The organism is Actinomadura meyerae, assembly GCF_900188445.1.
Taxonomy (GTDB): domain Bacteria; phylum Actinomycetota; class Actinomycetes; order Streptosporangiales; family Streptosporangiaceae; genus Spirillospora; species Spirillospora meyerae.
Genome location: NZ_FZOR01000015.1, coordinates 1 through 56,616, shown reverse-complemented (window position 1 = coordinate 56,616; position 56,616 = coordinate 1). Strand labels below are relative to the sequence as shown.

At 73.5% G+C, this 56,616-nt stretch carries 52 protein-coding genes and 1 tRNA gene (1 of these 53 only partly in view); 25 read left to right on the top strand and 28 right to left on the bottom strand.

All coding sequences use genetic code 11. The features are described 5' to 3' along the window. Positions 1–14, bottom strand: partial view of a hypothetical protein gene (locus CHF16_RS39495; RefSeq protein WP_143228019.1) — the 5' portion only. 865 nt of this gene lie to the left of the window's left edge; only the first 14 of its 879 coding nucleotides appear in the window; the start codon lies at positions 12–14; its stop codon lies beyond the left edge, outside the window. A 66-nt stretch (positions 15–80) separates the two neighbouring features. Between CHF16_RS39495 and CHF16_RS17235 the strand changes: the two genes are divergently transcribed. Beyond that, positions 81–3,458 carry an FtsX-like permease family protein gene (locus CHF16_RS17235; protein ID WP_179271562.1) on the top strand — a complete coding sequence of 1,126 codons (3,378 nt, stop codon included), beginning with the start codon at positions 81–83 and terminating at the stop codon, positions 3,456–3,458. Positions 3,459–3,468: 10 nt separating this feature from the next. Here CHF16_RS17235 and CHF16_RS17230 read toward each other — a convergent pair whose 3' ends face one another. After that, positions 3,469–4,029, bottom strand: a complete 561-nt coding sequence (locus CHF16_RS17230) for a dihydrofolate reductase family protein (protein WP_089327072.1) — start codon at positions 4,027–4,029, stop codon at positions 3,469–3,471. Positions 4,030–4,311: 282 nt separating this feature from the next. Here CHF16_RS17230 and CHF16_RS17225 point away from each other — a divergent pair, with 282 nt between their 5' ends. The 4 genes from CHF16_RS17225 to CHF16_RS17210 are packed head-to-tail and all read left to right on the top strand — an operon-like array spanning position 4,312 to position 11,786. Next, complete coding sequence (locus CHF16_RS17225; protein ID WP_089327071.1) at positions 4,312–7,620, top strand: FtsX-like permease family protein; 3,309 nt, start codon at positions 4,312–4,314, stop codon at positions 7,618–7,620. Further along, the gene (locus CHF16_RS17220) at positions 7,617–10,181 is read left to right on the top strand and encodes an FtsX-like permease family protein (protein WP_089327070.1); all 2,565 of its coding nucleotides are present in this window, start codon (positions 7,617–7,619) and stop codon (positions 10,179–10,181) included. The genes CHF16_RS17225 and CHF16_RS17220 overlap by 4 nt, the downstream gene beginning before the upstream one ends. Then, positions 10,181–11,098, top strand: coding sequence for an ABC transporter ATP-binding protein (locus CHF16_RS17215; RefSeq protein WP_089327069.1), 918 nt, complete (start codon positions 10,181–10,183; stop codon positions 11,096–11,098). The genes CHF16_RS17220 and CHF16_RS17215 overlap by 1 nt, the downstream gene beginning before the upstream one ends. Continuing rightward, positions 11,091–11,786 (top strand): ABC transporter ATP-binding protein, encoded by a 696-nt coding sequence (locus CHF16_RS17210; protein WP_089327068.1) that lies wholly within the window; start codon positions 11,091–11,093, stop codon positions 11,784–11,786. Before CHF16_RS17215 ends, CHF16_RS17210 begins: the two co-directional genes overlap by 8 nt. A 55-nt stretch (positions 11,787–11,841) precedes the next feature. Here CHF16_RS17210 and CHF16_RS17205 read toward each other — a convergent pair whose 3' ends face one another. After that, on the bottom strand, positions 11,842–12,585 hold the full coding sequence (locus CHF16_RS17205) for a GntR family transcriptional regulator (RefSeq protein WP_089327158.1): 744 nt from the start codon (positions 12,583–12,585) through the stop codon (positions 11,842–11,844). 183 nt (positions 12,586–12,768) lie between these two features. Between CHF16_RS17205 and CHF16_RS17200 the strand changes: the two genes are divergently transcribed. From CHF16_RS17200 to CHF16_RS17190, 3 genes are read left to right on the top strand one after another with little or no spacing between them, the layout of a single operon-like run. Continuing rightward, positions 12,769–13,968, top strand: a complete 1,200-nt coding sequence (locus CHF16_RS17200; protein ID WP_089327067.1) for a Tm-1-like ATP-binding domain-containing protein — start codon at positions 12,769–12,771, stop codon at positions 13,966–13,968. Continuing rightward, the gene (locus tag CHF16_RS17195; protein ID WP_089327066.1) at positions 13,965–14,786 is read left to right on the top strand and encodes a phosphoenolpyruvate hydrolase family protein; all 822 of its coding nucleotides are present in this window, start codon (positions 13,965–13,967) and stop codon (positions 14,784–14,786) included. The genes CHF16_RS17200 and CHF16_RS17195 overlap by 4 nt, the downstream gene beginning before the upstream one ends. Then, positions 14,787–15,194 carry a cupin domain-containing protein gene (locus CHF16_RS17190; RefSeq protein ID WP_089327065.1) on the top strand — a complete coding sequence of 136 codons (408 nt, stop codon included), beginning with the start codon at positions 14,787–14,789 and terminating at the stop codon, positions 15,192–15,194. Here CHF16_RS17190 and CHF16_RS17185 read toward each other — a convergent pair. Further along, positions 15,191–15,583: a YchJ family protein gene (locus CHF16_RS17185; protein ID WP_089327064.1), complete on the bottom strand. Its 393-nt coding sequence runs from the start codon at positions 15,581–15,583 to the stop codon at positions 15,191–15,193. The genes CHF16_RS17190 and CHF16_RS17185 overlap by 4 nt on opposite strands. A 104-nt stretch (positions 15,584–15,687) precedes the next feature. Here CHF16_RS17185 and CHF16_RS17180 point away from each other — a divergent pair, with 104 nt between their 5' ends. The 4 genes from CHF16_RS17180 (at position 15,688) to pabB (ending at position 20,309) form a co-directional block, all read left to right on the top strand. After that, positions 15,688–16,434, top strand: coding sequence for an SAM-dependent methyltransferase (locus CHF16_RS17180; RefSeq protein WP_245868670.1), 747 nt, complete (start codon positions 15,688–15,690; stop codon positions 16,432–16,434). A gap of 94 nt (positions 16,435–16,528) precedes the next feature. After that, positions 16,529–16,867 carry a YciI family protein gene (locus CHF16_RS17175; protein WP_089327063.1) on the top strand — a complete coding sequence of 113 codons (339 nt, stop codon included), beginning with the start codon at positions 16,529–16,531 and terminating at the stop codon, positions 16,865–16,867. Beyond that, complete coding sequence (locus CHF16_RS17170) at positions 16,864–18,060, top strand: RNA polymerase sigma factor (RefSeq protein ID WP_089327062.1); 1,197 nt, start codon at positions 16,864–16,866, stop codon at positions 18,058–18,060. Before CHF16_RS17175 ends, CHF16_RS17170 begins: the two co-directional genes overlap by 4 nt. 95 nt (positions 18,061–18,155) lie before the next feature. Next, positions 18,156–20,309: an aminodeoxychorismate synthase component I gene (gene pabB / locus CHF16_RS17165; RefSeq protein ID WP_089327061.1), complete on the top strand. Its 2,154-nt coding sequence runs from the start codon at positions 18,156–18,158 to the stop codon at positions 20,307–20,309. Positions 20,310–20,316: 7 nt separating this feature from the next. On the opposite strand, the gene CHF16_RS17160 is transcribed toward pabB, so the two are convergent. Further along, entirely contained in the window at positions 20,317–20,931 is a 615-nt protein-coding gene (locus CHF16_RS17160; RefSeq protein ID WP_245868667.1) for an ATP-binding cassette domain-containing protein, read from the bottom strand. A 284-nt stretch (positions 20,932–21,215) separates the two neighbouring features. After that, complete coding sequence (locus tag CHF16_RS17155; RefSeq protein ID WP_089327059.1) at positions 21,216–22,616, bottom strand: glycoside hydrolase family 16 protein; 1,401 nt, start codon at positions 22,614–22,616, stop codon at positions 21,216–21,218. 218 nt (positions 22,617–22,834) lie between these two features. Here CHF16_RS17155 and CHF16_RS17150 point away from each other — a divergent pair, with 218 nt between their 5' ends. Then, on the top strand, positions 22,835–23,839 hold the full coding sequence (locus tag CHF16_RS17150) for a LacI family DNA-binding transcriptional regulator (RefSeq protein WP_089327058.1): 1,005 nt from the start codon (positions 22,835–22,837) through the stop codon (positions 23,837–23,839). Positions 23,840–23,899: 60 nt separating this feature from the next. Here CHF16_RS17150 and CHF16_RS17145 read toward each other — a convergent pair whose 3' ends face one another. From CHF16_RS17145 to CHF16_RS17100, 10 genes are all read right to left on the bottom strand, one after another. Further along, a complete protein-coding gene (locus CHF16_RS17145) occupies positions 23,900–24,757 on the bottom strand; it encodes an alpha/beta fold hydrolase (protein ID WP_089327057.1) in 858 nt (285 codons plus the stop codon). A gap of 60 nt (positions 24,758–24,817) precedes the next feature. After that, positions 24,818–26,179, bottom strand: a complete 1,362-nt coding sequence (locus CHF16_RS17140) for a dihydrolipoyl dehydrogenase family protein (protein WP_089327056.1) — start codon at positions 26,177–26,179, stop codon at positions 24,818–24,820. After that, entirely contained in the window at positions 26,172–27,089 is a 918-nt protein-coding gene (locus tag CHF16_RS17135) for a carbamate kinase (protein WP_089327055.1), read from the bottom strand. Before CHF16_RS17135 ends, CHF16_RS17140 begins: the two co-directional genes overlap by 8 nt. After that, positions 27,086–28,021 (bottom strand): ornithine carbamoyltransferase, encoded by a 936-nt coding sequence (argF, locus tag CHF16_RS17130; protein ID WP_089327054.1) that lies wholly within the window; start codon positions 28,019–28,021, stop codon positions 27,086–27,088. The genes CHF16_RS17135 and argF overlap by 4 nt, the downstream gene beginning before the upstream one ends. Next, positions 28,018–29,268, bottom strand: coding sequence for an arginine deiminase (locus CHF16_RS17125; RefSeq protein ID WP_089327156.1), 1,251 nt, complete (start codon positions 29,266–29,268; stop codon positions 28,018–28,020). Before CHF16_RS17125 ends, argF begins: the two co-directional genes overlap by 4 nt. An 8-nt stretch (positions 29,269–29,276) precedes the next feature. Continuing rightward, the gene (locus CHF16_RS17120; protein WP_179271560.1) at positions 29,277–30,728 is read right to left on the bottom strand and encodes an amino acid permease; all 1,452 of its coding nucleotides are present in this window, start codon (positions 30,726–30,728) and stop codon (positions 29,277–29,279) included. A 487-nt stretch (positions 30,729–31,215) separates the two neighbouring features. Further along, positions 31,216–33,915 (bottom strand): ATP-binding protein, encoded by a 2,700-nt coding sequence (locus CHF16_RS17115; protein WP_089327053.1) that lies wholly within the window; start codon positions 33,913–33,915, stop codon positions 31,216–31,218. Positions 33,916–34,119: 204 nt separating this feature from the next. Then, positions 34,120–36,765: an ATP-binding protein gene (locus CHF16_RS17110; RefSeq protein WP_089327052.1), complete on the bottom strand. Its 2,646-nt coding sequence runs from the start codon at positions 36,763–36,765 to the stop codon at positions 34,120–34,122. Positions 36,766–36,924: 159 nt separating this feature from the next. Further along, on the bottom strand, positions 36,925–37,182 hold the full coding sequence (locus CHF16_RS17105; protein ID WP_089327051.1) for a helix-turn-helix domain-containing protein: 258 nt from the start codon (positions 37,180–37,182) through the stop codon (positions 36,925–36,927). A gap of 261 nt (positions 37,183–37,443) precedes the next feature. After that, positions 37,444–37,516: transfer RNA gene (locus CHF16_RS17100), tRNA-Arg, on the bottom strand. A gap of 132 nt (positions 37,517–37,648) precedes the next feature. Between CHF16_RS17100 and CHF16_RS17095 the strand changes: the two genes are divergently transcribed. Both CHF16_RS17095 and CHF16_RS17090 read left to right on the top strand, forming a co-directional pair. Continuing rightward, positions 37,649–38,098: a hypothetical protein gene (locus tag CHF16_RS17095; RefSeq protein WP_089327050.1), complete on the top strand. Its 450-nt coding sequence runs from the start codon at positions 37,649–37,651 to the stop codon at positions 38,096–38,098. A gap of 82 nt (positions 38,099–38,180) precedes the next feature. Then, a complete protein-coding gene (locus CHF16_RS17090) occupies positions 38,181–39,215 on the top strand; it encodes a D-alanyl-D-alanine carboxypeptidase family protein (protein WP_089327049.1) in 1,035 nt (344 codons plus the stop codon). 73 nt (positions 39,216–39,288) lie between these two features. On the opposite strand, the gene CHF16_RS17085 is transcribed toward CHF16_RS17090, so the two are convergent. The 7 genes from CHF16_RS17085 to CHF16_RS17055 form a co-directional block, all read right to left on the bottom strand. Next, on the bottom strand, positions 39,289–39,702 hold the full coding sequence (locus CHF16_RS17085; protein ID WP_089327048.1) for an MscL family protein: 414 nt from the start codon (positions 39,700–39,702) through the stop codon (positions 39,289–39,291). Between the two features lie 108 nt (positions 39,703–39,810). After that, entirely contained in the window at positions 39,811–40,443 is a 633-nt protein-coding gene (locus CHF16_RS17080) for an SAF domain-containing protein (RefSeq protein ID WP_089327047.1), read from the bottom strand. Continuing rightward, positions 40,440–41,261 (bottom strand): S-methyl-5'-thioadenosine phosphorylase, encoded by an 822-nt coding sequence (locus tag CHF16_RS17075; protein ID WP_089327046.1) that lies wholly within the window; start codon positions 41,259–41,261, stop codon positions 40,440–40,442. Before CHF16_RS17075 ends, CHF16_RS17080 begins: the two co-directional genes overlap by 4 nt. Before the next feature lie 107 nt (positions 41,262–41,368). Beyond that, entirely contained in the window at positions 41,369–43,495 is a 2,127-nt protein-coding gene (locus CHF16_RS17070) for an MMPL family transporter (RefSeq protein WP_089327045.1), read from the bottom strand. Positions 43,496–43,808: 313 nt separating this feature from the next. Next, the gene (locus CHF16_RS17065; protein WP_089327044.1) at positions 43,809–44,174 is read right to left on the bottom strand and encodes an FmdB family zinc ribbon protein; all 366 of its coding nucleotides are present in this window, start codon (positions 44,172–44,174) and stop codon (positions 43,809–43,811) included. Between the two features lie 169 nt (positions 44,175–44,343). Beyond that, positions 44,344–45,828, bottom strand: coding sequence for a potassium/proton antiporter (locus tag CHF16_RS17060; RefSeq protein ID WP_089327043.1), 1,485 nt, complete (start codon positions 45,826–45,828; stop codon positions 44,344–44,346). Between the two features lie 216 nt (positions 45,829–46,044). Beyond that, a complete protein-coding gene (locus CHF16_RS17055) occupies positions 46,045–46,566 on the bottom strand; it encodes a 5-formyltetrahydrofolate cyclo-ligase (RefSeq protein WP_245868663.1) in 522 nt (173 codons plus the stop codon). A gap of 93 nt (positions 46,567–46,659) precedes the next feature. Between CHF16_RS17055 and galU the strand changes: the two genes are divergently transcribed. From galU to CHF16_RS17025, 6 genes are all read left to right on the top strand, one after another. After that, positions 46,660–47,595: a UTP--glucose-1-phosphate uridylyltransferase GalU gene (gene galU / locus CHF16_RS17050; protein ID WP_089327041.1), complete on the top strand. Its 936-nt coding sequence runs from the start codon at positions 46,660–46,662 to the stop codon at positions 47,593–47,595. 27 nt (positions 47,596–47,622) lie between these two features. Next, positions 47,623–48,825, top strand: a complete 1,203-nt coding sequence (glp, locus tag CHF16_RS17045; protein WP_089327040.1) for a molybdotransferase-like divisome protein Glp — start codon at positions 47,623–47,625, stop codon at positions 48,823–48,825. Positions 48,826–48,863: 38 nt separating this feature from the next. After that, positions 48,864–49,289 carry a cyclic pyranopterin monophosphate synthase MoaC gene (moaC, locus tag CHF16_RS17040; protein WP_245868709.1) on the top strand — a complete coding sequence of 142 codons (426 nt, stop codon included), beginning with the start codon at positions 48,864–48,866 and terminating at the stop codon, positions 49,287–49,289. Next, on the top strand, positions 49,286–49,765 hold the full coding sequence (locus tag CHF16_RS17035; protein WP_089327155.1) for a MogA/MoaB family molybdenum cofactor biosynthesis protein: 480 nt from the start codon (positions 49,286–49,288) through the stop codon (positions 49,763–49,765). The genes moaC and CHF16_RS17035 overlap by 4 nt, the downstream gene beginning before the upstream one ends. Positions 49,766–49,835: 70 nt before the next feature. After that, positions 49,836–50,660, top strand: a complete 825-nt coding sequence (locus CHF16_RS17030; RefSeq protein WP_218826702.1) for an AraC family transcriptional regulator — start codon at positions 49,836–49,838, stop codon at positions 50,658–50,660. Between the two features lie 74 nt (positions 50,661–50,734). Beyond that, on the top strand, positions 50,735–51,361 hold the full coding sequence (locus tag CHF16_RS17025; protein ID WP_089327037.1) for a dihydrofolate reductase family protein: 627 nt from the start codon (positions 50,735–50,737) through the stop codon (positions 51,359–51,361). Here the strand turns inward: CHF16_RS17025 and CHF16_RS17020 are convergent. Next, a complete protein-coding gene (locus CHF16_RS17020) occupies positions 51,330–52,304 on the bottom strand; it encodes a helix-turn-helix transcriptional regulator (protein ID WP_089327036.1) in 975 nt (324 codons plus the stop codon). The two genes, CHF16_RS17025 and CHF16_RS17020, sit on opposite strands and share 32 nt — an antisense overlap. 108 nt (positions 52,305–52,412) lie before the next feature. Here CHF16_RS17020 and CHF16_RS17015 point away from each other — a divergent pair, with 108 nt between their 5' ends. Continuing rightward, a complete protein-coding gene (locus CHF16_RS17015) occupies positions 52,413–52,808 on the top strand; it encodes a RidA family protein (RefSeq protein WP_218826710.1) in 396 nt (131 codons plus the stop codon). A gap of 69 nt (positions 52,809–52,877) precedes the next feature. Here the strand turns inward: CHF16_RS17015 and CHF16_RS39490 are convergent, their stop codons facing one another. Continuing rightward, on the bottom strand, positions 52,878–53,303 hold the full coding sequence (locus CHF16_RS39490; RefSeq protein ID WP_143228017.1) for a hypothetical protein: 426 nt from the start codon (positions 53,301–53,303) through the stop codon (positions 52,878–52,880). A 206-nt stretch (positions 53,304–53,509) separates the two neighbouring features. On the opposite strand from CHF16_RS39490, the gene CHF16_RS17005 reads away from it, so the two are divergent. Then, the gene (locus CHF16_RS17005) at positions 53,510–53,776 is read left to right on the top strand and encodes an Atu4866 domain-containing protein (RefSeq protein ID WP_089327033.1); all 267 of its coding nucleotides are present in this window, start codon (positions 53,510–53,512) and stop codon (positions 53,774–53,776) included. Positions 53,777–53,788: 12 nt separating this feature from the next. On the opposite strand, the gene CHF16_RS17000 is transcribed toward CHF16_RS17005, so the two are convergent. Beyond that, positions 53,789–54,772, bottom strand: a complete 984-nt coding sequence (locus CHF16_RS17000; protein WP_089327032.1) for a zinc-dependent alcohol dehydrogenase family protein — start codon at positions 54,770–54,772, stop codon at positions 53,789–53,791. An 86-nt stretch (positions 54,773–54,858) separates the two neighbouring features. Here CHF16_RS17000 and CHF16_RS16995 point away from each other — a divergent pair, with 86 nt between their 5' ends. Next, entirely contained in the window at positions 54,859–55,242 is a 384-nt protein-coding gene (locus tag CHF16_RS16995; RefSeq protein ID WP_089327031.1) for a winged helix-turn-helix transcriptional regulator, read from the top strand. Between the two features lie 224 nt (positions 55,243–55,466). Here CHF16_RS16995 and CHF16_RS16990 read toward each other — a convergent pair whose 3' ends face one another. Next, positions 55,467–55,853, bottom strand: coding sequence for an ATP-binding protein (locus tag CHF16_RS16990; RefSeq protein WP_089327030.1), 387 nt, complete (start codon positions 55,851–55,853; stop codon positions 55,467–55,469). Continuing rightward, positions 55,850–56,128 (bottom strand): hypothetical protein, encoded by a 279-nt coding sequence (locus tag CHF16_RS16985; RefSeq protein ID WP_143228016.1) that lies wholly within the window; start codon positions 56,126–56,128, stop codon positions 55,850–55,852. The genes CHF16_RS16990 and CHF16_RS16985 overlap by 4 nt, the downstream gene beginning before the upstream one ends. 85 nt (positions 56,129–56,213) lie before the next feature. Here CHF16_RS16985 and CHF16_RS16980 point away from each other — a divergent pair. Next, a partial coding sequence (locus CHF16_RS16980) for a helix-turn-helix domain-containing protein (protein ID WP_143228015.1) occupies positions 56,214–56,616 on the top strand: 403 nt, incomplete at its 3' end.

Below are 56,616 nucleotides of genomic sequence, written 5' to 3'. Positions count from 1 at the left end.
TGCCCTCCGCTCACCGGCTCAGGCTAGGTCCGGGTGAGCGGGCCTTGCAATGCGTCCGGCGGGCGCTGATCATGCTCGGCGTGGGGCGACGCGGGCTCGTGCTCAGCCGGATGGCCGGTGACCGGACGCTGGTGCTGGCCGCCTGCGCGACGGCGCTGTTCGCCACGACCGTGCTGGCGGCGCTGACCGGCTACACCGGGTCGGTGACCAGTGAGGGGCTGCGCCGCACGCTGGCGGGCGCGACGTTCGAGTCCGCGGGGACGACGATCGGCGTGCACGTCCCCGCGAACGGCCTTCCCGGCGTGCGGGACCAGGTCCGCGGGGCGCTCGCAAAGATCTACGGGGACGTGCCTTCGGCGGTCTCGATGAGCGCCCGCAGCGACACCTACACGCTCCCCGGCCAGGAGGGCCGCGACCACCCCGACCTCACGGCCTTCGAGACCTGGACCGGCATCGAACGGCACGCCCGGCTCGCCGCGGGACGCTGGCCCGCCGCCGCGCCGGGCGGCGTCGAGGCGGTACTGCCGGTGGCGGCGGCCCGCGCCATCGGTGCCGGGACGGGCGACGTCCTCACACTGCGCGGGCGCGTGGACGAGACGTCGGCGGCGACCGTCCGGGTCGTCGGGCTGTTCGAGATCCCCGACCCGGACGGCTACTTCTGGCAGGGCGACCGGCTCATGACCGCCGGCGTCGAACGGTTCGACTACACGACGTACGGGCCGTTCGTGGTGCGTCCCGAGGTGTTCGCGGAGCACTTCACCGGGACCGGCGTGGACGCCCGCTTCACGGTCCTGCCGGACCTGCGCGGCGTGGACGCCGGCGACCTCGGGCGCCTGCACGACCGCGTGGCCGCCGCCCAGGAGGTCCTCGGCCGGACCGGCGGGGGCGGGACGCAGTTCGTCGTCGTCTCGCAGCTCACCGAGCTGATGGAGCAGCTGCGCACCGCCGTGCTGGTGGCGAGGTCCACGATGCTGATCCCGGTGATCCAGCTCGTGCTGCTCGCGGGCTGCGCGTGGCTGCTGGTCGCCCGGCTGCTCGCCGACCACCGGCGCGCCGAGGTGGCGCTGCTGCGCACCCGGGGGATGGGGATGTGGCAGCTCACCGGGCTCTGCCTCGCCGAGGGCCTGCTGATCGCGCTGCCCGCCGCGCTGCTCGGCCCGCTGCTCGCCGGTCCGGTACTGCGGCTCGCCGGGCGCGCACCGGCCGTGCGGGCGTCCGGGCTGCGGCTGGACGCCGGGCCGCTCCCGCCGCTGTGGGCCCTTTCGGCCGTGCTGGCGCTGGCCTGTGCGGCCGCCCTGACGATCCCGGCGCTGCGCGGCGCGAACCGCACGTTCGTGCAGGTCCAGACGGGTCTCGGCCGCCAGTCGCGGGACGCCGGGCGCGGCGTGTGGGCCGGCGTGGCGCTCTTGCTCCTCGCCGGGATGGCGCTCTGGCAGCTCACCCGGTACGGCCCGGCAGGGCAGGCTGGCCAGGCAGGGCAGGCAGGGCAGGTTGGGCAGGCAGGGCAGGTTGGGCAGGGCGCGGAGGGGGTGGCCGGCGTCGACCCGTTCATCGTGTCCGGGCCCGCGCTGGCGCTGCTCGCGGGAGGCGTCCTGCTGCTGCGGCTGCTTCCGGCCGCGTCTCGGATCGCCGAGCGGGGCGCCGCCCGGGGACGCGGGCTCGTGTCCGTGCTCGGGACCCGGCAGGTCGGGCGGCGCCGGCTCCGGTTCGCGGGGCCGGTCCTGCTGCTCGCCATGGCGACGGCCGTCGGGGTGCTGTCGGTGACGACGATGGCGACGTGGCGCCGGTCCCAGGCCGGCCAGGCCGACTTCCAGGCCGGCGCCGACCTGCGGCTGGTCGGCCCGGACGCCGTCGAAGGCCCCGGGCCGCTCGGGCGCGGCGGGCGGTTCGCCGCGCTGCCCGGGGTCGCCGCGACCACCGGGGTGCTGCGCCTGGACTCCACCGTGGGCGACGGTTCGGTGACCGTCCTCGGCGTGGACGCGGGGGCGCTCGGTCCGGTCCTGCGGGTGCGTCCCGAGCTGAGGCGCGAACTGCGGCTCGGTGAACTGGCGGCGGCGCGTCCGCCCGTCCCGGCGCTGGCCGTCCCGGGGCGTCCCCGGACACTGCGCTTCACGGTCCGGCTGCGCCGTACCGGGCCGGTCCCGGAGGCGCTCGCGCGGGAGGCGTCGCCGGTGTCCGCGCCGTTCCGCATCGCGGTGACGCTGGTGGACGCCCGCGGGCTGGCCCAGCGCATGACACTGCCCGCGCTGCCCGCCGACGGCGCCGACCACACGCTCGTCCTCGACCTCGCCGACCTCGCCGGACCGGACGGTGTGCTCGCCCATCCGCTGTCGATCCGCGGCATCGGCTACGACTACGACGGCAACCCCATCGCCGGTCCGCTCGGCCTTGACCTGCTGCGCGTGCGCGGCGAGGACGGCGCCACCGCGCCGCCCTCGGGCGCCCGCTGGGACGCGTTCGGCGGCTCGTCCGACGGCCGGACGAGGGTCGCGCCCGCCGCCCTGGCCGTGTCGGGCGGCCCGTTGCGGCTGAGCATTCCGGCGACCCCCTTCCAGCGGACGTACGAGGGGAAGGCGACGGCCGTGCCCAGGGTGTCCGTCCACATGATGGCCACCGGGGAGCGGCAGCCGAGCCACGTGATGGAGAACGCCGACCTGCGTCCCGCCGTCCCCGGTGTCGTCACGAGCGCGCTGGCCGAGCGTGCGCGCGCCGGTGCCGGAGACACGGTCACCGTGTCCACGGCGGGCGGCGACCAGCCGATCAAGGTGGTGGGCGTCGCTCCGGCGCTTCCGAGCGTGCCCGCGGGCGCGGCGGGCGCGCTGGTGGATCTGCCCACGCTGACCGAGCGGTGGGTCGCCGTGACCGGAGCGGATCCGGCGGCCCTCGCACCGGGCGAATGGTGGACGGCGGTGCCCGACGGCCGGACCGGCCCCGTCCTGGCGGTCCTCGCCGCCCATCCGGGCTGGGGGAAGGCCGAGGCCGACCGCGCCGCGCTGCGTGACCGGCTCCGCGACGCGCCGCTCGGCGCCGGGCTGCAGGGCGCGCTCGTCCTCGGCTCCGGCACCGGGCTGGTGTTCGCCGCCCTCGCGTTCGCGGTGAACGCGGCGGTGACGGCCGGGGAGCGGTCGCGCGAGTTCGGGGTGCTGCGGATCCTCGGCGTCCACCCGCGGCAGGTCGCCGGGATGCTCGCGGTCGAGCAGGCGTACCTGGTCGTGCTCGGCCTGGCCGGCGGCACGGTGATCGGGCTGGTGGTGGCGCGGCTCGCCGTCCCGCACATCGTGCTGGGCGTGCGCGCCGCCCGGCCGTACCCGCCCGTCGAGGCGGCCTTCCCGTGGCCCGTCCTGCTCGCCATGACCGCCGGCGCGGCGGCGGTGCTCGGCCTCGTCCTGCGGCTGATGATCGCCGCGTTGCGCCGCCGCTCGCTCGCCGCCGACCTGCGCATGGGGGAGGACCGGTGACGCCCCCCGGCTACGCGCGGGCCGGGGCGTAGGTCGCGATGACGACGCCGCTCTCGAACGTCCTTACCTCCGTCGGCTCGAACGCCGCCGAGAAGCCGGAGCGGGCGATCGTGTCCTCCGGGGCGGTGGGGCCGACGAGGACGGGGTGGATCCACAGGCGCAGCTCGTCCAGCAGGCCATGCGCGATGAGCGTCCGGGTCACCGGGCCGAACCCGTACTGGAGGATGTCCTGCCCGTCGCGCTCCTTGAGCCGCCTGATCTCCGCGACGGCCTCCGCCCGGGGGATCGCCGTCGTGTCGCCCCAGCCCGGCTTGTTCAGCGAGTCGGACACGACGTAGTGGGGGAGGGTGTTCATCCGGACGCCGAAGTCGCCCGCCGCCTCCTCCATCGCCGGCCACGACTGCGAGAAGCCGTCGAACGTCCGGCGCCCCATGAGCAGGGCGCCGCAGGAGAACAGCAGCTCCCGCGCGTACGCGGCGGCCTCGTCCTGGAAGTAGGCCGCCGTCCAGTTCTGCGGCTTCTCGATGACGCCGTCGAGCGACACGTACGTCGAGTTGATGATCTTGCGCATGCGCGTCCTCCGCGGATCCGTCCGGTGCCGGGCTCTCCCTCCCGCCGCTCCTGTCTCTCACGGCCCGGCCGCCGCGACACGCCCTTCACCGGAACCTTTACGCGGGCGCACCGGTACGCGGGTGCACCGGTACGCGGGCGCACCGGTAGTAAGCTGATCGATTTGCCCTGTATTGCGGGAACGTTGCGGAAAATCACGGAAAGGTTGCGGCCCCTTGTGGCGTCCGCCACAGGCAATTGATCATGAGCGGCTGTGGGGAGACGGGGGCTCGTACTCAGGCGGATGGCCGGTGACCGCATGCTGGTGCTGGCCGCGTGCGCGACGGCACTGTTCGCCACCACCGTGCTCGCCGCGCTGGTCGGCTACACCGGGTCGGTGACCCGCGAGGGGCTGCGGCGCACGCTCGCCGACGCGACCTTCGCCTCGGTGGGCGCGACGCTCGGCACGCACGTCCCCGCGAACGGCCTCCCCAAAGTGCGGGAGCAGGTCTCCCAGGGGCTCGACCAGATCTACCGGGACGTGCCGCTCACCGTCTCGATGAGCGTGCGCAGCGACTCCTACACGCTGCCCGGGCAGGAGAAGAGCAAGCACCCCGAGCTGACCGCGTTCGGGACCTACACCGGCATCGAGAAGCACGCGCGGCTCACCGCCGGCCGCTGGGCCGCCGCCGCGCCCGCCGCGTCCGGGGAGGTCGAGGCGGTGCTGCCCGGCGCCGCCGCCCGCGCCATCGGCGCCCGCGTGGACGACGTCCTCACCCTGCACGGCCGCGTCGACAAGAAGTCCGTGGTGAAGGTCCGGCTGGTCGGGCTGTTCGACGTCCCCGACCCGCAGCACTACTTCTGGCAGGGCGACCGGCTCGTCACGACCGGCGTCGAGCGCCTCGACTACACCACCTACGGGCCCTTCGTCGTGCCTCCCGAGGTGTTCGCGGAGCACTTCACCGGCACCGGCGCCGACGCCCGCTTCACCGTCATGCCCGACCTGCGCGGCGTCGGCGCGGGCGACCTCGGCCCGCTCGGCGACCGGGTGACCCGCGCCGCCCGGACGTTCGAGGACGCCGGGGGCGAGCAGTTCACCGTCGTCACCGACCTTCCCGAGCTGACCTCGCAGCTCCGCGGCGCCGTGGCCGTGGCACGGTCCACCATGCTGATCCCGGTGATCCAGCTGGTCCTGCTGGCCGGGTGCGCGTGGCTGCTGGTCGCCCGGCTGCTCGCCGACCACCGGCGCGGCGAGGTCGCGCTGCTGCGCACCCGCGGCATGGGCATGCGGCAGCTCGCCCGGCTCGGCCTCGCCGAGGGACTGCTGATCGTGCTGCCCGGCGCCGTGCTCGGCCCGCTGCTCGCGGGTCCGCTGCTGCGCCTCGCCGGGCACGCCCCTGCGGTGCGGTCCGCGGGCCTGCGGCTGGACGCCGGGCCGCTCGCGCCGCTGTGGGCCGTGTCGGTGCTGACGGCGCTGGCCTGCGCGGTCGTCCTGACGATCCCGACGCTGCGCGGCGCGAACCGCACGTTCGTCGAGGCGCAGGCCGGGATCGGCCGCCAGGGGCGCGGCGGCCTGCGCGGCTCCGGCGTCGACCTCGCGCTGCTGCTCGTCGCCGGCCTCGCCGTCTGGCAGCTCACCCGGTACGGGGCGGACGGCTCCGGCGGCACCGGGGACGGCGCGTCCGGCATCGACCCGTTCATCGTGTCCGGCCCCGCGCTGGCGCTGCTCGCCGGCGGGGTGCTGCTGCTGCGCGTCGTGCCCGTGGCGTCCCGCGCCGCCGAACGCCTCGCGACCCGGGCGCGCGGGCTGGTGCCCGTGCTCGGCACCCGGCAGGTCGGGCGCCGCCAGCTCCGCTACGCGGGCCCGGTCCTGCTGCTGGTGATGGCGATGGCCGTCGGGGTGCTGTCGGTGACGACGATGGCGACCTGGCGCGACTCGCAGACCGACCAGGCCGACTTCCAGAGCGGCGCCGACCTGCGGATGGCCCGCACCGCCCAGGCCGGCGGCCCCGGGACGCTCGGGCTCGGCGGGCGGTTCGCCGCGCTGCCCGGGGTCACCGGGACGGTGCCGGTGCTGCGGACGGACGCCGACCTCGGCAACGACCCGGCGACCGTGCTCGGCGCCGACGCCAGGACGCTCGGGCCGCTGCTGCGCGTCCAGCCCGGCCTGCGCGACGACCTGCGCCTGGACGAGCTGGCGAAGGCCCGGCCGCCCGCGCCCGCGCTGACCGTCCCGGGCCGCCCGGAGCGGCTGCTGTTCGACGTGCGGCTCCGCCGCGCCGGGCCGGTGCCCGAGATGCCGGAGGACTACCGGCCGCCGCCCGGCCCGGACCACCGGATCGCGGTGACCGTCATGGACGGCGCCGGCCTCGCCCGCAGGTTCGACCTGCCCGCCTTCGACGCGGACGGCGACGTGCACACCCTCGCCCTCGACACGGCGGAGCTGGCCGGGCCGGACGGCGTGCCGTCCTTCCCGCTGTCGGTCCGGGGCGTCCACTTCGTCTACGACGACAACGCGCTCAGCGGCGTCCTCGACCTCCAGCTCCTGGACGTGCGCGGCGAGGGCACCGGCAAGGCCGCGGCGCCCGCGGGAAGCCGCTGGGACGTGTTCGCCGAGCAGCCCAACCTGGTCGATCCGCTCGAGCCGCACGCCACCGGCGCGAAGGGCGCCCTCGTGGACGTCGTGATCCCCGAGTCGCCGCTGCTCCGCGAGGACGCGGGCGACTACCTCGGGTCCGAGACGGGCATGGTGGTGCACGGCGTCCTCGGCACGTCCACGCCGCCGGACCACGATCCGCGGAACGCCGACCTCCTCCCCGCGGTGCCGGGCGTCGTCACCGAGGAGGCCGCCGCGCGCGCCAAGGTCGGCGTCGGCGGCACCCTCACCGTCAGCACCGTGGACGGCGCGCAGCCGGTCAAGGTCGCGGGCATCGCCCCCGCGCTGCCGACCGTCCCGCCGGGCGAACCCGGCGTCCTGGTGGACCTGCCGACGCTCACCCAGAGCCGGCTCGCCGCGGGCGGATTCATCAGCGGGAACATCGAACCGGACGAGTGGTGGGCGGCGGTGCGCGGCGGCCGCACCGGTCCGGCCGCGAAGGCGCTCGCCCAGCACCCCGCCTGGGGCGAGATCGCCGCCGACCGGGTGAAGGTCCGCGCCGAGCTCCGCGACGCCCCCCTCGGCGCGGCCCTCCAGGGCGCCCTCGTGCTCGGCTTCGGCGCGTCGCTGGCCTTCGCGGTCATCGCGTTCGCGGTGAACGCCGCGGTGACCGCGGGCGAGCGGACCCGCGAGTTCGCGGTGCTGCGCGCCCTCGGCGTCCCGCCCCGGCAGGTCGGCGGGATGCTCGCCATCGAGCAGGCGTACCTGGTCGCGCTCGGCCTGCTCGGCGGGACGCTGCTCGGGCTCGCCGTGGCGCGGCTCGTCGTCCCGCACATCGTGCTCGGCGTCCAGGCCGCGGAGCCGTACCCGCCCGCCGGGCTCGTCGTCCAGTGGCCGGTGCTGCTGGCCATGCTCGCCGGGGTCGCGGCGGTGCTCGGCCTCGTGCTGCCACTGGTGATCCGCATGCTGCGCCGCCGCGACCCCGGCGCCGGCCTGCGCGTGGGGGAGGACCGATGAGAGGCACCGCCCTGCGGCTGGCGCGGGCGCAGTGGGCGCCGCTCGCCGCGCTGGCCGTGCTGTCGCTGCTGTCGGCGCTGCTCGCGGTCGCCGTCCCCGCCCGCACCGCGGCCGGATACGACCGCGCCGCCGCGGCCGCCGCCGGAGCCGACGCCGACATCCGCATCGAGGGCAAGGCCCAGGGCGGCGAGGCGTGGGCCGCGGTGCCCAGCCAGGCGGCGCTGGAGGGCAACAACGTCACCTGGCAGCAGATGCTGCCCGCCTCGCTGCGCGCGGCCGCGGGCGAGCCGGAGGCGTCGGTCACCGCCGAGCGGATGCCCGTCGAGGGCGAGTTCGACGCCCCGCGCCTGCTGTACCTGAGCTGGGACCTCGGCGCGTTCACCCGCCTCCGCCTCGTCGCGGGGACGCGCGCGTTCAACCCGCCGACCGAGAGCAGCGGCGACATCCGGATCCTGGTCGCCGAGCGGTACGCCGAACAGCTCGGCTACAAGGTCGGGGACCGGATCACCGTGCGCGGCGTCACCGTCCGGATCACCGGCCTGTACGAGCCGGTGAACGCCGCCGACCCGTTCTGGTCGCCCCGCGCCCGCATGCTGCACCCGGTGAAGGAGAGCCTCGGCGGCGACGGCACCGAGGCCGACGCGGGCACCGCGCTGCTGGACGCGGGCGGGTACTCGCGGCTCGCGCGCGAGGGGGCCACGCAGTTCACCTTCAGCTGGCGCTTCCCGATCCGCGTCGGCGCCGTCGGCGCGGACGACGCCGCCGCCATGGCCGCCGACCTCGACGCGCTGCGGTCCGCCGTCCGCGGCCGCGCCGGGTTCTTCTCCTGCGACGTCGTCACCGCGCTCGACGACCGGCTGGGCGAGTTCGCCGGACGCCTGCACACCGCCAAGTCCGTGCTCGGCCTCGCGCTCGGCGGGCTCGCCGCCGTCGCCGCCGGGGCGCTGCTGCTCGCCGCCGGGCTGCTCGGCGACCGGCTCCGGCCGGTGCTCGGCACGATGCGGGCGCGCGGCGCGTCGCTGCGCCAGATCGCCGCGCCCGCCGTCGGGCTCACCGCGCTCGCCACCGTCCCCGCCGCCCTGCTCGGCTACGGCGCGGGCCGCCTGCTGGACGCCGGTCCGCCGCAGCCCGTGTCCGCCTGTGCGGTCGCCGCGCTGGTGCTCGCCGCGCTGCTCGTCTCCGCGGCCATGGTGTGGCGGGAGCGCGGCGGCGGCCTCGGCTCGGTCGCCGACCGCCGCGACGACCTCGTGTCCGCGCGGCCGTCGGCGCGGCGGCTCGTCCTCGACGCGCTGCTGGTCGTGCTCGCCGTGATCGGCGTGGTGCTGCTGCGCCGGCGCGGCGCGTCCGCCGGGACCGACCCGCTCGTGGCCGCCGTCCCGGTGCTGCTCGGCGCGGCGCTCGGTGTGCTCGTCCTGCGCGGCTACCCCTACCTGCTGCGCGCCGCCGGGCCGCTGCTGCGGCGCCGCAGCGGCGCGGTCGCGTTCCTCGGCGTGGCCCGCGCGTCCCGGCAGAGCCTCGTGGGGGCGCTGCCGCTCGCCGTTCTGCTGCTGGCCGCGACCGTCGCCGGCTTCACCGCCACCGTCGACACCGCCCTGCGGGACGGCCAGGCCCGCGCGTCCTGGTCGGACACCGGAGGCGACGCGCGCATCGAGGCCGGGCCGGTGGACGACGCGGCGCTGGCCCGCATCCGCGCCCTGCCCGGCGTGCGGGGCGCGCTCCCGGCCCGGATCATCACCGGGGTGTCCAGCACCTCGGATCCGGCGCCGCTGACGCTGGTCGGCGTGGACCTCGACGCCTACCGCGACCTCGCGCCCGGCGTGCCGGACCTCCCGTCCGGAGACGGCGTCTACCTGTCGCCGCTCGCCGCCCGCACCCTCGGGACCGGCAAGGTGACACTGGCCCGCCCGGGGATGTCCCCGGTCGAGGTGAAGCCCGCCGGGCAGATCGAGCACTTCCCCGGGCAGGGGCCGGGCACCGCGTTCGCCCTCGTCCCGTACAAGCTGATCGCCGGTGAGAAGGGCTTCCCGTCCCAGGTGTTCGTCACCGGCGACGTGGACGCCCGCGCCCTGCGCGCCGCCGCCCCCGGCCGGGACGTACGGCTGCGCCGGGACGTCGAGAAGGCCATGACCGACGCGCCCCTGGTGACGGTCGTCCACGAGACGTTCCGCGACGGGGCGCTCATCGGCGGCGCGTACGGCCTGCTCGCGGTGCTGCTCGTCCTGGTCGTCGGCGCGCGCGCACGCGGCCGCACCGTCGCCCACCTGCGCGCCCTCGGCCTCAGCCGGAGGCAGAGCCGCGGTCTCGCGCTCGTCGAGATCGCGCCCGTGCTCGTCTGCGCGGTCGGCGCCGGCTGGGTGCTCGGCCTGCTGCTGCCCGAGATCACCGGGCCCGTCGTCGACCTGCGCCCCTACACCGGAGGCTTCGCCGTCACCGCCCACACGCCCGGCCTTCCCGCGCTGCTCGGCCTCGCGGGCGCGCTGCTGCTCGCCGCCGCCGCGGCCGTCGCCGTCGACCGGCTCTTCGACACCCGCCCCGGCACCGTCCTGAGAACGGGGGACTGATGACCGACGCACCCGACCTCGCGGAACTGGAACGCCGCGCAGCCGAACGCGGGCCCGTCTACGGCGAGGGCGCCCACATCGTCTGCGACAACCTCGTCCGCATCTACAAGACCGACGGCGTCGAGGTCGTCGCCCTCCAGGGCCTCGACCTGCTCGTGGACCCCGGCGAGCTGATCGCCATCGTCGGCGCGTCCGGCTCCGGCAAGTCGACGCTGCTGAACATCCTGTCCGGGCTGGACGTGCCGACCGCCGGCGTCGCCCGCGTCGCCGGGTCCGACCTGCTCACCATGGCGTCCAAGGAGCGGCTCCGCTTCCGCCGCGAGCAGGTCGGGTTCATCTGGCAGCAGACGTCCCGCAACCTCCTGCCGTACCTGACCGCCGTGCAGAACGTCGAGCTGCCCATGCGGTTCGCCGGGCGGTCCCGGCGCGAGCGCGCCACCCGCGCCGCCGAGCTGCTCGGCATGCTGGACGTCGGCGACTGCGCGAACCGGCGCCCCGCCGAGCTGTCCGGCGGCCAGCAGCAGCGGATCGCGATCGCCGTCGCCGTCGCCAACGAGCCCAAGGTCGTGCTCGCCGACGAGCCCACCGGCGAGCTCGACACCGCCACCGCCGCCGGGGTGTTCGACGCGCTGCGCCGCGTCAACGAGGAGCTCGGCACCACCACCGTCGTCGTCACCCACGACGCGCAGGTGTCCGAGCGCGTCGACCGCACGGTCGGGATCCGCGACGGCCGCACCAGCGTCGAGGTCCGCCGCGGCGGCGGCACCGCCGAGGAGTACGCCCTCCTCGACCGCGCCGGGCGCGTCCAGCTGCCCGCCGCGTTCACCGAGGCCCTCGACCTGCGCGACCGCGTCCGCCTCGCCCTGGAGAGCGACCACGTCGGCGTCTGGCCGGACCGGAAGGAGACCGATGAGTGACGCGATGGTGGCCGTCGAGGACCTGACCCGCGTCTACCGCACCGGGAAGATCGAGGTCCCGGCGCTGCGCGGCGCGTCGTTCAGCGTCGACGCCGGGCAGCTCGTCGCGATCAAGGGCCGGTCCGGCTCCGGCAAGACGACGCTGCTCAACCTGATCGGCGGCCTCGACACCCCGGACGGCGGCACCGTCCACGTGGACGGGAAGAACGTCGGGACGCTCCCCGAGAACGACCTGCTGGCGCTGCGCCGCGACCACATCGGCTACGTCTTCCAGTCCCACGGGCTGATCCCGGTGCTGTCGGCCGCCGAGAACGTCGAGGTGCCGCTGCGGCTCGTCCGGACCGACCCCAAGGAGCGCGACGAGCGCGTCCGCGTCCTGCTCGGCCTGGTCGGGCTCGGCGACCACGCCGCGCAGCGCCCCTACGAGCTGTCCGGCGGTCAGCGGCAGCGGGTCGCGATCGCGCGGGCCCTCGCCAACCGCCCGCGGCTGCTGCTGGCCGACGAGCCGACCGGCCAGCTCGACTCCGAGACGGCCGCCGCCATCATGCCGCTGCTGCGCGCCGTCGTGGCCAGCGAGGGCGTCACCGTCCTGGTGGCCACGCACGACCAGAACCTGCTCTCCGAGGCCGACCGGGTGCTCAGCCTGGAGGACGGCGTCATCACCGAGGCGTCCGTCCCGGCCGGCTGACCCCGCCCGGGGACCCGGCTCACTCGACGGGCACGGGTCACTCGACGGGCACGGGTCACTCGACGGGCACCGTGTAGGAGAGTTCGTAGCGGTCCGCGGGGACGACGATGTCGGCGGTCTCGACGGGCCGGTCCGCGGTGTAGGTGCGCCGGATCACCATCACGATGGACCCCATCGGCGCGTGCAGCCGCTCGGCCTCCTCGGCGAGGACGGTGCGCGCCGTGACGACCTCGGTGGCGTGCGCGACGTCCCGCCCGATGGCCCGCATCCGCGCGACGACCCCCGCCCCGGCGTACGGTCCCTCCTCCGGCTTCATGACCGGCGTGTCCCGGGTCAGGTCGAGCGGCTCCCACGACGTGGACAGCATGACCCGCTGGTCGCCCGCGAGGAAGGTGTAGCGCGTCACCATTACCGGCTCGCCCGTGCGGATGCGGAGACGGTCGGCCACCTCCGGCGACGCCGTGCCGGTCTCCGAGACCGCCAGCCACGTCCCGGCGTGGCCCTGCGCCTCCATGTCCGCGCGGAACGGGCTGCCCGCGCGTCCGTTGGCGCGGTACCAGCCGCTCGTGAGGCGCCGCACCGGCGGGCGCCGCCGCACGTACGTGCCGCTGCCCGAGCGGGACACCACGTAGCCCTCGGACACCAGCAGCCGGACGGCCTCGACCGCCACCCGGTCGGAGACGCCGTGCAGGCCGGCGAGCTTGTAGCGGGAGGGGACCCGGTCGCCCGGGACCAGGCGCCCCTCGACGATCTGTTTGCGCAGTTCATCGGCGATGCGGAGATATGCGGGTCGGGTCACGGTCACTCCGGCGTGCGGGGTAGCTGATCGTTGTGCGCGGGCTCCTGCCCGAATGGTCGCAGCCGGCCCGTTGCCCGGACGTTGCGCGGGTGGGACGGACGTTGCGCGCGTGGGACGGGCGTTGCGCGGGTGGGACGGACTTTGCGCCGGTTGGACTGACGGCCGCGCGGGAAGTGATCGTTCATGGCGACCGTGGTCTTGGTGGGAACGCTCGACACCAAAGGGGAGGAGTACGCCTGGCTGCGCGAGCGGCTGGGCCGGCTGGGCTGCGACGTGGTCCTCGTGGACGCGGGCGTCGGGCCGCCGCAGGCGGAGGCCGACGTCTCCGCGGAGGAGGTCGCGCGGGCCGGGGGGACGTCCCTTCGGGAGCTGCGCGACGCCGGTGACCGCGGAGCGGCCGTCACCGCGATGGGGGAGGGCGCGGCGGCCGTCCTCGCCGGGCTCGACCGGGTCGACGCCGTCCTCGCCGTGGGCGGCAGCGGCGGGTCGTCGATCGCGGCGCGGGCCGTCCGGGACCTGCCGATCGGCGTGCCCAAGCTGATCGTGTCCACGATGGCGGCCGGGGACGTCGCGCCCTATGTCGGGGCCAAGGACGTGGCGATGATGTACAGCGTCGTCGACATCGCGGGCGTGAACCGCGTGTCCAGGCTCGTCCTGGGGAACGCGGCGGCAGCGGTGGCCGGGATGGCGAAGGCGTACGCGGCGCCGTCCCCGGTCATGGACGACCGTCCGCTCGTCGGGGCGTCCATGTTCGGGGTGACCACGCCGGCGGTGGAGGCGGCGCGCGAGCGCCTGGACGAGCTGGGCTACGAGGTGCTCGTCTTCCACGCGACCGGCGCCGGCGGGAAGGCGCTCGAAGGGCTCGCGGAGAGCGGGCTGCTGGCCGGCGTCCTGGACCTGACCACGACGGAGCTGGCGGACGACCTCGTCGGCGGCGTCCTGTCGGCCGGGCCCGACCGGCTCACGGCGGCGGGCCGGACCGGTATACCGCAGGTCGTGGCGCCCGGCGCGCTCGACATGGTCAACTTCGGGCCGCTGGCGACGGTCCCGGAGCGCTTCCGGGACCGCAACCTCTACGTCCACAACCCGACCGTGACGCTGATGCGCACGACGCGGGACGAGATGGCCGAACTCGGGCGGCGGGTCGCGGGCAAGCTCGCCGCGGCGACCGGCCCGACCGTGCTGTTCCTGCCCCTGCGGGGCGTGTCGGCGCTGGACACCGAGGGCATGCCGTTCCACGATCCGGAGGCGGACGAGGCGTGCTTCGCGGCCATGGAGGGCGCCGTGGAGACCGAAAGGCTCGACATGGACATCAACGACCCGGCGTTCGGCCGCGCGATGGCCGACCGGCTGCACCGGCTGATCACGGAGGGGGCGCGATGAACCGCGACACGGTCCTGTTCCGGCTGCGCACCGCCACCGCCGAGGGCAAGCCGATCATCGGCGCCGGGGCGGGCACCGGGCTGTCCGCCAAGTGCGCGGAGGCCGGCGGCGTCGACCTGATCATCATCTACAACTCGGGCCGGTACCGGATGGCCGGGCGCGGGTCGCTGGCCGGGCTGCTGCCCTACGGGGACGCCAACCAGATCGTGGTGGAGATGGCGTCCGAGGTGCTGCCGGTGGTGAGGAACACCCCGGTCCTCGCCGGAGTGTGCGGCACCGACCCGTTCCGGGTGATGCCCGTCTTCCTCGACCAGCTGAAGGCGATGGGGTTCGCGGGCGTCCAGAACTTCCCGACGGTGGGCCTCTACGACGGCGTGTTCCGGCAGAACCTCGAAGAGACCGGCATGGGCTACGCCCTGGAGGTCGAGATGGTGCGGCTCGCGCACGAGCGCGGCCTGGTCACCGCCCCGTACGTCTTCGACGAGGACCAGGCGCGCGCCATGGCGGAGGCCGGCGCGGACGTCCTCGTCCCGCACGTCGGGCTCACCACCAAGGGCAGCATCGGCGCGGGCACCGCGCTGACGCTGGACGAGGCGGTCGAGCGGGTCCAGGCCATGCGGGACGCCGCGTACGCCGCCCGCCCCGACATCGTCGTGCTGTGCCACGGCGGGCCCATCGCCGAACCCGAGGACGCCGCCTACGTCCTGTCGCGCACGGAGGGCGTCGTCGGCTTCTTCGGCGCCTCGTCCGTCGAGCGCCTGCCGACCGAGCGGGCCATCACCGAGCAGGTCGCCGCCTTCAAGAACCTGGAGCTGTGAATGCGAGTCGGTCCCGACGACGTGGCCACGATGTCGTTCGACTGGGGGTCCATCAAGTGGTTCGTCACCCCGTCGAGCGTCGCGGGCGCGGGCAGCACGCTGGGCGAGGTGATCGTCAACCCGGGGAAGGGCCACGCGCGGCACAACCACCCCGGCGCCGAGGAGGTCATCTACGTGATCTCCGGTGAGGCGACGCAGATGGTGGACGACGGGGAGCCCTTCCGGATCGGCGAGGGCGACGCCGTCCACATCCCGAAGGGCGCCTGGCACTCCACGTACAACGCGACGTGGCGGCCGCTGCGCCTCATCGTGACGTACACGCCGGGCGGTGAGGAGAGGGCCCTCGAAGGCGCTCCCGACTTCTGCCTGCACGCGCCCGGCGCCGTCCCGGAATGGGACCGGGCCTAGCCGTCCGGGTCGATGATCTTGCCGCGGACGTAGACCCACGCGCCGTCCTGGCGGACGAACCGGCTGACCTCGTGCATCGCGCCGGGCCGCCCGTCCGCCAGGTAGTGCGCCCGGAACTCCACGACGCCCCTCTCGTCCGCCGGGCCGCCGGCCTCCTCCCGGACGATGTCGAGCCCCGTCCAGCGGGTGCCGCCGTCGAAGCCGACGCGCTCCGGGCGGGTCGCCGGATGCCACGTCCGCAGCAGGTACGCCTCGTCCTCGACGGCGAACGCGCTGAACCGCGACCGCATCAGCTCCCCGGCGGTCTCCGCCGAACCCTCGCCCCGGTGCAACCGGCCGCAGCAGTCCCGGTACCGGGCGCCGACGCCGCACGGACATTTTCTGGCCACAACCGAATTGTGCCTTGCGGCACGGCATGCCCGCGGCGACGATGAGCGCCATGTCCGCCAGCGAATCATCCCGAATCGACACGTCCCGCCCGCATCCGGCCCGAATGTGGAACTACTGGGTCGGCGGCAAGGACTACTACGAGATCGACAAGCAGGTCGGCGACCAGGTCGCCGCCGCGTACCCGGGCGTCGGCGACGTCGCCCGGCACTCCCGCGCCGCCCTCGGCCGCGTGGTCCGCCACCTCGCCGAGGCCGAGGGCGTCCGGCAGTTCCTGGACGTCGGCACCGGCCTGCCGACCCACGACAACACCCACGAGGTCGCGCAGCGCATCGCGCCCGAGACGCGGGTGGTGTACGTCGACAACGATCCGCTCGTCCTGGTGCACGCGCGGGCGCTGCTGGTCGGGCGGCCCGAGGGCAGAACCGACTACGTCGAGTGCGACGTCCGCGATCCGGAGCGGATCCTGGCGGAGGCCGCGCGCACCCTCGACTTCGCCGCGCCGGTCGGGCTGATCATGTTCGGGATCATGGGGAACGTGGTGGACGACGCCGAGGCGACGGCGATCGTCCGCCGCCTGGTGGACGCGCTCGCGCCGGGCAGCTTCCTGGCCCTCAACGACGGCACCGGCAGCGTCGACAGGAAGGCCCGCGAGGAGGCCGTCAAGATCGCGGTGGAGCAGGGCTCGACCCCGTACGTGGACCGCTCTCCGGAGGAGCTGGCCGGCTTCTTCGAGGGCTTGGAGCTGCTCGAACCGGGCATCGTGCCGACCTCGCGGTGGCGGCCCGACCCGAGCCCGTTCGGCCCGCCGCCGGAGGTGGACGCCGCCTGCGGCGTCGGCCGGAAACCATGATCCTCGCGGGGGATGTCCGATCCGGGCCTCCGCCGATCGTCTAGGGGGTGAGGCGGAACCGACCGGCCCTGATGATCGACACGAGGGGGACCCGATGAAGTACGTGCTGCTGTTCGTGGAGACCGAGGAGTTCGCCAGGAAGCTCGCCGAGATGAGCGAGGACGAGCGCCAGGTCTCCTACGAGCAGGTCGCAAAGTGGTTCGCGGAGCACGACGCGCAGATCACCCACCACGGGCACCTCCAGCCCGCGCACACCGCCACGACCGTGCGGCTGGACGGCCCCGAGCCGATGCTCACCGACGGCCCGTTCGTCGAGGGCAAGGAGGTCGTCAGCGGCTACGCCGAGGTGGAGGTCGCCGACCTGGACGAGGCCCTCGCCATCGCCCGCGCGTGGCCCGCCTGCCCCGTGGTCGAGGTCCGCCCGCTCACGTGACGGACCCGGTGCACGCCGAGCTGGCCCGGGTGCTGCGCGAGCACGCGGGCCGGCTCACGGCGTCCCTCATCCGGACCCTCGGCGACTTCTCCGCCGCCGAGGACGTCATGCAGGACGCCCTGGAGACCGCGCTGAAGCGCTGGCCCGCCGAGGGCATCCCCGAGCACCCGGACGCGTGGCTGCTCACCACGGCCCGCCGCCGCGGCATCGACCTGCTGCGCCGCCAGGCCGCCTACCGGGAGAAGCTCGCCCGGCTCCAGTGGCCGGTCCCCGGCGAGCCCGACGACCGGCTCAAGCTGGTCTTCACCTGCTGCCATCCCGCGCTGCCGACCGCTTCGCAGGTCGCCCTCACGCTGCGCACGGTGTGCGGGCTGACGACCGGGCAGATCGCGGCCGCGCTCCTCGTCCCGGAGACGGCCGTCGCGCGGCGCATCACCCGCGCCAAACGCAAGATCACCGACGCGCGGATCCCGTACCGGATCCCGCCGGACGGCGAACTGGACGAGCGCCTCGACCAGGTCCTCTCGGTCGTGTACCTGCTGTTCAACGAGGGGTACCTGACGAGCCGCGGCGACCGCCCGCACGCCCGCGACCTCGCCGGCGACGCGCAGTGGCTCGCCGAGAGCCTCGCCTGGCTGATGCCGCGCCGGCCGGAGGTGCTCGGCCTGCTCGCCCTGATCATGCTGCACCAGGCCCGCACGCCGGCCCGCTTCGACGCCGGCGGTCACCTCGTCCTGCTGCGCGACCAGGACCGCGCCAAGTGGGACCGCGACGCGGTCGCGGAGGCGGTCCGGCTGATCGAGCGGGCCGCCGCGATGCGCCGCCCCGGCCCGTACCAGGTGCAGGCCGCGATCGTCGCGTGCCACGCTGAGGCCGCCACATGGGACGACACCGACTGGACGCAGATCCTCGTCCTCTACGACATGCTGCTGGGCATGACGCGGTCGCCGGTGGTCCGGCTCCACCGCGCCATCGCGCTCCGCTACGTGCGGGGCCCCGCGGCGGCGCTCGCCGAGCTGGACCCGCTCGCCGGGCCGCTGGACGGCCACCACCTCTACCACGCGACCCGCGCCGAACTCCTGCGCGGCCTCGGCCGCGACGGCGGCGCCCGCGCCGCCGACCGCCGCGCCCTCGCGCTCACCGCCAACCCCGCCCAGCAGGCCCTCCTCGCCGACCGCCTCACCTGGTCCTGAACCCGCCCCGCGGGCGACCGGGGCCCGGTGGCGTCGAGTACCGTTCTGGGCGTAACCGGGTCAGGCCGGACAACAATGCGGAGGCGGCGCGGTCGGTGCGGACCCTGATCATCGACAACTACGACTCGTTCACCGGCAACCTCGTCCAGTACGTGGCCGAAGCCGGTGCCGAGCCCGTCGTGCTGCGCAACGACGAGGCGGCCTGGCACGCGGGGCTGCTCGACCCGTTCGACACCGTGGTCATCTCGCCCGGCCCCGGCTCGCCGGAGCGGGCCGCCGACTTCGGCATCTGCCGGGACGTGATCGAGCACGCCCGGATCCCGCTGCTCGGCGTCTGCCTCGGCCACCAGGGGATCTGCCACCACTTCGGCGGGCGCGTCCGGCCCGCCCCGGAGGTCAGGCACGGGCTGACCTCGCCGGTGGAGCACACCGGCGACGCCCTGTTCCGGGGCGTGCCGTCGCCGTTCACGGCGGTGCGGTACCACTCGCTCGTCGCGGACGATCCGCCGCCCGCGCTGGAACCGATCGCGTGGACGCCCGACGGCGTGCTGATGGGCGTGCGGCACAGGCGGCGGCCGATCTGGGGCGTCCAGTTCCATCCGGAATCAGTGTGCACGGAGCACGGGCGGCGCATCATCGCGAACTTCCTGGCCCAGGCCGGGCCGGTCGGCGCGAAGCCCTCCTCCCGGGGCCGGGCCGCCGCCGCCGAGGCGCGACCTGCCCAGCCCGAGGCGCGACCCGTCCGGCCTGAGGCGCGGCCGGCGCCGTTCCGGGTGATCGCGCGGCGGCTCGGCGCGGCGGCGGTGGCCGAGGACGTGTTCGGCGCGCTGTTCGCGTCCTCCGACCGGGCGTTCTGGCTGGACAGCAGCCGCACCGGCGAGCACGGCGGGCGGTTCTCCTTCATGGGGGACGCCTCCGGCCCGCTGGCGCGGTTCGCCGCGTTCGACGTGGCCACCGGGGACCTCACGGTCGAGTCGGCGGGCGGGCGCGAGCGGGTGGAGCGCGGGTCCTTCTTCGACTGGCTCGACGCCGACCTGCGCGCCCACGCGGCCGACGTCCCGGACCTGCCGTTCGGTTTCGCGCTCGGCTGGGTCGGCTACCTCGGCTACGAGCTCAAGGCCGAGACCGGCGGGGCGCGGGCGCACCGGTCACCGCACCCCGACGCCGCCATGGTGTTCGCCGACCGGGCCGTGGCGTTCGACCACGCGGAGGGCGCGGTCCACCTGCTGGCGCTCTGCCGGGCCCGGGACGACCGCGACGCGCTGGCCTGGCTGGACGCCGCCGAGTCCCGCCTGGCGGACCTCGCGCCGCCGCCCGAGCCGGGCCCGGTCGAGCCGGGCCCGGTCGCGGCGCCGTCCGGGATCGCCCTGCGGCACGGCCGCCCGCGCTACCTCGGCAAGATCGCCGAATGCCGGCGGGAGATCATCGCCGGGGAGACCTACGAGGTGTGCCTGACGAACATGCTCACCGCCGACGTCCGCGCGGACCCGTGGGACCTCTACCGGCGGCTTCGGCGCTCCGACCCCGTGCCGTTCGGGGCGCTGCTGCGGTTCGGCGACCTGTCGGTGCTGAGCGCCTCGCCCGAGCGCTTCCTGCGCGTGTCGGCGGACGGGACGGCCGAGTCCAGGCCGATCAAGGGCACCCGGCCGCGCTCGCCCGACCCGGCCGAGGACCGGCGGCTGCGCGCGGACCTCGCGGCGAGCGCCAAGGACCGCGCGGAGAACCTGATGATCGTCGACCTCGTCCGGCACGACCTCGGCGGAGTCGCCGAGACGGGGACGGTCACCGCCGACCCGGTGTTCGCCGTGGAGAGTTACACGACGGTCCACCAGCTGGTCAGCACGGTCCGGGCCCGGCTGCGCCCGGACGTCTCGGCGTTGCGGTGCGTGCGGGCGGCGTTCCCCGGCGGCTCGATGACCGGCGCGCCGAAGATCCGCACCATGCGGATCCTCGACCGGCTGGAGGAGGGACCGCGCGGCGTGTACTCCGGCGCGCTCGGCTACTTCTCGCTGTCGGGGGCGGCCGACCTCAGCATCGTGATCCGCACCGCCGTCGCCACGCCGGGGCGCGTCGAGTTCGGCATCGGCGGCGCCGTCACCGCGCTGTCGGACCCGGACGCCGAGTTCGCGGAGACCGCGGTCAAGGCCGCCCCGCTGCTCCGCCTGCTCGGCGTCCCCTTCCCGGACCCGCCCGCCGCCCCGTCCGCCGAGGCGGCTGGAACCGGCCGGGCCCTCGTGGGCGAGGGCTGACGGGGCTTCACGCGGCCCGTGCGCGCGGAGGTGGCGCGGCTGGGCAGGCCCGGCCCTCGTCGACCACGCTGGTCCGGTCGGCGCGGGACGCCTCGGCGAGCGAGCGCGTGGAGAACAGGATCGCGGCTCCCGAGCCCGCCACATCGCGCAGTACCGTCCAGATCCGCTCGACCGTGCCGCTGTCGAGGCCGGCCAGGGGATCGTCCAGGAAGAGGACGTCGGAGCGGTTCAGCAGGGCCAGGGCCAGATCCAGCAGGCGCCGCTGCCCGGCGGTCAGCCGCTCGAAGCGGACCGCCGCCAGGTCGCCGAGGCCGGTCAGCTCGAGTGCCTCCGCCGTCGTCAGCGGGTCGAGCGTCCAGCGGCGGTAGGACTCGGCGACCTCCTCCACCGTGAAGCCGGCATGGTCGCCGCCCTCCCGCCAGACGGCGCCGAGGCGCAGCCCCTCCCGGTCGCCGTACGGGTCGGCGCCCCTCACCCGCACCGACCCGGACACGGGCCGCCGCAGCCCCGCCACCGCCTCCAGGACGGCCGTCTTGCCCGACCCGGCCCGGCCGAGAAGGGCGCAGATCTCACCCGCCGCCACGGTGAACGAGACGCCCGCGCCCTTCTCGCGGCCGCCCACTCGCAGATTCCGAACCCGGATCACCGGCTCCATTCCGTCCCCCCAAGCCGGCGGCCCCGTGCGGGCCCCGGCATGCGCGAGGGCGCCGCCCTACCGGCGCCCTTCAAGATCACTCGAAAGGGACTCTAAGGTCGTCAAGCCGCTGTTCGCCCAGTTCGGGCGGGGTCGTTCGCGCTCCGTAAGAACTCGCGCTCCGTGAGAACCGGCGCTCCGTGAGAACTGGCGCTCCTGAGAACTGGCAGGGCCGCCGGCCCGGTGGCGGGACGGCGGCCGTGCGGTGGTGGTCAGCTCGCGAAGGTGAACCAGTTGAGGTTCACGAAGTCGGCGGGCTGGCCGCTGCTGAAGGTGAGGTAGACAGTGTGGGTGCCGGTCGTCCCGGAGATGGTGGCGGGGACCGTCCGCCAGCTCTGCCAGCCGCCGGTGTTCGCGATCGCGAAGTCACCGATCACCGGGCCGGTCGGGCTGTCCAGCCGCACCTGCACCAGGCCGCTGACCCCGGCCGCCGCGCCGGAGGCGACCCTGGCCTTGAACTGCGTCGCCGGGGTGCCGCCGAAGTCGACGTTGTCGAAGCGCAGCCAGTCGCCGTTGCCGATGTAGCCCACGTTCTGGCCGCCGCCGGTGTCGGTCGTGGTCTCCACTTGCGTGCCGGACTGCGCGGTGCTGCTCTCCGCCTGGATGGTCGAGCGGGCGTCGACCGTGTCGCCCGTCGGCGGCGGGGTGGTCGAGCCGCCGCTCTGCCAGACCGCGACGTAGTCGACGACCATGGGCCGTCCCGAGACGGTGTCGGCGGTGGGCGTGCCCTGGCCGGCGACGCCGTTGGGGAAGGCGCCGCCCATGGCCACGTTCAGCAGCAGGAAGTAGCCGCCGTGGCCGGTCATGTTCGCCCATGTGCCCGCGTCCAGCTGGTTCTGGCCGACGCTGTGGAACTGCTGGCCGTCCACGTACCAGCGCAGCTGGTTGGGGCTGACGCTGCGGTCCCACTCGAAGCGGTAGGTGTGCATGCCCGCCTGGCAGGACGTCCCCGGGCAGGCCCGGCTGGCGCCGATGCCGCTCGTCTCGTTGCAGGCGCCGCCGGGGTTCGTGCCGCAGTGCAGGACGCCCCAGACGGAGTCGATCCCGTTGACGTTCTCCATGATGTCGAACTCGCCGATCGACGGCCAGTTCTGGTAGTCGCCCCGGTACGGGGAGCCGAGCGCCCAGAACGCGGGCCAGTAGCCGAGCGCCTGGGCTCCGGTCACGTTGGGCATCTGGATGCGTCCCTCGATGCGCAGCACGCGCCCGTCGGCGGGCTTGAAGTCGGTGCGCCGCGTCTCGATGCGGGCCGACGTCCACTCGCCGGACGCGGTCTTGACGGGGGTGATCCGCAGGTTGCCGCCGCCGTCGAGGCTGACGTTGGCGGGGTCGGCCGTGTAGTTCTGGATCTCGCCGGTGCCCCAGTTGCCCGGGCCGCCGGGGTAGCCGTGGCCCGTGTCGATGATCCAGTTCGCCGAGGAGGGGAGCGCCCCGGCGGCGCCGTCGAAGTCGTCGCTCCAGACCAGGCTCCAGCCGGACGGGGGCGGCGGGACGGACGCGCCGGCCTCCGGCGGGGACGCGGCGAAGGCGACGGCGGCCGCGGCCGGGAGCGCGGCGGCGAGCACGGCGAGCGCGGGCCGGCGCCAGAACGTGGGACGTCTCGGTGAGGTCATGGCGGGAACCTCCAGAGAGGGGTGGGAGCAAGCGGGGGGCCTGCCTCTGGTGCGCTCAATGTCACTCGCCCGGGACCCTTCGTCAAGAGGTCGAGAGAGCGCTCTCTTGACACGATCAGGCAGCGAAGTATGGTGTGAACAGGTCTGTTGTGCCCCTCAGGGAAGTTCTGAACTATCTGCGAAATCGCTCTCTCGTGAAGGCGGGTGGAGAGGCGGGCATGAGACGTCCCACGCTGGAGGCCGTCGCGGCCAGGGCCGGGGTCTCGCGGGCCACGGTGTCGCGCGTGGTCAACGGGTCCGCCACGGTGGACCCGGGGATACGCGCGGCGGTCCTGCGCGCCGTCGAGGAACTCGGCTACATCCCGAACTCTGCCGCCCGCAGCCTGGTGACCCAGCGGACCGGGTCGATCGCGCTGGTCGTCTCCGAGCCGCCCGCGCGGGTGTTCTCCGACGACCCCTTCTTCCCGGCGGTCGTCCGCGCCGTGAGCCAGGAGCTGGAGGCGGCCGACAAGCAGGTCGTGCTGATGATGCCGTCCACGCCGGCCGGCCAGGCGAGGGTGGAGCGGTATGTCGCGGGACGGCACGTGGACGGCGTCATCCTGCTCTCCCTGCACGGCGCGGATCCGCTGCCGGCGGCCCTCCTCCGGACGGGCGTGCCCGTCGTGTCGCACGGCCGCCCCGTGTCCACGACCAGGCCCCCGTACTGCGACGCCGACAACGTCGGCGGCGCGCGCGCAGCCGTCGAGCACCTCCTGGACAGGGGGCGGCGGCGCATCGCCACGATCACCGGTCCACCGGACATGTCCGCCGGGCTGGACCGGTTGGCCGGCTACCGCGAGATCCTCTCCGGGACCGACCGCAGGTCCCTGGCCGCCATGGGCGACTTCACCCGCGAGTCGGGGGCGGCGGCCATGGCGCAGCTCCTGGAGGACGACCCGGGTCTCGACGCGGTGTTCGCCGCGAACGACCTGATGGCGGCCGGCGCCCTGCACGTGCTGCGGAAGGCGGGCCGCCGCGTCCCGGACGACGTCGCCGTCGTCGGCTTCGACGACATCGAGGCCGCCCGCTATACCGACCCGCCGCTGACGACCGTCCGCCAGCCGGTCGCCGAGGTGGCGCGGGCCGCCGTCCGGATGCTCCTCGACGGCGACGGCGAGGGCTACGGGGAGCGGGCGGAGCCGGTGGTCCTGCCGACGGAGCTCGTCGTGCGCGACTCCACCTGACACGCGGCCGGGCGGATCCGGCCCCCGCAGCCCGGATCCGCCCGCCTCGCGGAGTGCCCGCTATCGGACGCTCGACCTCGCCGCCCGCTCGATGACCCGGGTGACCGTCCCGGGGTGCGTCATCAGGCCGAGGTGACCGGCGCGGTACTCGGCGACCGTGGACCCGGCCCGCGCGGCCATGGCCCGCTCGGCCGCCGCCGGGATGATCTCGTCCTGCGTTCCGATGAGGTACCAGGACGGGATGCTCCGCCAGGCCGGGGCGCCGGACGGCTCGTTGAGCGCGCCGACCGTGGCCGGACGCTGGGTGGCCGTGACGAGCGCCTTGTCCCGCGCGTCCAGCCCGGTCGCGAACGACGCGGAGACGGTCGACCTCTTGAGGTACAGGTCGGTCGCGGGCGTGGGCGGAAGGGTGTTCGGCACGAAGTCGAAGACGGTCGCCGGGTCCACCGAGAGCGCGGAGTCCGGACCGGCGAGCGCGGTGGCGGACTCGCCCTCGTCGGGCGCGAAGGCGTTCACGTAGACGAGCGCCTTGACATTCGCGTTCCCCGTCGCCGCATTGGTGATCACGGCGCCGCCGTAGGAATGGCCGACCAGGACGATCGGGCCTTTCTGAGCTTCAAGGAATGCCCGCACGAACGCGGCGTCGCCGGACAGCGACCGCAGCGGATTGGCGACCGCCACGACGGGATACCCGTCGTCCTGGAGCCGGGTGACGACCTTGCTCCAGCTCGATGCGTCGGCCCAGGCCCCGTGCACGAGAACGACCGTCGGCTTCGGCGTCTTGTGCCGCTTCTCCTGCGAGAACGCGCTCTGCGTCTGGACGATGCTCGTGAGGACGAGCGCGACGGCGAGGACGAGGATCGCCGCGGCGGGTCTCCTCCTGAAGTGACCGGCGATCTGACCGGAGGAACCGTTCATGGCCTTCTCCTTTTCGGTGGATCCGTTGTTTCAGTGCAGGTTGTTTCAGCGGAGGTTGTTTCAGTGGAGGTCGTGCAGCGCCGCTTCCACGGCGCGGTGAAAGGTCGGATACGTGAAGATCATGTGCTTGAGGAGATCGGTCGGCGTCTCGGTGTGGACGGCGACGTTCAGCCCGTACAGCACCTCGCCGCCCGCCGGCCCGGCGGAGGTCGCGCCGACCAGCACGCCCCGGTCGGCGTCCTCGACGAGCTTGACGAACCCGTCGTTGCCGGGGCCGTGGATCCGGCCGCGGGTGGACTCGGGGATCGGCGCGAGGCCGGTGCGCACCCGCATGCCCCGGTCGCGCGCCTGCCGCTCGGTGATCCCGACCGCGCCGATCTCCGGGTCGGTGAAGGTGACGCGGGGCAGCGCCCGGTAGTCGGCGTCGCGGCCGGGGCGGCGCAGGATGTCGCGGACGGCGATCTGCGCCTGGTACATCGAGACGTGCGTGAACGCGCCGCGGCCGGTGACGTCACCGACCGCCCAGAGCCCGTCGGCCGCCCGCATCTGCCCGTCGGTGGGCACCGCGTGCGCGGCCGGGTCCAGGCCGGCGGTGCCGACGTCCAGCGCGGCCAGGTCGGTGCCGCGCCCGGTCGCGACCAGGAGCCGCTCCGCGCGGACCGGCTCCAGGCCGCCTTCGAGCAGCGCCTCGAACATCGTCCCGTCATGCGCGAAGGCGACGGTCCGGGCACCGGTGCGGACGGTGGCGCCGTCGGCCCGCAGCGCCCGCGCGGCCAGCTCCCCGGCCTCGGGCTCCTCGCGGGAGAGCAGCCGCTCCCCGCCCTCCAGGACGGTGACCGCGCAGCCGAAGCGGGCGTACACCTGCGCGAGCTCGACGCCGATCGCGCCGCCGCCGAGGACGAGCATCGAGGCCGGCATCTCCGCGGCCTCGATGGCCTCCCGGTTCGTCCAGTACGGCGTCCCCTCCAGCCCCGGGACGGGCGGGACGCGCGGCTGCGACCCGGTCGCCAGGAGCACGCCGCGCCGGGCCTCGAACGTGCGGTCGCCGGCGGTGACGCGGCGCGGGCCCGCGAGCCGCCCCCGCTCCCGGACCAGCCGGACCCCCTTGGCCGTGAGGCGGTCGGCGGCGGCCTCGTCGTTCCAGCCGGCGGTGGCCTCGGACCGGACGCGCTCGGCGACCCGGCTCCAGTCGGGGACGGCCTTGCCCTCCCCGGCGAGCGCGGGGACGCGGCCCGCCTCGGCGAGCACGTTCCCGGCGCGGATCATCATCTTGCTGGGCACGCACCCCCAGTACGGGCACTCGCCGCCGACGAGCCCGGCCTCGATGCCGACCACGTCCATCCCGGCCTCGGCGAGCGCGCCCGCGGCGTACTCGCCGCCGGGGCCGAGCCCGACCACCACCACATCGGCCTGGTCATCCATACCGTCGTCCTCCGTCGTCCTCGATTCGGGTGCCCGCGGCCCCGGACAGGAGCGCGGGCGCGTCGGTGAGCGCGCCGACCACGGCGACGGCGCCGCGGCGGTGCTCGGCGAAGCGGCAGGCCGCCTCCGCCTTGGGGCCCATGGAGCCGGCGGGCAGCGGCAGCCGCCGCAGCAGCGCGGGGGTGACGCGGCGGACCGGGCGGGCGCGCGCGGTCCCGAACCCGCGCTCGATCGCGGGGACGTCGGTGAGGAGCAGCAGCACGTCGGCCTTGAGATGCCGCGCGAGCAGCGCCGCCGCGAGGTCCTTGTCGACGACCGCCTCGACGCCGAGGTGGCCGCCGCCGGTGGGGACGCCGCCCCCGCCGACGGCGACGACCAGGCATCCCTCGCCGGTGAGCCGCGCGATCGTCGGCAGCTCGACGATGGCGCGGGGCTCGGGGGAGGGGACGACCCTCCGCCAGGCGGTGCCGTCCCGGCGCATCGTCCAGCCGTGCTCGGCGCGCAGCCGCTCGGCCTCCGCGTCGCCGTAGCCGCGGCCGACGAACTTGGCCGGGTCGCCGAACGCCGGGTCGCCGGGATCGACCTCGGTCTCGGTGAGCAGCGCGGCGATCTCCCGGCCCGGCAGCGCGCGCCGCAGCTCGCGGACCAGCCAGTAGCCGATCATGCCCTGCGTCTCGGCGCCGAGCACGTCGAGCGGGTAGGGCGCCGACAGGGCCGGGTCGGCGGCGCTCTCCACGGCCAGCAGCCCGACCTGCGGGCCGTTGCCGTGCGTGACGATCAGCTCGTTGCCGGCCGCGAGCGCGGCCAACCCGCCGACGGCCTCGCGCACGTGCTCGACCTGGACGGACGCGTCCGGGATCTCGCCCCGGCGCAGCAGCGCGTTGCCGCCGAGCGCGGCGACGATCCTCACGGCCGGCCGTCCAGGCGCTCGGTGAGCAGCGCGAACAGCACGGCCTGCGCGGCGGGCAGCCGGTTGGCGGCCTGCTGGAAGACCAGCGAGCGGGCGCCGTCGATGACGCCGGCGGTGACCTCCTGGCCGCGGTGCGCGGGCAGGCAGTGCATGAAGACGGCGTCGTCGCGGGCCCGGGCCATCAGCCGCTCGTCCACCCGGTAGGGCGCGAGGGCCTCGGCGCGGCGGGCCCGCTCGTCATCGGCGTCGCCCATGGACAGCCAGACGTCGGTGTAGACGACGCTCGCGTCCTTGACCGCCTCGGCGGGGTCCTCGGTCACCAGGACGGCCCCGCCGCGCCGCCGCCCCTCGGCTGCCGCGAAGGCGACGGCCTCCTCGGGCGGCGCGTAGCCGGGCGGGGTCGCGATCGCCACGTCCATCCCGGCGAGGGCCGCGGCCTCCATCAGGCTGCGGGCGACGTTGCCGCCGTCCCCGAAGTAGGCGACGCGGTGCCCGCGCAGGCTGCCGAAGTGCTGCTGGACGGTGAGCAGGTCGGCGACGGCCTGGAGCGGGTGGTGCCCGTCGGTCAGGGCGTTCACGACCGGGACGGGCGCCGCCTCGGCGAGGTCGGCGACGTCGGCGTCGGCGTAGGTGCGGATCACGATCGCCGCCGAGTAGGCGCCCATCACGCGGGCGGTGTCGGCGATGGTCTCGCCGCGGCGCAGTTGCAGCTCGTCGGGGCCGACGGCGATGGGCGTCCCGCCGAGGCGGGTCACGGCGGCGGCGGTCGACAGCCGGGTCCGGGTGGACGGCTTGGCGAAGTACATCGGCACGATCTGGTGGGCGAGCAGGTCGTGCGCCGAGTCGGGCACCCGGTGGAAGTCGGCCGACAGGCGCAGCAGCAGCATCAGGTCGTCGCTGCCCAGGTCGGCGATGCGCAGCAGGTCCTTCACGGAGTCACCTCGTTCTGGGGAGTGGCCTGGCTTTCTGGAGCGGCCGTGTCGCGCTGGAGGGGGCAGCTCATGCAGCGGGGGCCGCCGCGTCCGCGGCCGAGTTCGCCGCCGGGGATGGTGATGACCTCGATGCCGTTGCGGCGGAGCATGGTGTTGGTGGTGACGTTGCGCTCGTAGGCGACGACCACGCCGGGTTGGAGGGCCAGGACGTTGTCGCCGTCGTCCCACTGCTCGCGTTCGGCGGCCCGCACGTCCTGCTTGGCGGACAGGACGCGGATCTCGGGCAGGTCGAGCGCGCGGGCGATCGCGGGGAACAGCGCGTCGTTGTCGTCCACGGTGACGGTGCCGCCGGTGCCCGGGGTGAGGGTGTAGGACCGCAGCGCGGGCAGCTCGGGGTAGACGGTGAAGGCGTCGCGGTCGACCATCGTCATGACGGTGTCCAGGTGCATGTACGCGCGCTGCTTGGGCAGTTGCGCGGCGATGACCTGGCGGGCGGCGCCCGCGGTGAACAGCCGCTGGGCGAGCAGCTCGATGGCCTGGGGTGTGGTCCGCTCGCTCATCCCGATCAGGACCACGCCGTTCCCGAGGACGTGGACGTCGCCGCCCTCGATGGACGGCAGGCCGAAGTCGGTGCCCGGATACCAGACAGGGGCTTGGGCGGCGGTGAACATCGGGTGGTGGCGGTAGATGGTGCCCAGGTGGAGGGTCTCGCGGCGGCGCGCGGGCTTGGCCATGGGGTGCAGCGTCACGCCGCCGTAGACCCATGCGGACGGGTCGCGGGTGAACAGGTGGTTGGGCAGCGGCGGCAGGATGAAGTCGCCGTCGTCCAGGGAGGCCAGCAGCAGGCTGTGGGCGGCCAGGTGCAGTTCGGCCTTGGTGAGTCCGCCGATGAGGTGGCGGGTGAGGGTGTGGGGGTCCATGTCCTCCAGCACGGCGCGCACGGGGTCGGCGAGGGTCGGGCCGAGCACGGCCTGGGACACGGTGTGGTCGAGGACGTGGGCGCGGGCCTGGTCGGTCTTGAGGGTCTCGGCGAGCAGGTCGGCGAGATAGTGGACCTGGACGCCGCGTTCGCGAAGCGTGTCGGCGAAGACGTCGTGCTCCTGGCGGGCGCGTTTGGCCCAGAGCACCTCGTCGAAGAGCAGGTCGTCCTTGTTGGCCGGGGTGAGGCGGAGCAGCTCCAGGTCGGGGCGGTGCAGCAGCACCTGCCGCAGCCGTCCGGCCTCGGAGGAGACGGTGAACACGGGCATGGGTCCCTTCAGACGGCGTGCACGGGCGGTTCGGCCGGGCCGGGCGGTGCGGACGGAGCGGGCGGTGCGGACGGAGCGGGCGGCGGGCCGTACTCCTCGGCCTCCTCCACCGCGACCTCGATCTCGGCCTCGATCACTTCCTCGCGGACGCGGTGCTCGCGGTACTTCAGCCAGGCATAGACGGGTATGCCGGCGAAGATGAGCAGCGTGCCCTTGTAGACGACCTCGTAGCCGGCGCCGGCGATGGCCCAGACGGTGTAGCCGAAGGCCAGCAGCGCGATGATGGAGCCGCGGGCCAGGCGCCGCCCGGAGAACGCGACCCGGTCGGTGGCCAGCAGCACCAGCTCGGCCAGGGACGCGTAGGCGTAGGGGATGACGGTGGTGAGCGTCGCCAGCAGGATGATGAAGGTGAACTGGTCGACCAGGCCGGCGTTGTAGTTCATCAGCATCAGCCCGGTCACCAGCACGCTGGAGATCACCAGCCCGACGGCGGGCGTCCCGCCGCGCCCGGTGCGGGCGAACACGCGCGGGAACAGCCCGTCGCGGGCGGCGGCGAACGGGATCTGGCCCTGCAGCAGGATCCAGCCGTTCAGGGCGCCGAACGCGCTGATCGCCGCGCCCGCCGCGACCAGGTCGGCGGCCCACCCGCCGAACGCGGCGTCGGCCGCGTCGGCGAACGGCGCCGTCGAGGTCGCCAGCGCGGCGGCCGGGACCAGGCCGAGGACGGCGACGGTCCCCAGGATGTAGATCAGCGCGGTCACGGCCGTCCCGGCGACGGTGGCGCGGGGGATGGTCTTCTCCGGCTCGGCGACGTCCTCGGCCGGGACGGTCGCCGACTCCAGCCCGATGAACGACCACAGGGTGAGCGCCGCGGCGGCGGTGACCGCTCCGAACGCGCTGTCCCCGCTGGCGTTGAACTCCCCGAAGTTCCCCGACTTGACGAAGAACAGCCCGCCGACCGCGATCATCAGCAGCGGCACCAGCTTGATGACGGTGGTGAACACCTGGATGGCGCCGCTCTCCCGGACGCCGTAGGCGTTCACCGCCGTCAGCAGCCAGATCGTCGCGACCCCGACCGCCGCAGCCAGGACCTTGTCGTCGGCGAGCGAGGGCCAGAAGTGGGCCAGGTAGCCGACGAACGCGACCGCGATCGCCGCGTTGCCCGCCCACACCGCGATCCAGTAGCCCCAGGCGGTCTGGAACCCGACGAAGTCACCGAACGCGCGCCGCGCGTAGGCGTAGGGGCCGCCGGTCTTCGGATAGGCCCGGGACAGGCGCGCGAACACCAGCGCCAGCAGGATCGCGCCCGCCGCGGTGAACCCCCACGCGATCAGGCTGATCGGCCCGTACTCGGCCAGCGAGCTGGGCAACAGGAACACGCCCGACCCGATCATGTTGCCCACCACCAGGGCCGTGGCCATCCACAACCCCAGCTTCCGGCGGGCGGGTCTCGCACTCATGAGTACCTCCTCAGGCGCGGCGGAACGCCGCGGTCGCGACTGGTCATCCGGATGGGCGGCTCCGGCCGGAGCACCGGTCAAACGAGCGTCGGCCGGGGTCGGCCGGGGTCGGCCGGGGTCGGCCGGGGTCGGCCGGTTCGGACGGGAGCGGTATTTCGGTGAGGGTGGCGGCGGCTTTTTCGAGAGAATCCGCCCGGCTCGACGCGGTAACGTCGTCGCCGGATGCGGAACGGTTCCTCGGGCGACCTTCGCCGCGGCGGTCGTGCGACATTCCGTCCTCCCAGGGCAGGCGCTTCACCGGACGAACCGGGCTTGCCTTACTCACCTTCTCCTGGTGGCTCTGACGTGGCATGACACGAACACATGAGATCGACGAATGAGGTTGCGCACCCATTTAGAGAATGGCGGATGCGGAGGTCGGAAAGGGTATGGCGAAAGTTCGGAACCGTTCGCTGCTGAACGGTTCCGACTTTCGGGAGCCGACGGGTCAGCCGGCGGTCTCTCCGTGCTCCAGGTAAAGGCGTGCGAGCTGGACGCGCGAATTCACGCCGAGCTTCTGGAAGACGTGCATGACGTGCGTGCCGACCGTGGCCGGGGAGAGGAAGAGCTGCGCGGCGGCTTCACGGTTCGTCGCGCCTCCCGCGACGAGCGCCGCGACCCGCCGTTCGGCCGGGGTGAGCGCCTGCCAGCCCTGCTCGGCGCGGCGGGGTCTGGACCGCCGCCGTTGCCGCTGTCCGGCGGAGCCCATCCTGCGCCGGACCCGCGCCGCTTCGTGATCGGCACCCGTCCGGACGTATCCGTCCTCGGCCTCGGTGAGGTACGCGATGGCCGCGTTCCGGTCGGCGTCCAGAAGCAGGCGCCCGGCGTCCTCCAGGGCGGAGGCCAGCGCCAGCGGGTACGGGCATCCCCGCAAGATCTCCACGGCCTGCCTGATGGGGGCGATGTCGTTATCCAGCAGCCCGCGCGCGTGCGCCGCGACCGCAGTGAAGAACCCGATGCCAGGGTTCAGCGCGGCCCTGCGCTCTGCCTCATCGACCACGGCCGCGGCATTGCCGGACCGGCCGGCGCTCAGCAGCATCCGCACGAAGAGAGGATCGTCCGCGGGCCATTCGCCAGGCCGGCGCAGCCCGTCGGCCTCGCTCGTACCCAGGACCCGGCCCGCTGCGGCGGTCACACCCGTCAGCGCTGCGACACGTCCGGCCACGCTCAGCGCGTCGAAGGAGACGGCCTCGCCCGCGCCCGCTTCCCCGGTCATCGCGAGCGCGGCGTCGGCCTCCGCCCGCGCCTCGGCCAGCCGTCCCGCAGCCAGCAGTAGCCGGGCGTGCGTGGCCAGCCACAGGGGCAAGCCGTGGGTCTGGCCGGGTCGGCGGGCCGCTGCGGCACCGTCCGCGGCCCCGCGCAGCCCTTCCTCCAGGCGGCCGGTCATGCCGTGCAGCGACGCCTGCCAGACGGCCGGCCTGAACAGCGCGGCGGTGTCCGGCGAGGCGGCGACGGCCGCGGCGGCGAGACGCTCGGCTGCGGCGAACTCCATCCGCCGTGCGTGTGCGAGGGAGTCGGCGGTGTGGAGCAGCGCCAGCGCCGCGCCGTCCTCGGCCTGCACAGCCGCCTCGGTGGCGGGCGCGAGCAGCCGTTCAGCAGCGGCGACGTCACCTGTCAGGACGGTGGAGAGGCACTGAACGGCCATCAGCTGGGCGCGCATACCGTCCGGCAGCCCGTCGAGCGCGGCGCCCGCTCGGCTGTGCCGCAGTGCCTCGGCGTACGAGCCCTGAAGCGCCGACAGCCCCGCCTCCAGCCGGATCCGGCCCTCGACGGCCGCGTCCAGCGGACCGTCCAAGACCGAGTCGGCGAGCTTGCGGCCCTCGCCGCCCCGGCCGGTCCGGACGAGCAGAGGAACGGCCTCCGCGACGGCGGCGGCCCGTTCCGGCGAGCCCGCGGGCGCGAGCGCGACGGCCTGCCGGGCGAGCGGCACTGCGGCGTCCGGCGCGGCCTCCGCCAGTTCGGCCAGGGCCCTGCGCAGCAGCGCGGTGGTATCGGCGTCGCCGGGCTCCGCCGTCTCGGCCAGAGCGAGAGCGACCTGGCCGATCGGAACCCCCTGCGCCAGGCTCAGCTCGGCGGCCCGCTTGCGCAGCGCCCGCCGCCGCGCCGCGGGGACCGTCCCGCGCACCGCCTCGCGGACGAGGTCGTGCCGGAAGCCGAGGGGGTCACCGGCGCGGACGAGGCCCGCGTCGACGGCCTCCTGGAGCGCCGTGACGACCTCGGCGGCGCCGTACCCGCCGAGGTCGGCTAGCCGCCCGGCGTCCAGGTCGCGGCCGAGCACCGAAGCGAGCCGCAGCACGTCGCGGGCGACCGGCGACAGGTGCCCGAGCAGGCGCCGCGCGGACCCGTAGGAGTGGACCGGCGAGTGCCGCCCGGTCAGCCGCGCCGCCCCGCCCGTCCGGATGACCGCGCCCTCGGCACGGAGCCCGCTGACGATCTCGGTCACCGCGAGCGGCCGGCCCTCGGCTCGGCGAATCAGGGCGAGGACGTCCGCGCCGGGCTCGGCGCCGAGCAGGTCCGCGGCCATCTGGGAGGCGGCGTCGGCCGGCAGGGGGCCGAGGCGCATCGTTCGGGCGCCGGCGTCCGCGAGGCGGGCGACGGCGGCCCTCACGTCGGCGCCCGGCGACCCTGTGCGGGCGGCGACCAGCCACCGGATCGGATGCGCGGACAGCCGCGCGGGCAGGGTGCGCAGCGCCAGCAGCGTCCCGGCGTCGCACCACTGGAGGTCGTCGAGGACGACGAGCAGCGGCCGTTCCCGCGCCGCCCGCTCCAGTTCGTCCCGCAATGCCCGGAACAGCCAGAACCGCTGCTCGGCGGACCCGGAGAGCGTCCGGAGCGCAGCAGCATCGAAGGCGGGCGAGGCCAGCATGTCGAGCAGCGCGCCGAACGGAACGTTCCGACGGTCGCGCTCGCCCGCCCCGCCGAGAACCCGGACCGGAAGGGACTCCGCGATGACCCGGGCCTCCCGCAGGAGGCGGCTCTTGCCGGACCCCGGAACCCCCTCGATGAGCAGAATCCCGCCTCGCCCGCTGCACAGCCGCCCCAGCCACCCGGTCAGTTCGGCGACCTCGGCATCGCGGCCTCGCAGCGGGAGCCCGTCGTCCGGCGTGAGGACGCCGCCCGCTTCTCGCGCCATCTCCTTGACCGCCATGCCCCCGCCTCCTCCGTCCGACCCTGCCGGGCGGACGATCACCGCCCGGCATCACTCACTGTCGTCCGGTACGGGGCGCGGTCGCATCCGGGAGATACCTGGCAGGAGCCCTGGGCAGGTGCCCCGGTGCCCCCAGGGAGAGCACCGCAGACTCGCGCAAAGCGCAGGCGCCCGCCGACCGGAAGGACGAGGCGCGCGCTGCGATCAAGCGGCTTCGCGCGCCAGGACGAGGCGGGCCAGATCGACCCGGGAGTTGATGCCCCACTTGGTATAGACGTTCCGCAGGTGGGTGTTGACCGTGTGGCGCGACAGGAACAACTGCTCGGCCACCTGCCGATTGGTCGCGCCCTGGGCCACCAGCCGGGCCACGGTGACCTCCGCCGCCGTCAGCCCCCACTGGCCTTCTCGAGCCCCGTCCAGTGTCCGGGGCGCCCGGCGCACGCCCAGTCGGCGCAACCGGCGCCGGACGCGCGCGGCGTCGCGTGCCGCGCCCGACTCCTCGTACAGGTCGAGCGCGGTGTTCAGCAGGTCTCGCGCGCCGGGGCCGCCGGCCGCGCCGAGGACACGGCCCGCGTCCTCGGCCGCCGAGGCGTGGACCAGCGGCCTCTCGGTGTCCTCGAACAGCTTGACCGCGTGCAGCAGGAGATCGGGGTCGTCGTCCACGATCCCGCGCGTCTGGGCGGCGACGCCCCGCAGCAGCGGGATCTCCGGATCGAGACCGGTGGCGCGCTCGGCGGCGGCCGCCGCGAGGCCGGGCCGCCCGGCGGCCAGCGCGAGGCGTGCGAGCACGACGAGGTCGGCGGGGTCGGGCGATCGGTCCACGCCGTCCCAGGCGAGTTCGAGGAGTTCGGCGACGCGGGCGGTGTCGCCCAGGGCCTCCGCCGCCGGCACGGCCAGCCAGGCGCCGGTGTGCCGCACGACCGGTGCCTCGGCGCCCATCATCCGCGCGCCGTCGGCGGCGCAGCGGCGGATGCCTTCCCGGTCCCCGAGCATCACCGACGCCCGGCCGAGCGCGTACCGGGCCGTGATGTCCGCGAAGTCGCCCGCGGCCAGGTCGTCCGCGGCGGCAAGGGCGGCACCGGCCTCGGTGCGCGCGGCGCCGAGGCGGCCCGCGTCGAGCAGGATCCGCGCGCGGCTCATCGACCACAGAGCCGCCGCCGCATGCCCGGTCCGCTGCGCGGCCCGGATGCCCGCATCGACTTTCCGCAACGCGGCCCCCGTCTGCCCGGACGCGGAGAGAGAGAACGCCCGCGCGCACACCTCAAGCGTCCACTGCGGGCTCTGCGTACTGGCGATGGCGGTCGGCCGCGAGGCGTCACCCGACAGCGCGAGGTAGAGGGCCTCGGCCGCCGAGAGCCGGGCCCGCAGCGCTTCGGGCAACCCCGGCAGCGACAGCCCCGTCCGGCACTCGCGAAGAGCCTTCCCAAAGGAACAAGGGCTCACCAGGTGCGCCACCACCAACCGCAGCCGCGCTTCTTCTACCGCGGTGAGGGGGCCGTCCAACGTGGTGCCGGCGAGGGCCCTGGCCTCCGCATACCGGCCGTCCGCGCCGAGCAGCTCGACCGTCTCACCGGCGATCTCGGCGGTGTCCGCGCCGAGCGGATCCGCCAGCTCCAGCGCCCTGCGGCTCAGCTCCGCAGCCCGCGATGGCGCGGAGGCGGTCAGGTCTGCGGCGGCCTCGCGCAGCAGGTCCACGGCCCGCCGGTCGCCCGGCGCGGCGACCTCGGCGAGCGCGTCGGCGACCTCGGCCACCCCGCAACCCCGCGCCAGCCGGACGTCCACCGCCTGCCGCCGCAGGTATCGGCGCAGCGCCGAGGAAAGCGTCCCGGAAATCGCCTGCCGCACCAGGTCATGACGAAAGGCCAGCAGATCTCCCGCCAGGTCGAGAAACCCGGCACGGACGAGGTCGTCCACCATCGCGGCCACCTCATCCGCCGGAACCCCGGTGAGGTCGCCCAGCTCTCCGGCAGTGAACGGCCGGTCGAGCACCGACGCGACCCGCAAGCCCTCCCGAGCATGCGGTGGCAACTGGTCGAGCCGACCCCGCACCATGGCCTGGACCCGGCGCGGAATCGTCGCGCCCGACATCGACGCGACTCCGCCCCGGACCGTGACGAGTCCCTCCTCCCGCAGGCCGCGCAGCAGCTCAACGACCAGCCGCGGCGTGCCCTGCGCGCTCCGCACCGCACGCAGCACGCCGTCACCGGGCGCGGCCCGCAGCACATCGGCCGCCAGCGCGACGACGGCGCGGTCGGGCAGCTCACCGAGGACGATCCGATGCCCGGCGCGCTCCCGGACCAGGTCCAGCGCCCCGCACACGTCGGCGGAGGCCGGTCCCACCGCCACCACCCACAGGATCCGGGCGTCCGCCAGGCCGTCCATGAGCACCGCCAGCGCCTCCAGCGTCGCCGGATCGCACCACTGCACGTCGTCGAGGCAGATCACCAGCGGCTGCCGTGCCGCACTCCGCGCCAGCCCGCCGCGGATCTCCTGCAGCGTCCCCGAGCGCAGATCGGCCGGTCCGGCGGAGGCCGTACCGAGCAGCGGTTCCGCCCCGCCGCACAATGCCTCCAGCAGCGGCCCGAGCGGGACGGGCAGCCCGCTGAACGCCCCGGCCCCATGCCTCCACGAGAGGCCGACCTCAAGCGCGCGGGCCCGGGTCTCGGCGAGGAGCCGCGTCCTTCCCGAACCCGGCGGGCCCTCGACCACCACCGCCCCGCCCTCCCCGTCGGCCAGCGCGGCGAGCCGTCCCACCAGCAGCCCGAGCTCGGCATCGCGGCCGCGGAGCGGGAGATCACCGGACGGTGGGACGGGGCCGGTGCGCCCCCGAATCATCGGCTCGACCGCCATGACCCCTCCGTTCAGCCTGCCGGTGGACACCTTTCGCGGACACGACAACTGTGTGCGGGCACATGGGGAGACCGCATCAGTGACAGCCTGGGCAGGCTCACTGGAGAGTCCCGGGCCGCCTCCCGGAACCACGGGACTCCCGCGCACGGCGGGAAGGCGTCACTCGGACGAACCGTGCGAGGCCCGCGTGGAGAGCGGTTTGATCAGGTCGTCCATCGTGCAGTCGAGGATGTCCAGCAACGCCATCAGCGTGCGGAGGTTCAGCCGCTCCGGCTTGTCGACCACGAGCCGGTACACCTGGCTCGCCGACAGCTCGACGCCCCGGGTGGCGAGCAGCGGGCGCAGTTCCGTCGTGGAGAACATGCCGCGTTCCGCCATGACCTCGCGGAGACTCCACCCATAGTCCAGGTCGGCCATGCGACGAGCGTCCTTCTCCTCAGACCCGTACGGTGCGTGCTTTACGACCGGATATCTGCGCATGGCAACAGGCTTCCCGGGCACGTGCCCGGTTCGCATCCGTGACCCCCTAGGGGACCGGCCCCCGTGCCCCCGGGGATCGCCCAGTGACCCCGCCAGATCGTCGTGGTCGGCGACGCCTTCTACCGCACGGCCTTGGCCGCCCAAGCGGGATGGATCTGACGGAACGCCCCACCGCCGCTCGGGGGTTCGCGTTCTGGGCGCCCCCGGCAGGATTCGAACCTGCGACACCCGCTTTAGGAGAGCGGTGCTCTATCCCCTGAGCTACGGAGGCATGTCGTCGCTCGCGCTAGAGCGTAGCGGACGGCAGGTACAGGGTAGGCGAAAGGGAGCGCTGAACGCTTCTTCTTATGGGTCTCCCGGGGCCCTAGGCCCCGTGGGGCCCTGATCGGTACGCTTCGGTGCCGTGACGGGACGGCATCGCGGTCAGCCGAAGCTCAAGGGCGCCGAGGACGAGGTGGAGGAGCGCGGCGCGTCCCGGGGGAGACGGGCCGCGGTGATCGCCGGGGCGTTCCTGGTACCCGTGCTGGTGGCGTCCGTGATCGCGATCGGGATGCGGGACGAGCCCGTCAGCCGGCGGCCGGAGACCGCCGGGACGCCGGCGCGGAACGCCACGCCGGTCACCCCGCAGCCGGAGCCGACCTACGGCGAGTACGTGCCGCCCGAGTCGGAGCCGCAGATCGCGACGAAGGCGCCGAAGCGGGCGCCCGCGCCGGTGACGAAGCCGCGCAGGCGCACCACCCCCGCGCCGTCGCCGTCCCCGACGCGGCAGGTGCGGCGGCCGTGCCCGGCGGGCTGGGAGGACGTCTGGTGGATGCGCCGGTGGTGCGAGCGCCACGGTTACGGTGACCGCTGAACCGGTTACGCGCAGGTCACCGTAGAACCTGTAGTAGCGTTCTGCCGCTGTTCCGCATCTGGGCATCTGGAGGAAAACCACCGTGCCGTACACCCGGTCGGCGGCGCTGACCGCGGTCTTCCTGGTGATCGCGGTGCTGTCACCGCACGGCGCCGCCGCCGCGGGCCGGGCCGACCCGCTGGAGTCGCTGCGGCGCGAGGCGTCGAAGGCTCGGGACGAGCTGGAGAAGGCCACCGATCAGATGAAGGGCCGGCAGAAGGACCTCGCCGCCTCGCAGGTGAAGCTGCGCGGCACGCTGAAGGACCTCGCCGTCGCCGAGGCCGAGCTGAACCGGATCCGGGGGCCGCTGGCGCGGCTGGCGAACACGTCCTACCAGCAGAGCGGCGCGGCCGGATCCATGTCGATCTTCGGTGGCGGTGACCCCGGCCAGGCGCTGCGCTCGACGGCGGACGTGACGCTGCTCGCCCAGTCGCAGCAGGCGCTTGTGGACCGTGCCGACGACCTGCAGAAGCGGCGGCAGCAGCTCGCCTCCACCGCGCAGGACCTGCAGTCGCGCAACGCGGTCGAGCAGACCCGCCTCCAGCAGGAGGTGGACGGGCTGAAGAAGAAGTCGGCGCAGCTGACGAAGCAGCTCAACGACATGCTCGACAAGCTCGCGGTGAGCCGGCAGAGGCGGCTGGAGCTGGGCTGTGACAAGACCCTCGCCGCGGACGCGAGGAAGTTCCCGAACGGGCTGATCCCGGCGAAGTACCTGTGCGCGCTGCCGCAGAAGGGCGACCACAAGCTGCGGGCCGACGCGGCGCTGTCCTTCTACAAGCTGAACACCGCGTACAAGCGGCGGTTCGGCCGCGACATGTGCGTGACGGACGCGTACCGGAGCCTGGCCGAGCAGCACTCCGTGTACGCGCGGCGCCCCGGTTTCGCGGCCGTCCCCGGGACGAGCAACCACGGCAAGGGGCAGGCCCTCGACCTGTGCGGCGGCGTCCAGAACTCGGGCTCCCTCCAGTTCAACTGGATGGAGGCCCACGCCGGGCGGTACGGCTGGATCCACCCGGCATGGGCCTACAGCAACCCGTTCGAGCCCTGGCACTGGGAGTTCGGGACCGAGGACGGGTGACCGGCCTGGCTCACCCGCCCGGCCGCCGGCTCCCGGCGGTGCTCCCTGGGCCGCTCGCGGAGAGAGGCCGGGCCTAGTAGGGGACCTCGGTGGCGGGGACGACCTCCGAGGTGCAGTAGCGGCAGCGGCGGGCCTTCACCGGGATCTCGCTGAGGCACTGGGGGCATTCGCGCTCGGTGGCCTCCTTGCCGCGGTCCATCCGCTCGATCAGCTTCGTGGTCGGCAGGACGACCAGGAAGTACACGATCGCCGAGGTGATGACGAACGCGATCGCCGAGGTGACGAAGATCCCGTAGGGGAAGGTCGTGCCGTTGATGTCGACGGCGAGCCGGGTGTAGTCGGGCTTCCCGCCGAGGAGGGCGATCAGCGGGGTGATGAACGAGTTCGCGAAGTCCTTCACCAGGCTCGCGAACGCCGCGCCGACGACGAACGCGACCGCGAGCTCGACCAGGTTTCCGCGGAAGAGGAACTTCTTGAATCCGCTCATGAGAGCTCCAGGGGGTATCGGGGAGCGCCCGCGGGCCGGCTGGGGCCGCACGGGCGCTGGAACGGCTACGGATGGTAATGAACACTTCTCGCCCGGCCAAGTCGAAGGTCAGTGGCCGGCGATGGTGAAGGAGAGGTAGGGGCCCGCGCCTGCCAGAGCCAGCGCCTGGGGTCTGCTGGTCGCCAGGACGATCAGTGCTCCCTCCTGGGCGCCGGTGTCGTCCGCGGGCGGGGCCGCGATCACCGGCACGTCCGAGACCACGATCTTCGCCGTGCCCCAGCGGGGGTCGGCCGGCGCGTCCGGTGGTCGCTCGGCGGAGGCGGTGGACGCCTCCGGGGCGGGCCGGGTGAGGACGTCTATGCGGTCGCCGGGGTGGACGAGGCGGACGGCGCCGGGGTCGGCGACGCGGACGGGCGTCGCCACCGTGCCGGGGCCGTAGCCGTCGAGGAGGGCATCGTCCAGGACGCGGGCGTCGGTCAGCGGTTCGCCGCGGCGCATGGGGCCGGCGAGGGTGCGGCCGGCGGCGGCCCGGTGGAGGGCGCCGGACGGGACGGCGGACGGCGGGAGGGCGACGGGGCGGACGTCGGAGGCGGTCAGGGTCGTGCCCGCGGGCAGGTCGCGGGCGGCGGCGAGGACGCGGACGGACGGCGGAGGCCCCGGCCGCAGCGCGACGAGGGCGAGGCCCGCGGCGGCCGCGGCGAGCAGCGCCGCCGCCGGCCGCCGCAGGCGGGCCGTTCTCATGGGAGTTCCAGGGGGAGGTCGATGCCGTCCAGCACGCGGGGGCACGGGCAGGCGCGTTCGGTGGGCAGCGCCTTCACCGCGTCGGCGACGAGGGTGCGCAGGCGCTCCATGTTCTGCCCGAAGACGCGGAGCACCTCCTGCATGGTGACGCCCTCGCCCTCCTCGATGCCGGCGTCGAGGTCGGTGACGAGGCAGAGGGAGGTGTAGCAGAGCGCCAGCTCGCGGGCGAGGACGGCCTCGGGGTGGCCGGTCATCCCGATGAGCGTCCAGCCCTGGGAGGCGAACCACTGCGATTCGGCGCGGGTGGAGAACCGGGGCCCCTCGATGACGACGAGCGTGCCGCGGTCGACGGGGTCCCAGCCGGTGGCGCGGGCGGCTTCGAGGGCGGTGCGGCGGCCGGTGGGGCAGTACGGGTCGGAGAACGACACGTGCACCGCGGCGCCGGAGTCGTAGTAGGTCTGCTCGCGCCCGGACGTCCGGTCGGCGAGCTGGTCGGGGACGGCGAGGGTGCCGGGGCCGTACCGCGGCGTCAGGGAGCCGACCGCGCAGGGCGCGAGGACCTGCCGGACGCCCAGGGAGCGCAGCGCCCACAGGTTGGCCCGGTAGGGGATCCGGTGCGGCGGGAAGCGGTGGTCGCGGCCGTGCCGGGGGAAGAAGGCGACGCGGCGGCCGCCCAGCTCGCCGATCGCGATGGGGTCGCTCGGCGGGCCGTAGGGGGTGTCGACCCGCACCTCTTCGATGTCGTCGAGGAACGAGTAGAAGCCCGAGCCGCCGATGACCCCGATATCGGCGGTGGGCTGGGAACCGGAAGTGGACATGGCGCCGACCCTAGCCACCCGCGCGCCGGGTCCGGCAGGCCGTCCGCCGATTGTGGATAACCGGGGACCGGGGGAGAGGGCACCCGCTCCCTCTCCCCCGGAGACCGTCAGCCGACCGGGTCCAGGACCTTGGGCTCGACGGCCGGCTCCTCGCGGGCGAGCCGTCCCGGCGTCCAGATCCGCCGGCCGATGTCGTGCGCCAGCGCCGGGAGCAGCAGGGACCGGACGATGAGCGTGTCGAGCAGGACGCCGAACGCGACCACGAAGCCCATCTCCACCATGCTGACCAGCGGCAGCGTGACCATCGCCGCGAACGTGGCCGCCAGCACCAGCCCGGCCGAGGTGATGACGCCGCCGGTGACGGTGAGGCCGCGCCGGATGCCGCGGCGCGTGCCGAGGAGCTGCGACTCCTCCCGCACCCGGTGCATCAGGAAGATGTTGTAGTCGACCCCGAGCGCGACCAGGAAGATGAACGCCAGCAGCGGGAACCCGGCATCGGCGCCCTCGAAGCCGAAGCCGTGCTCGAAGATCAGCGCGCAGGCGCCGAGCGAGGCGAGGAACGACAGCACGACGGTGCCGATCATCAGCAGCGGCGCGACGGCGGCGCGCAGCAGCGCGATGAGGATGAGGAACACCACGCCCAGCACGATCGGGATGATCACCTTGTTGTCGCGGCTGGAGGCGCGCTCGATGTCGAGCGCCGTCGCGGTCATGCCGCCGACCTTCGCGTCCGCGGACGGGACGCCGTGCACGGCGCTCCGCAGCCGGTCGATGGTCGCCCGCGCGGCCTCGCCGTCGGCCGGGTCCTTCAGCACCGCCTCGTACTTGACCAGGCCGTTCACGGTCACCGGCGGGGAGACCTCGGCGACGCCGGGCGTCCCGCGCAGGGTCTGGGCGAGCTGGTCGGACGCCTGCGCCCGGCCGATGACGACGGCGGGGGAGCCCGAACCCGCGGCGAAGTGCCGGGTGACGACCTCCGAGCCCTTCACGGAGTCGGGCTTGCCGGTGAACTGGCCCGCGTCGGTCAGCCCGTCCGCCTTGAGCGACCCCAGCCCCAGAGTGAGGACGATCAAGCCGAGCAGGGTGCCGGCCCAGAGCGCGCGCGGGCGCCTGCCGACGAAGGCGGCTATACGGCTCCACACGCCGTGCTCGGCCTCGTACGCCTCCGGCCGCAGGTACTTCTCGTCGTACCGGGGGACGAGCGGCCAGAACAGCCACCGGCCGAAGATGACCAGGAGAGCGGGCAGCAGCGTGGTCATGGCGGCCAGGGCGGTGAGCACGCCGGCGGCGGCGACGGGGCCCATGCCCGCGGTGGAGTTCATGTCGGCGAGCAGCAGGCACAGCAGGCCGACCGCGACGGTGGCGGCCGAAGCGATGATGGCGGGCGCCGCGCGGTGCAGCGCGAAGGCCATGGCCTCGTGCCGGTCCTCATGGCGGTGCAGCTCTTCCCGGTAGCGGGCGACGAGCAGCAGGGCGTAGTCGGTGGCGACACCGAAGACGAGGACCGTCAGGATGCCGGCGCTCTGGCCGTTGACGGTGAGGTCGGCGTACTTGGCCAGCAGGTACACCGACGACTGGGCGAGCCCCAGGGCGAACACGGCGCTGAGCACCGGGACGATCCACAGGAGCGGACTGCGGTAGATGAACAGCAGCAGGACGATGACGACGAGGCCCGCGGCCATGAGCAGGAAGCCGTCGAGGCTCTCGAAGACCTTGAACATGTCGGCGCCGCTGCCGGCGGGCCCGGTGACGTGCGCGGTCAGCCCGGGAGGCCCCCGCTTGGCGATGTCGCGCGCCTGGTCGACGGCGCCGGTGACGTCCTCGTCGGTGAGGGGAACGAGCGTCTGCAGGGCCTTGCCGTCCTTGGACGGGAACGGGCCGGACGCCTTCTGTGCGCCGGGCAGCTGCTGCAGGGCGGTCACGTCGGCGGCGGCCTTGGCGCGGTCCGCCGGGGTGATCCCGCCGGACCGCTCGTAGACGATGACGGCGAGCATCGTCTCGTCCTTGCGGAACTGCTCCTCCAGCTCGACGACCTGGGTCGACTCGGCGCCGGCGGGGAGCCAGGCGGCCGCGTCGTTCTCCTCGACGTCGCCGAGCTTGCCGGCGAGCGGGCCGAGGCCCACCAGCAGGGCGATCCACAGGGCCAGGACGACCCATTTGGTGCGCCGTCCGGCGATCAGTCCGGCAAGCCGGTGGGACGGGGCTCTGGGTGGAGCCGGGCTCGAAGCGCTCATGATCCTCTCCTGAGGCACGAAGACGAGATATATCGCGTTAGCTAGAGTGTCTCGCTCCCCGAGAGATGTCAAGTACTATCTCGAAATCCCCGAGGGTCGTGCGGCGGAGCGGTAGGGGTGGGCCGTTCCCTGATCTCAATCGTCGCGTCAGGGCCGGCCGTGCGCGTCCGGCGTGAGAAGGGAACGCGGCTACGCCGTTCGGGCCATGGAAAAGGCGCCGGCTACGTCTTGAGATGTAGCCGGCGCCCGGGAACGCCTGAGACCCGGCGGGTCCGCGGGGGACCGCCGGGTCGGGCGCGAGGGTCCTACGAGGTCAGGCGACCTTCTCGGACGACGAGGACTTGCCGGACGACGAGGAGTCGCCGCCGGACGACGACGAGCCGGAGGCCGCCGAGGAGGAGTCGCCCGAGGAGCCGTTCGACGAGGTGCCCGACGAGCCGTTGGACGACCCGTTCGACGAGGTGCTCGACGACGAGCCCGCGGTCGAGGACGACTTGCCGGAGCCGCGGCTGTCGGTGCGGTAGAAGCCCGACCCCTTGAAGATGATCCCCGCCGCGGAGAAGACCTTGCGGAGCTTGCCGCTGCATGCCGGGCATTCGGTCAGCGCGTCGTCGCTGAACTTCTGCACGACCTCCAGAGGTTCGCCGCACTCGGTGCAAACGTACTGATACGTCGGCACGGTTCCTCCTAGCTGACTCAGCCCGGCGGAGTCCGGACTGGCACTCACTGTGAACGACTGCTAATGGTACCCATGCGTGGAACGGGATTCGCCCCCGGCCTGTTCCCAGGTCGGTCACGAATCCGCCCGTCCCCGCCCGGCAGGTGTCCGCCCGTCCCCGCCGTGCGCATCAGGTGCCGGTCTCGCCGAACCAGCCCGCCAGCTTGCCCTTCCTGCTCACCGCGCGGAGCCGCCGCTCGGCCGCCTCGCGGACGGCGTCGGTGGTCACGACGAGGAGGGTGTCACCGGATTGCAGCGGCGTGGTCGGTTCGGGGACGAAGCTCGTCCCCTCCCGCACGATGAGCGTGATGGACGCGCCCGGGGGCAGCCGCAGCTCGAAGATCTCCACGCCGCTCAGCATCGAGTCGGGCGGGATCCGGACCTCCAGCAGGTCGGCGTGCAGCTCCTCCAGCGGCGCGGCCTCCACGTCCAGCTCCCGGGTCGGCTCGTCGCTGGACAGCCGGCACCAGCGCGCCACGAGCGGCAGCGTCGGCCCCTGGAGCAGGGTGAACAGGACGACGATGTTGAAGACGATCGCGAACAGCCGGTCGGCGTTCGGGATGTCGGCGACCATCGGGATGGTGGCGAGGACGATCGGGACGGCGCCGCGCAGCCCGGCCCAGGAGGTGAAGAGCTTCTCGCCCCAGGTCAGCTTGAACCCGATCGTGGACAGCACGATCGACACCGGCCGGGCGACCAGCAGCAGCACCGACCCGACGATCAGCGCGGGCAGGATCTGGGCGGGGAGTTCGCCGGGGTCGGCGAGCAGCCCGAGCATCACGAACAGCCCGATCTGGGCGAGCCAGCCGACGCCCTCCGCGAAGCCCCGCGTGGCGGGACGGTGCGGGAGCCGGGAGTTCCCGAGCACCACCGCGCCCACGTAGACGGCGAGGAACCCGCTCGCATGCAGCATCGACGCCGACGCGTAGGCGCCGACGGCCAGCGACATCACCGCGATGGGGTAGAGGCCGGAGGCGGGCAGCGCGATGCGGCGCAGGCCCTGCGCGCCGAGCCACCCGATGGCGATGCCGATCACGGCGCCCGCGACCAGCTCGTACACCATCACGCCGAGCAGTTCGGCCAGGTTGGGGGCGGTGCTGTGGGCGCTCAGCGTGATCACGATGATGACCACGGGGGCGTCGTTCATGCCGGACTCGCCCTCCAGCAGGCCCATCAGCCTGGAGGGCAGGGGCAATCGCCGCAGCACCGAGAACACGGCGGCGGCGTCGGTGGGCGCGAGCACGGCGCCGAGCAGGAAGGCGAAGCGCCAGTCCATCCCGAGGAGCCAGATGCAGGCGGCCGCCACGATGCCGATGCTGATCAGGGTGCCGAGGACGGACACGCTGACGGCGACGGGCACCGCCGGCTTCATCCGCCGCCAGTCCGTGGTGATGCCGCCTTCGGCGAGGATCAGGACGAGGGCGGCGAGCCCGAGCGTCTCGGCGAGTTCGGCATCGTCGAAGTGGATGTGGAGGGGACCGGACTCGCCGATGAAGAGGCCGAGGGCCATGTACGCCAGCAGGGTCGGGAGTCCCGCCTTGTGGGACAGCCTGACCGCGATGATGGCGCAGAGTACGAGCGCGGCCCCGAGGAGTAGCCAGATGTCGAGATGCACATCCCGCCCTTCGGGGTCGTCAAAGTTGAACGTTTAGCAATCCTACAGATTCAACGGTCGATCGCGCATTTCCTGTTGAGCATCGGCATGTCGGAAACGATCCCAAACGCTGTATGGCCTGCGGTTTTACCCTGTTCACGATGTTTCGCACGTCCCCTGCCGGACCGTCCTCCTTCCCGGCCGCCCCTCCACTGGGCCGCATGCCCGGGCCACCGGTCAGCCCAGCCGGACGAACCCGTCGGACGGGGTGGCGACGGCGCGGACGCGCCGGTCGTGCGGCTCGGACGGCAGCGCCTCCACCAGCTCGCCGTCGTACAGCGGCGCGACCGTCAGGATCGCCGGGCCGACACGCGCGAGCGCGCGGTCGTAGGAGCCGCCGCCGCGGCCGAGGCGCATCCCCGTCCGGTCGACGGCCACCGCCGGGACCAGGACGACGTCCGCCCCGGCGATCGCGCCCGGCCCGCGCCGCGGCTCGGACGGCTCCAGGCACCCGCGCGCCCCCGGCACCAGCGAGTCGGGCCCCTCGTAGGACGCCCAGTCGAGGTCGCCGTCCGGGAGCAGGACGGGGAGCAGCACGTACGTCCCGCGCTTCCAGAGCGCGAACAGCAGGCTGCGCGTGTCGGGCTCGTCGCCGATCGACGCGTACGCCGCGATGGTCCCCGCCATCTCCACCTCGGGCACCGACAGCAGCGCGTCCCGGACCCGGCGCGCCGCCGCGGAGCGCTCCTCCGGTCGCATCGCCGCACGTCGGCCCAGCATTTCCGCCCGGAGTCCGGCCTTCGAAAGGATGTCGTGCACGCTGTCGTCCTCACGGATGGTTAGGGTCGGTACATGGCCGACATTGCACCTGTACTCAAGGCGGTCGTCCCTGCGGCCGGCCTCGGTACCCGATTCTTGCCCGCCACCAAGGCGACTCCCAAGGAAATGCTGCCCATCGTCGACAAACCGGCGATCCAGTACGTCGTCGAGGAGGCGGTCGACGCCGGCCTCAGCGACGTGCTCATGATCACCGGGCGCAGCAAGCGGTCCATCGAGGACCACTTCGACCGAGCCTACGAGCTCGAGGAGGCGCTGCGCGCGAAGGGCGACGACGGGCGGCTGGACGCGGTGCGCGAGTCCAGCGACCTGGCGATCATGCACTACGTCCGGCAGGGGGAGCCGCGGGGCCTCGGGCACGCGGTGCACTGCGCCCGCCAGCACGTCGGCCGGGAGCCGTTCGCGGTGCTGCTCGGCGACGACATGATCGACGCCCGCGACAAGCTGCTGCGCCGCATGATCGAGGTGCGCAACCAGTACGGCGGCAGCGTCATCGCGCTGATGGAGGTGGCGCCCGACCAGGTCTCCGCGTACGGGTGCGCGGCCATCGAGGCGACGGACGAGGACGACGTCGTCCGTGTGTCCGACCTGGTCGAGAAGCCCGCCGCCGAGGAGGCGCCGAGCAACTGGATCATCATCGGGCGGTACGTCTGCGACCCCGCCGTGTTCGACGTGCTGGAGAAGACCCCGCCCGGGCGCGGCGGCGAGATCCAGCTGACCGACGCGCTGCGCACCCTCGCCGACATGCCCGCCGACCAGGGCGGCGGCGTCTACGGCGTCAAGTTCCGGGGGCGCCGCTACGACACCGGCAACAAGCTGGAGTACCTGCGGACGGTCGTCCAGTTCGCCGCGGAACGCCCCGACCTGGCGCCCGAGTTCATCCCGTGGCTGCGCGAGTTCGTCGAGTCGCAGGACGGCGCCGGCGGCGTGGGCGGCTCCGGGGACGCGTGACGACCCGCCACACTGGGAGGCGTGGTCATGAGATCGGTCGATGAGCATCTGCAGGAGATCCTCGGCAGAGTGAAGACGCTGCCGCCGCTCGACCTGGCGCTGCTGGAGGCGCAGGGCACGGTGCTCGCCGAGCCCGTGTCCGCGCCGGTGCCGCTGCCGCCGTTCGACAACTCCGCGATGGACGGCTACGCCGTCGTCGCGGCCGACATCGCGGCGGCCGCCGAGGGGTCCCCGGTCACGCTGCCCGTCGTCGGCGACATCGTGGCGGGCGACTCCGGCGTGGCGGCGATCCGGCCCGGCCTGACCGCGCGGATCATGACGGGCGCGCCGCTGCCCGCCGGCGCCGACGCGGTCATCCCGGTCGAGTGGACGGACGGCGGGGCCGCCAACGTCCGGGTCTTCCGCGCGGCCCCGCCGGGCAACTACATCCGGCGCGCGGGCGAGGACGTCCGCGCCGGCGAGGTCGTGGCGCCCGCCGGCACGCGGCTGACCGCGCCCCAGCTCGGCATGGTCGCGGCGGTGGGCCGGCCCCGGGTGACGGTGCGTCCGAAACCCCGCGTCGTGGTGGTCTCGACGGGCGACGAGCTGCGCGAGCCAGGTTCCGCCCTGTCCCCGGGCCAGATCTGGGAATCGAACAGCTTCATGCTCATCGCGGCCGTGGTCGAGGCGGGCGGAGTCGGGTTCCGGCACGCCACGGTCGAGGACGAGCCGGGCGACGTCCTGGAGATGCTCCACGACCAGCTCGTCCGGGCCGACGCCATCATCACCACCGGCGGCGTGTCCATGGGCACCAGGGACGTCGTCAAGGAGGCGCTGACCGGCACGGTGGGCTTCCACAAGGTGCGGATGCGTCCGGGCAAGCCGCAAGGGTTCGGCCTCCTTGAGGGCACGCCCGTGTTCACGCTCCCCGGGAACCCCGTGAGCGCGTACGTCTCGTTCCAGGTCTTCGTCCGGCCCGCGCTGCTCGCCATGCAGGGGCTGCCACCGGAGCCGCTGCCGACCGTGAGCGCCGTCCTGGCCGAGGACGTCACGTCCCCAACCGGGCTGCGCCACTACCTGCGCGGCAAGCTGTCGTTCAGCGGCGGCTCCTACAGCGTGGCCCCCGCCGAGGTGCAGGGCTCCCACCAGCTCGCCTCCCTCTCCTCGGCGAACGCGCTGATCGAGCTCGCAGAAGACACCGAGGCCGTGCAGGCCGGTTCCACCGTCAACGTACTGAGGTTGCCCTCGTGACCGAGTTCACCCACCTGGACGACACCGGCGCGGCCCGCATGGTCGACGTGTCGGCGAAGGACGTCTCCGCCAGGACCGCCACGGCGACGGGTCTCGTCCGCCTGTCGCCCGACTGCGTCGCCCTCCTGCGCGCCGGTGACATTCCCAAGGGCGATGCGATCTCCGTGGCCCGCATCGCCGGGATCATGGGCGCCAAGCGCGTCCCCGACCTCGTCCCCCTGTGCCACCCCATCGCCCTGCACGGCGTCACGGTCGACCTGGAGGTCCGGGACGACGGCGTCGCGATCACCGCGGTCACCCGCACCGCCGACCGGACCGGCGTCGAGATGGAGGCCCTCACCTCCGTCAGCGTCGCCGCGCTGGCCCTGGTCGACATGGTGAAGGCCGTCGACCCCGCCGCGGTGATCACCGATGTCCGGGTGGAGGAGAAGACCGGCGGCAAGAAGGGCGTGTGGCGGCGATGATCAGGGCGATGGCGGTCACGGTCTCCAACCGCGCCGCGGCCGGCGTCTACGAGGACAGGTCCGGCCCCGTCCTGGTCGAGCTGCTGGAGGACATCGGCTGCCAGGTGGACGGCCCGGTCGTGGTGCCGGACGGCCCCCCGGTCGCGGAGGTGCTGCGCGACGCGGTCGCCCAGGGCTACGACGTCGTCGTCACGTCCGGCGGCACGGGCCTGACCCCGACCGACCAGACCCCCGAGATGACCCGCCAAGTCCTGGAATGGGAGATCCCGGGGATCGCCGAGGCGATCCGCCTGGAGGGCCGCGAGAAGGTGCCCGCCGCGATCCTGTCCCGTGGCCTCGCGGGCGTCGCGGGCCGCACCGTGATCGTCAACCTGCCCGGCTCGACCGGCGGCGTCCGCGACGGCATGGCCGTCCTGGCCCGCGTCCTGCCCCACGCCGTCGACCAGATCGCGGGCGGCGACCACCCCCGCCCCTGACCGGCCGCCCCTTGCCGGAGGTCGACCCGACCTCGTCCTCCACACTGGTCGCATGGATTACGTCGGCCGGGTGCCCGCGCCGCCGCTGGATCGGTTCATCGACGACGTCTACTACCTGAGCGGGGTGCCGCGCCACCGCCGGATGAGCGTGCCGCCGATGCCGTCCGCGCACCTCTTCATCAACCTGGGGGAGCCCGCCCGCCTTTGGGACTCCGACCCTTCCGTGCCGCCGCTGCTGGTCGTCGACGGCTGGTTCATGGGCATCTGGACCAGACGTTTCCTCATCGAATACCCCGCACGAGTGCGGCTGGTCGGGGTGCATTTCAAGCCGTGGGGGCTTTCGCCGTTCATCGACATGCCGGCGTCCGAACTGAGGGACCGCTGGGTGCCGGTCGACGCCGTCTGGCAGCGGTCCGTGGACCGGATCCGCAACCAGATCGGCGACATCGCAACGGCCGCCGAGACGCTGCACGCGGTGGAAGGGGAACTGCGAGCGCGCCTCGCCGACACGCCTTCGCGCGGCCTTGACCTCGTCCAGCACACCGCCGGACGTCTGGAGACCGTCCACGGCGCGCTTCCGGTCGGCGCGCTGGCCGATGCCGCCGGGGTGAGCGGCAACCACCTGGCCGCGCAGTTCAAGTCGCATGTCGGGGTCACTCCGAAGCGGGTGGCGCGCATCTACCGCTTCGCGCGGCTGATCCTCTCGGTGGACGCCCGGCATCCGGTCGACTGGCCGGACCTCGCCCATGCGGCGGGCTATTTCGACCAGGCCCACTTCATCCGGGAGTTCAAGGACTTCACCGGCCTCACCCCGACGGAGTACCTGGCCCTGCGGCGCCGATTCCCCGCCGACGCGGCGTTCCCGCCGGACAGCGGCCCGATGCCCGCCGAGTGATTTTTTACAATCCGGCGCGCTCCCCGGGGCGCAAGGATCGCAGGGCCGAAGAGCGAGCGACCGGAGGAGAACCCATGGGCTCGGTGATCATGCACTGCGCGGTGTCGGTGGACGGCTTCATCGCCGACGACAACAACGACGTCGGACCGCTCCACGACTGGTACTTCAACGGAGACACACCGCTGGCGGACGCCGAGCCGGAGGGGTTCGACCACTCCGGAGCCGGAACCTCCTTCAGGGTCTCCAAGGCGTCGGCGGACTACATCCGGCCGATCTGGGACGGGATCGGCGCCATCGTGATGGGCCGCACCCTGTTCGACCTGGTGAACGGCTGGGAGGGCAGCCCGCCCACCGGTGACCACGTGGTCGTGGTCTCCCACCGTCCCAAGCCCGAAGGCTGGCACCCCGAGGCGTCCTACCACTTCGTGGACAACGTGGCGGCCGGGATCGGCAAGGCCCGAGAGCTCGCCGGCGACCGCACCGTCAGCGTGAACGCCGGCGACGTGGGCGGCCAGGCCCTCGCTGCCGGCCTCGTGGACGAGGTGGCGATGGACATGGTCCCGGTGGTGTTCGGTACCGGCAAGCGCTACTTCGGCCCCGTCGACGGCCGGCACCTGCTGGAGCCGCCCCACACGGTCATCCAGGGGGACGGCGTTCTGCACCTGAGCTTCAAGGTCCGTCGCCGTAGCGAGCAGCGATAGCGGCAGCCCGATCGCGCAGGGACGTACGCAACCACTCGGGCTCCAAGGCCTCCGCGCTCATGGCGAGCTGCCACAGTGCCCACTCGGCGTGCCTGCGGTCCTGGAAGGTCACTTCGAGCCGTGTCCAGCCGTCTGGCTCAGCCTCTTCCGTCAGGACGGCAAGCGCGGTGCCGGCCAGCTCGTCCCGCCGCTTGGGATGCACCCGAACCAGCACGGCGACCTGGTCGCCGCCGGTCCGGAACCGGGTACTGCGCTCCTGCCAGACGCGGTCCAGATCGACCTGCTCCGGCCGCTGCGCGGGCTCGTCGAGTTCCTCGGCGGCCAGGATCCGGGACAGCCGGTAGGTGCGGTCCTCCCCGGCCCTTCTCGCCAGCAGGTAGCCCAGGTCGCGGACGGTCACCAGCCCGACCGGATCGACCGTCCGCCACCGCGCCGCCCTGCCCGCGGCCGCGTAGTGGATGCGTAGCTTGTGCCCGGCGAACACCGCGCGCCGCACCTCGGCCACGACGGCGTCGGGCACCTCCTCGGCGACCTGCCGCCGCGACAGCAGGTCGATCTCGGGATCGATGAGCAGCCGCTGGGCCGCGCCCGCCGCGACGTCCCGATGGCCCTCCGGGAGCGCGTCGACCACCTTGAGCATCGCCGACGCGAGCGCCGACCCGAGCCCGAACGCCTGCGCGCCGCGCCGCGACCCGGCGATCAGCAGGGCGAGCGCCTCGTCGTGGTTCAGCCCGGTGAGCTCCGTCTGGAAACCGGGCAGCAGCTCGAACCCGCCATGCCGCCCGCGCTCGGCGTACACGGGCACCCCGGCCGCCGACAGCGCCTCGATGTCCCGCAGGACCGTCCGGGTGGAGACCTCCAGCTCGCGGGCCAGCGTGGCCGCGGACAACCGGCCGCGCCGGCGCAGCAGCAGCACCAGCGAAACCAGCCGGTCGGCGCGCATGCCAAAACCCTAGCGAATACATGACAAAGGATGTCGTGATTAGTTGGCAGGCTCTCAGCACATCGGCCGCCGAAGCCGATACTTCCGACGAATGGAGCCGTAGTGACCATAGAGCGAGCGCCGGTCAACCCGTGGACGTGGTCGATGGAGATGGGCTACAACCAGGGCGAACTCGTCACCGGAGAGCCCCGGACCCTCTACATCTCCGGCCAGACCGCGATGAGTGCCGAGGGTAAGCCCCAGCACCCGAACGACATGAAGGCACAGCTGATCCTGAGCCTCGACAACCTGGAGTCCGTCCTCGGCGAGGCCGGCATGACGCTGGAGAACCTCGTCCGGCTCAACGTCTACACGACCGACGTGGACGAGCTCTTCCAGCACTACGCCGAACTGGCCGCCCGCCTCGCCACCGCCGGAGTAGCCCCGACCACCACGATGCTGGGCGTGACCCGCCTGGCGATCCCGACCCTCATGGTCGAGTTGGAGGCCACGGCCGTCGCCTGAGAATCAGAGGCCGCCCCAGGCCAGACCCGGGGCGGCCTCTGCCCCATCCAAGAATCACCAGTCAGGACGTCACCAATACCGTTCGACCATCCCCTTGGTGGCGACACGCGCCTTGGTAACACCACGAACCCGCCGCCTGCGCCGCTTCTCGACCCGGACAAGGCGCCGCCCATCAGCCTGCCCGCCGCCCTCCAGCCGGACGCGCCGCCGCAACCTGCTCTCGACCCAGTCACCCAGCGGCAGGTCGGGCTCTTTCCGCCACGTCTTCGGCCGCCTACGCGCCAGCCGCTCCTCGGCCTCCTCGGCCCTGGCGGCGTCCACCCCTCCGGTGGCGTCCCGGAGAATGCGCTGCAGACGATGACGGTTGGCACGATTGGGAAACCGCTTGTTCAGCCGTACCGCTTTCCTGGACGTCTTGTCGTTCTCCGCGTAGGCATTGCGGCGGTCTTTCGCATAGCTGAGCCGCTTCTTCTCCTGAGGGCTCCTGCTTCCCACCAAGCCTCCTCCGCCAAAGCCCGAGCCACTGCGGACACAACTCTCCCAGCGGGCGCCACAGCTCGCCATGGCGAAGTCCTGCGGCCGGGCCATACGGAGGGCGGGGTGTGGTGCCCGGGTGCGCCGTACCCAGGTACCACGCGCCCTGGTTGATGCCCGCTGAGCTGCGCAAACTTGTGGAGGTGAACGACAGAGAGGACCCCGCCATGGCTGAGAACGAGAACCTCGACGTGGTCGGAATGTGGGTGACCGCGGACGGCCATATCCGCCAGGAACTGCTGCCGGACGGCCGCTACGACGAAGCCCGCGGCGACCGGCGCAGCGCGTACACAGGCCGGTACACGGTGACCGGCAACCACATCGACTACATCGACGACACCGGCTTCACGGCGACGGGCGACATCCGAGACGGCGTCCTTTACCACGAGCACCTCGTGCTGTACCGCGAGGAACAAGCCGAGCGCCGCCCCTGAGGCCCCGGGAAATCAGACCGTGACGACGATCTTCTTTCCGGCATGGAGGCCCTTCTCCAGGCGGCGGTGCGCCTCGACGATGTCGTCGAGGGCGAACACCTCGTCGATGGCGGGCCGCAGTGCGCCGAGCCGTACACCGGCGTTCAGGAAGGCCGCCATACGCTGCACCACCACAGGGTCGAGGGTGTGCTCGAAACTCTGGTAGCCGAAGATCGAGAGCGGCGTGCCCATCGGGAACGGTGTGGGGCGAGGGTCCAGGAAGCCCGCCGCGACCAGGGTCCCGCCGGGGCGGGCCGCCTTCAGGAGATCCTGCTGGCCTGGGCCCATGACGAGGTCGAGGACGATGTCGGCGCCCGTCCCGCCGGTGTGCCGGCGAACGGCTTCGGCAACGTCCATGCGGTCGGTCGCGACCACCGCGGCGGCACCGGCGGCGATCAGCTCGTCCGTCTTCGCGCTGTGCCGGGTGACGGCGATGGGCACGGCGCCGATCTGGTTGGCGATCTGCATCGCCGCCCGGCCGACGCCGCCGGACGCCGCGGTGATGAGGACGCGGTCACCGGGACGCATCCCCGCCTTCTCGACGAGTGCTCCGTAAGCGGTGGAGTACGCGACCCAGATCGCCGCCGCCTCCGTGACGCCGAGCCCGGCGGGCCGGGCGACGACACGACTTGCAGGAAGCGTGGTGGATTCGGCGTAGCTGCCCCTCACGTTCGCGTCCGGGATCGCCGCGAGGATGACCGGGTCACCGACCTTCAGCCCGGTGATTTCGGGGCCCAGCGCATCGATGATGCCGGTCCCTTCGACTCCGAGGCGAGCGTGCGGCAGGGGGACGGGTACGGGCGAAGTACCGGATCGCACCATCTGGTCGAGCGGGTTGACGGCGAACGCTTCGATCCTGACCCGGACCTCGCCGGCCGCGGGCTCGACGGCCTGCTCCTCGACGACGTGCATGACCTCCGGCCCGCCGAACTCGTCGAACACGACGACTCGTGGCATGGTGACTCCTCCGCATCTCGCGCTGGACTTGCTTCTCGTCCACGACGCTACGAAGCCGGCGGTTACCTCCTGGTACCTTCGATTTCATGGAGAATGCCGCTGGGCCGGTCTTCCTCGCGGACTGCCCCACACGACTGGCGGTAGAGATCATCTCCGACAAGTGGGCCGCGCTCGTGCTCTTCGGGCTCAGCCGGCAGCCGCGCAGGCACGGCGAACTCGTCGACCTCATCGGCGGCGTCTCGCGCAAGGTCCTCACCCAGACGCTGCGCCGGCTCCAGCAGTACGGTCTCGTCGAACGCCATGCCGAAGCGCCCCATCGGGTCGAGTACAGCCTCACCGACCTCGGCCAGACCCTTATAGAGCCCATCGAGGTCCTGACGAACTGGGCGAGAGACCATGGCGGAGCCATAGCCGACTTCCAGGAGGCAGCGGAATCCGCCACTCCCGCTCGAACGCGCCAAGCGAGTTGATTCCGAAGAAACCCGGCTTCTGATCACGAGGCTCCGGGGCCAGCGCGCAGGGGCCCCGTTGGAGTACCACCTGCTGTACGGCAAATAGATGGTCGGCGGTCGTGCCTTGTGAGGGCACGGCGTCCGCCGTATCTCCGGCTCGTCCAAACGAACCCGCTGTCCGCACGTTGGAGACGCTTCCGAGAGGCGCGGAATCTCCGCCTGTAAGGCCATTCTGCAGCCGGTCAGGCGATTTCAAACCAGGTGCGCAGGCGGCCGGTCTCGTCTGTGTCGTAGCCGAAGCGGGTGGCCAGAGTCTCGATTAAAAGAATCCCGTGACCGTGGTCGCGGAGTTCGGTGTCATGGCGGCGGGTCGGCAGGGTGGAGGCGCCCGCGTCGATCACCTCGCAGCGTATGGCGTTGCCGCTGGCGGAGAGCGCGAGGGGGAACGTTCCACCGTGGCGGGAGTTGGAGTGCCGCACGCTGTTGGTGCATGCCTCGGAGATCAGCAGTTGCGCTGTCGCCGTGCGGTCGGTGTCGTCCAGGATCTTGGCTGCGAAGCGGCGAGCCTCGCCGACGCTCTCCGGGGTGGCCGGCAAGGTCACGCGGCCGAGGACGCTCCAGTTCGTCATGCGTTCATAGCTTCCGCGATCGCGGGGACTGCCCGGGGGTCGGTGATCAGGGCCCAGTCACCAGACCACACCCAGACCCACGTCTGGATCTGCGGTGCGGGGATACAGGTGACGAAGCGGGTGGTCTTCGACCGGTAGCTGGTGACGCGCAGGACGGCGTTCGGTCCCGTCCACAGGACCTCGGGGCAGAGCCCGTAACGCTGCAATTGGCCCGCCAACCATCCAAGAAGGTATTGCCGGCGCCGGGGATGCAGTTCTTGTTCCAGATTGTCCATGATGTCTCCGTTTCCCGTACCGTCGCTGTGACCTCGCGGTTTTCGGGACAAGCGCGCTCCGCGATGGTTACCGTGTCGCTGTTCCTTGGAGCACCTGGAAATTCAGGCGGCGGATGGAAGTCTCATGCACATCAACGAATCTCCCGACCCCCGGTCGTCGATGTGGGCTTGGATGGCCTACAGCCTGCGGTTTCACCGGATGCAGCACGGCATGTCAGGCCATGCGCTGGCCAAGCTCCTCAACTGTGCGCGTTCCTCGATTTCCAGATTGGAGAACTGCGAGGCGAAGCTGACCGACGCCCAGGCCGGCGTCCTGGACAAGGATTGGAACACCGGCGGCCTGTTCACGACCATGCTCTGGTACGCCCGTCTCGGGCACGACCCCAACTGGTTGTGCGACGTGAAGTCGCACGTTTCGAGTGAATGCATGATTGGAGGTCGATGGAAAGTCGAAATGCATTCCAGGCTAGTGCCTGAGCCTGTCCCCG

Bases quoted from the DNA above. Each gene is read 5' to 3' on its own strand.
- CHF16_RS17190 (WP_089327065.1), top strand. From the start codon at position 14,787: ATGCGAGTCGGTCCCGACGACGTGGCCACGATGTCGTTCGACTGGGGG.
- CHF16_RS17000 (WP_089327032.1), bottom strand. From the start codon at position 54,772: ATGCCACGAGTCGTCGTGTTCGACGAGTTCGGCGGGCCGGAGGTCATG.
- CHF16_RS17005 (WP_089327033.1), top strand. From the start codon at position 53,510: ATGGCTGAGAACGAGAACCTCGACGTGGTCGGAATGTGGGTGACCGCG.
- CHF16_RS17150 (WP_089327058.1), top strand. From the start codon at position 22,835: ATGAGACGTCCCACGCTGGAGGCCGTCGCGGCCAGGGCCGGGGTCTCG.
- CHF16_RS17055 (WP_245868663.1), bottom strand. From the start codon at position 46,566: ATGCGACCGGAGGAGCGCTCCGCGGCGGCGCGCCGGGTCCGGGACGCG.
- CHF16_RS16990 (WP_089327030.1), bottom strand. From the start codon at position 55,853: ATGACGAACTGGAGCGTCCTCGGCCGCGTGACCTTGCCGGCCACCCCG.
- CHF16_RS17140 (WP_089327056.1), bottom strand. From the start codon at position 26,179: ATGGATGACCAGGCCGATGTGGTGGTGGTCGGGCTCGGCCCCGGCGGC.
- CHF16_RS17230 (WP_089327072.1), bottom strand. From the start codon at position 4,029: ATGCGCAAGATCATCAACTCGACGTACGTGTCGCTCGACGGCGTCATC.
- CHF16_RS17145 (WP_089327057.1), bottom strand. From the start codon at position 24,757: ATGAACGGTTCCTCCGGTCAGATCGCCGGTCACTTCAGGAGGAGACCC.
- CHF16_RS17080 (WP_089327047.1), bottom strand. From the start codon at position 40,443: ATGAGAACGGCCCGCCTGCGGCGGCCGGCGGCGGCGCTGCTCGCCGCG.
- CHF16_RS17105 (WP_089327051.1), bottom strand. From the start codon at position 37,182: ATGGCCGACCTGGACTATGGGTGGAGTCTCCGCGAGGTCATGGCGGAA.
- CHF16_RS17215 (WP_089327069.1), top strand. From the start codon at position 10,181: ATGACCGACGCACCCGACCTCGCGGAACTGGAACGCCGCGCAGCCGAA.
- galU (WP_089327041.1), top strand. From the start codon at position 46,660: ATGGCCGACATTGCACCTGTACTCAAGGCGGTCGTCCCTGCGGCCGGC.
- CHF16_RS17120 (WP_179271560.1), bottom strand. From the start codon at position 30,728: ATGAGTGCGAGACCCGCCCGCCGGAAGCTGGGGTTGTGGATGGCCACG.
- CHF16_RS17085 (WP_089327048.1), bottom strand. From the start codon at position 39,702: ATGAGCGGATTCAAGAAGTTCCTCTTCCGCGGAAACCTGGTCGAGCTC.
- CHF16_RS17035 (WP_089327155.1), top strand. From the start codon at position 49,286: ATGATCAGGGCGATGGCGGTCACGGTCTCCAACCGCGCCGCGGCCGGC.
- CHF16_RS16985 (WP_143228016.1), bottom strand. From the start codon at position 56,128: ATGGACAATCTGGAACAAGAACTGCATCCCCGGCGCCGGCAATACCTT.
- CHF16_RS17220 (WP_089327070.1), top strand. From the start codon at position 7,617: ATGAGAGGCACCGCCCTGCGGCTGGCGCGGGCGCAGTGGGCGCCGCTC.
- CHF16_RS17075 (WP_089327046.1), bottom strand. From the start codon at position 41,261: ATGTCCACTTCCGGTTCCCAGCCCACCGCCGATATCGGGGTCATCGGC.
- CHF16_RS17225 (WP_089327071.1), top strand. From the start codon at position 4,312: ATGGCCGGTGACCGCATGCTGGTGCTGGCCGCGTGCGCGACGGCACTG.
- CHF16_RS17070 (WP_089327045.1), bottom strand. From the start codon at position 43,495: ATGAGCGCTTCGAGCCCGGCTCCACCCAGAGCCCCGTCCCACCGGCTT.
- CHF16_RS17195 (WP_089327066.1), top strand. From the start codon at position 13,965: ATGAACCGCGACACGGTCCTGTTCCGGCTGCGCACCGCCACCGCCGAG.
- CHF16_RS17025 (WP_089327037.1), top strand. From the start codon at position 50,735: ATGGGCTCGGTGATCATGCACTGCGCGGTGTCGGTGGACGGCTTCATC.
- CHF16_RS17210 (WP_089327068.1), top strand. From the start codon at position 11,091: ATGAGTGACGCGATGGTGGCCGTCGAGGACCTGACCCGCGTCTACCGC.
- CHF16_RS17125 (WP_089327156.1), bottom strand. From the start codon at position 29,268: ATGCCCGTGTTCACCGTCTCCTCCGAGGCCGGACGGCTGCGGCAGGTG.
- CHF16_RS17175 (WP_089327063.1), top strand. From the start codon at position 16,529: ATGAAGTACGTGCTGCTGTTCGTGGAGACCGAGGAGTTCGCCAGGAAG.
- CHF16_RS17110 (WP_089327052.1), bottom strand. From the start codon at position 36,765: ATGGCGGTCGAGCCGATGATTCGGGGGCGCACCGGCCCCGTCCCACCG.
- CHF16_RS17020 (WP_089327036.1), bottom strand. From the start codon at position 52,304: ATGCGCGCCGACCGGCTGGTTTCGCTGGTGCTGCTGCTGCGCCGGCGC.
- CHF16_RS16995 (WP_089327031.1), top strand. From the start codon at position 54,859: ATGGAGAATGCCGCTGGGCCGGTCTTCCTCGCGGACTGCCCCACACGA.
- glp (WP_089327040.1), top strand. From the start codon at position 47,623: ATGAGATCGGTCGATGAGCATCTGCAGGAGATCCTCGGCAGAGTGAAG.
- CHF16_RS17180 (WP_245868670.1), top strand. From the start codon at position 15,688: ATGTGGAACTACTGGGTCGGCGGCAAGGACTACTACGAGATCGACAAG.
- CHF16_RS17115 (WP_089327053.1), bottom strand. From the start codon at position 33,915: ATGGCGGTCAAGGAGATGGCGCGAGAAGCGGGCGGCGTCCTCACGCCG.
- CHF16_RS17200 (WP_089327067.1), top strand. From the start codon at position 12,769: ATGGCGACCGTGGTCTTGGTGGGAACGCTCGACACCAAAGGGGAGGAG.
- CHF16_RS17155 (WP_089327059.1), bottom strand. From the start codon at position 22,616: ATGACCTCACCGAGACGTCCCACGTTCTGGCGCCGGCCCGCGCTCGCC.
- moaC (WP_245868709.1), top strand. From the start codon at position 48,864: ATGGTCGACGTGTCGGCGAAGGACGTCTCCGCCAGGACCGCCACGGCG.